The sequence below is a fragment of the Avibacterium sp. 21-595 genome (assembly GCF_023611905.1).
Lineage (GTDB): Bacteria > Pseudomonadota > Gammaproteobacteria > Enterobacterales > Pasteurellaceae > Avibacterium.
Window position 1 is genome coordinate 1 of sequence record NZ_CP091455.1, and the last position, 57,671, is coordinate 57,671.

The window sequence follows — 57,671 nt, forward strand, 5'->3', positions numbered from 1 at the left end:
GCTAATGTTTCCTTTAAGTAAAGTTCCGTAGCACATTACTGCACTACGGCGTTTAATATTCAATTATTTTTTACGTGCTTCAATAACTGCTGCTGCAACACTTGCTGGTGCTTCAGCATATTTCAATGGTTCCATTGAGTATGATGCACGACCTTGAGTTTGTGAACGAAGATCCGTTGCATAACCAAACATTTCAGAAAGTGGAACTTCTGCATTGATTTTAACAACAAATTCGCTTGCTTCTTGACCGTTTACCATTGCACGACGACGGCTTAAGTCACCAATTACATCACCCACATATTCAGGTGGCGTTTCCACTTCCACTTTCATAATTGGCTCAAGTAATACTGGGTTCGCTTTGTTAAATGCTGCTTTAAATGCAATAGATGCCGCCAGTTTAAATGCTAATTCAGATGAATCCACATCGTGGTATGAACCGAAATGTAAACGCACACCTAAATCAACTACTGGATAACCCGCTAATGGACCAGATTTAAGTTGTTCTTGAATACCTTTATCAACCGCAGGGATATATTCACCCGGAATTACACCACCTTTGATTTCGTTGACAAATTCATAACCCGGACCTTCAGGATCTAATGGGTATAAGTCGATAACAACGTGACCATATTGACCGCGACCACCAGATTGTTTTGCGTGTTTACCTTCAACATCATTTACGCGTGTACGAATAGTTTCACGGTAAGATACTTGTGGTTTACCAATATTAGCTTCCACTTTGAACTCACGTTTCATACGGTCAACGATGATATCTAAGTGTAACTCACCCATACCAGAAATGATGGTTTCGCCTGATTCTTCATCAGTGTGAACACGGAATGAAGGGTCTTCTTGTGCAAGACGTCCTAATGCTAAGCCCATTTTCTCTTGGTCTGCTTTCGTTTTCGGTTCTACTGCAACAGAGATTACTGGCTCAGGGAATTCCATACGCTCAAGAATGATCGGTGCATCAACTGCACATAATGTATCACCTGTACCTACATCTTTCAGACCGATAGCAGCAGCGATGTCACCCGCACGAACTTCTTTGATTTCTTCACGTTTATTTGCGTGCATTTGAACGATACGACCAAAACGCTCACGTTTTTCTTTCACTGAGTTCAATACTGTCGCACCAGACTCAACCACACCAGAATATACACGGAAGAAAGTTAAGTTACCCACAAATGGGTCAGTTGCGATTTTAAATGCTAATGCTGAGAATGGTTCATTATCATCCGCGTGACGCTCACCTTCAGTTTCATCAGGATTGATCCCTTTGATTGCAGCAATGTCTGTTGGTGCTGGTAAGTAATCAATTACTGCATCAAGCATTGCTTGTACACCTTTGTTTTTGAACGCAGAACCACAGGTTACAAGAATGATTTCCGTAGCCAAGGCACGTTGACGTAATGCACCTTTGATTTCTTCTTCAGTTAAATCTTCACCACCAAGGTATTTTTCCATTAACTCTTCTGAAGCTTCAGCCGCTGCTTCAACAAGATTTTGGTGCCATTCTTCACATAATTCAACCATATCTGCTGGAATATCATCATAGGTAAAGGTCATACCTTGATCTGCTTCATTCCAGTTGATTGCTTTCATTTTAAGAAGATCAACAACACCTTTGAAGTTTTCTTCTGCACCAATCGGAAGTTGTAAAGGAACAGCATTACCACCTAAACGTGTTTTGATTTGTTCAACAACACGCAGGAAGTTTGCACCAGTACGGTCCATTTTGTTTACGAACGCAATACGAGGTACTTTATATTTGTTTGCTTGACGCCATACAGTTTCAGACTGAGGTTGAACACCACCTACTGCACAGTAAACCATCACCGCACCATCCAGAACACGCATTGAACGTTCTACTTCGATAGTAAAGTCAACGTGTCCCGGAGTATCAATCACGTTGATACGGTGTTGTGGGTATTGCTGAGACATACCAGACCAGAAAGCGGTTGTTGCCGCAGAAGTAATGGTAATACCACGCTCTTGTTCTTGTTCCATCCAGTCCATGGTTGCTGCACCATCGTGCACCTCACCAATTTTGTGACTAACGCCTGTATAGAATAGAATACGCTCTGTGGTTGTTGTTTTACCAGCATCAATGTGAGCACTAATACCGATGTTACGATAGCGCTCAATAGGAGTTACACGAGCCATTATTATTTCCTTGTTTGGAATTCAATAAATTAAAATTTTAAATATGGATAAGGCTTCACCGCATAGCAAAATGTGATGAAGCCTAAAAATCGTTTGATTAACAGATTACCAACGGTAATGTGCAAACGCTTTGTTAGCTTCAGCCATACGGTGAACGTCTTCACGTTTTTTCACTGCTGCGCCTTTGTTTTCTGATGCATCAGATAATTCATTTGCTAAACGTAAAGCCATTGATTTATCACCACGTTTACGTGCTGCCTCAACGATCCAACGCATACCTAATGCGTTACGACGTGCTGGGCGCACTTCAACTGGCACTTGATAAGTAGAACCACCAACACGGCGAGATTTAACCTCAACAGTTGGGCGTACGTTTTCTAGTGCGATTTCAAATGCTTCTAACGCTTCTTTGCCTGTACGTTGCGCTAAAGTCTCTAACGCACCATAAACGATAGATTCTGCGATAGATTTTTTACCATCTACCATTAATACATTAATAAATTTCGCAAGTAATTCTGATCCGAACTTTGGATCTGGAAGAATTTTGCGTGGTTCAATACGACGACGACGTGGCATTGCAATTTCTCCGTTTTTTTATCTTCAGGATTATCCAAAACTCTTTGTGTAAGAGATCTTACGTTTACTGGAGTTTATGATAATTTATTTAATTTAATTCGCGTTTGGCCTTACTTAACGGAGAACCATTAAGCTTTAGGACGTTTAACGCCGTATTTAGAACGACCTTGTTTACGATCTTTTACGCCAGCACAGTCTAATGCACCGCGTACAGTGTGATAACGCACACCCGGTAAATCTTTAACACGACCGCCACGGATAAGCACAACGCTGTGCTCTTGAAGGTTATGACCTTCACCGCCGATATAAGAAGTTACTTCGTAACCATTTGTTAAACGAATACGGCACACTTTACGTAATGCTGAGTTCGGTTTTTTAGGTGTAGTTGTGTACACACGAGTACACACGCCACGTTTCTGCGGGCAAGCCTCTAATGCAGGAACGTTGCTTTTTACAACCTTTTTCACACGCGGTTTGCGTACTAATTGGTTGATAGTTGCCATTAAAAAAGCTCCAGTTTATTAATTGTTATTCATAAAAGAATGTTTACTTTTTGTTCTACCTTAGAATAGATAGACGCCGAATTTTAATCTTGAATGTGCTTAATGTCAAGATTTGCAAAAAATAATGCAAAAAAACACCGCACTTATAAATCAGATAAAAAGACCCAGCTTTTCAGCTAGGTCTTTAACTCAATAACTTGCCTTCTTGTTAGAAGCTTGTTGTATCAAACACGCGATTAAAGGATCACTTTATTTGCTTCAACAAGTAAGTTATCTACATTTACTGTTACACCAGAGCCATCAGTGTAAGCGGTAACACCAGTATTATAATCTGTTACCCCTTTCGAGAATCCAGATAACGTTACTGTGTCATCTTTATCACCATAGATAGTTAAGGTATTTCCACTATCTGTGATCGCTTTCACTTGAGCTGGAGTTAAGCTGATAGATTGGCTACCTTCTCCTAACTTGATTATTTCAATGTTAGAAATAGATTTACCATTCAAGTTGATCGTACCGACATCAGTTAATAACAAGGTATCAATCCCCTCTCCACCATTGAAGGTTTGAATATGGTTGTTATACACCAATACGTCATTACCGCCATTACCATTTAACGCCACCGTTGTATCAGAACCGATCAAGGTTTCATTCATACCTGTACCGTTAATAGTATTACCAACAACTTGTTCTACCATAACTTTACCAGTATCTGTTAAATCTGGTGTTTCAGTTAATGTGTAATCAAACGAATCTCCTTCACTATGTTTAACGCCAACAAAGAGATCAAATGTTGGGTTGCTAAATGCCCGAGGTGTTCCTGTCATCTTGACATAATAAGTACCTGCCCTCAAATCATTCAACGCAAGCGAATCCCCCGCATTGAAAGAAGAATCTGAAGCAAGAACCGTTGTTCCATTCGTGTCAAGAATTTGGACACTACGTGACGAAGTATCTTGAGCAGCATTTAAATAAAGCATTAAATCATCACCACTTTGTAGGTTAAATTTAATGTATTCATCATCCTCAACAATACCACTATCAAATACCCCTTTTACCTCAGCCCATGTATAGCCAATTTGACTGAAATTACTTGGCGCTGAACTATTGGTTCCAAATGTCGTTAATTCAATGGATTGACTAATATTTTCATGCTGAGAAAGTTTTCTATCATAAGACACAACTTGTCCCACTTGATTTGTCGGATCCCACAGCTTAACCGTCACATCATTCGCAGTTTGTCCCGTTATAGAAGATCCATTTGCTTGAAGCGTTGCACTCTCACCTCGATAAACATCATTTGCTAATAATACGTCTTTATCAAGAGTGAGTGTATTACCCACCACATTCGTTAAGATACGATCATTAACAGCATCAAGTTTATAAATCTCGAGATGTTGTGTACCTGTAGCTTTATCACCATCAGCATCAACCACCGTAAACTCAATTACTTCAGTATAGCCAGCTTTACCTAATGAACCAGCTTGATAGGTGTAATCCCCTGTATCTAAGTTTACTTTCAACTCACCACCATTTGCCGTCTTAATTGTGGCAATGTGCGCGCCTGTGCTACTGCTTGTTGAATCATAAGTAACTGTCGTACTACCTACTTTTACAGAATGGATATGACCACCATCAGCACCAAAATGAGCCACTGCACCATCTTTATAAGTTGTAGTCGCATTTTCTGGTACTAATAAGTTATTAGTAATCATAGGCACTACCACTGTACCTTGCATATCCTCATTCAAGCCTGCAAAGTTAGAATCAGTATAGTAATTACTCATTCCCACCGTAGATTGTGTTTCCGGATCATAGCCAATGCCGAATGACTTGAAAGTGGCAGCATAGGTATCATCACCACTCACACCATAACCATAAGCAGTAACATTATTCTTTTGCAAGAAATCACGCCAGGTCGTTAATGTGCTAGTCTGAGGTGCTGTAAATCCAGAGGCTGATTTATCTGCATCGGTAATAAAATAAACAACATTATTTGCATTATCATATTTACCAGACTCATTAAACTCTGTCATCGTACGTTTTAACGCAGAATCCATATCTGTACGATTATAAATAGGCGTACCATTAGAATTAATTACCGTAGGATCTTCCGATTGAATATTCATAAATGACTTAGCTAACTCAGCCTTAGCACTATCAATACTTTGCCAATTACTTCCTAGCTGTGTTGTACCGTTACCGTAAACAATCAAGTTCACTTTAACATCACCTAGATCACCATAGGCATTCAATAGCTGGTCAAGTACAGATTTCATCATATCCATACGACTTACACTGCTTGTATTCGAGATCGTCTCGTTCATAGAACTTGAATAATCCACTACCAGCGTTAAATTAGTATTAACTGGCGAACCACCATTTACTGGATTTAAGACTGTGGTATCCATTGCTTCAGGAATGTCATCCCAAACAGTTACATTTAATGTAGATGATGTTGTACCTTCGGCTCCATCGCTTACTAACGCTTTTACGTTGAATGACAAGTTATTTTGACCATTCACCGTGCTGTGTTCTAACGCGTGATGCAATGTTGTGGTGTAATTCGCTGTGAAGGTTGTTCCTTCTTTACTGACATCACTTAATGCCACAGTGATTACATCAACGGTTTGACCACCAATAACGGCTTTACCTGTTACAGTTTGTCCGTTATCAGATAGCATCCAAGTAACTTTAGCTCCAGTTGCGGTACCATCTTGTGCAAATAACGTTGGTAAGCCCTCAGTTGTAAGCTGAACTTTACCTGCTGTTGCAGATGCGGTATCAACTTTTCCTATACTATAATTTGTAGTATCTGAATCAGTAAATACCAATTTTCCTTGATCAACAATACCAATATTAGTGCTATTCACATCATTATGAATACCTTTATCCTGATGTTGTGCAACATTTGCTGCTAATTGACCTTCATTCACTTCTGTAGCTAAATCTGAACGATCAATGTTCATTTCAGGGTGTTGCTCAGCTGGAATATTGTTATTAGTAACCGTCAATGTCGCTGTTGTTGTACCTCCGTGATTATCATCAGCAGTATAAGTAATGACTGGTAAAGCACCTGTATAATTTTGAGTAGGTGTTACACTATAAGTACCATTCTCATTTACTGTCACGCTAGCAATCACATCACCATTGCTATTACGGATCTGTGTTTCTTGACCCAAGACAAGAGGATCATCTACACCATCACCATTAATATCAACTTTTGCGGATCCCACTTTAAGCGTATCACCATTTACATCTGTATCATTGCTCAACACATTACCTGCTGCAGGTTTATCTGTTGTTGCTTGATCAATATCATTTTTGGCGACAGGTGGTGTATTTTTATTGCTATTGGTTACCGTTAAGATGCCTTCATCTATGCCACCTTTACCATCTGATACGGTATAGGTAATGACTGGTAATTCTCCCGTGTAGTTCTCTGCTGGTGTAACAGTATAAGTACCGTCCGCATTCACTATGACCGTGCCAATAGTTTTACCTTCTTTCGTTAAGGTAACCGTTTCACCCGGTTTAACCACATCTGGCTCACCATTTCCGTCTTTATCAACGCTTACGCTCGTTACCGTTAGCTTATCGCCATTCACGTCGCTGTCGTTGCTTAACACATTACCACTCGCCGGTTTTGCTGTGCTACCAGTTGCTGCATCATCCACTGCCACTGGCGCTGTATTGGTGTTGCCATTGGTTACCGTTAAAGTACCTTCATCTGTACCACCCTTACCGTCTGATACAGTGTAGCTAATCACTGGTAATTTGCCAGTATAGTTCTCTGCTGGTGTAATGGTATAGGTACCATTTTCATTCACCAACACTTTACCGATTTCTTTACCTGAGTTATCACGTAAAGTTGTTTCTGTACCAACTGGAATGTCATCTTCCACGCCATCGCCATTGGTATCGACTTTCACGCCCGTTACCGTTAATGAGTCTCCATTTAGATCACGGTCATTCTCTAGCACGTTACCTGTCGCCGGCACATCGCTGCTGCCCGTCGCAGTATCTGCTACAGCTTCTGGAGCGGCATTTTCATTACCATTGGTGACCGTTAAGGTTGAAGACGCTTCACCACCTTTACCGTCAGACACCGTGTAAGTAATTTGTGGTAACTCACCGGTATAGTTCTCTGCTGGTGTGACCGTATAAGTACCATCTTTATTCACTAATACTTTGCCGATTTCTTTACCTGTGTTGTCCGTCAAGGTCGTTTCTGTACCAACTGGAATGTCATCTGCCACGCCATCGCCATTAGTATCGACTTTCACGCCTGTTACCGTTAATGGGTCACCATTTGGATCACGGTCATTCTCTAGCACGTTACCTGTCGCTGGCGCATCGCTGCTGCCCGTCGCGGTATCTGCTGCGGCTTCTGGAGCAGCATTTTCATTGCCATTGGTTACCGTTAAGGTCGAAGACGCTTCACCGCCTTTACCGTCAGACACCGTGTAAGTAATTTGTGGTAACTCACCGGTATAGTTCTCTGCTGGTGTAACCGTATAGGTACCGTCTGCATTCACTACGACCGTGCCAATAATTTTACCGTCTTTCGTTAAACTCACCGTTTCACCCGGTTTAACTGCATCCGGCTCACCATTTCCGTCTTTATCAACGCTTACGCTCGTTACCGTTAGCTTATCGCCATTCACGTCGCTGTCGTTGCTTAACACATTACCTGTTGCTGGCTTATCACTGCTTCCTGTTGCCGTATCCTCTACTGCCACTGGCGCTGTATTGGTATTGCCATTGGTTACCGTTAAGGTTGAAGACGCTTCACCGCCTTTACCATCAGACACCGTGTAAGTAATTTGTGGTAACTCACCGGTATAGTTCTCTGCTGGTGTAACCGTATAGGTACCGTCTTTATTCACCAACACTTTACCGATTTCTTTACCTGCGTTATCACGTAAAGTTGTTTCTGTACCAACTGGAATGTCATCTGCTTGACCATCGCCATCGGTGTCTACTTTCACTCCAGTAACTATCAATGGATCACCATTCACATCACTGTCATTTGTTAACACATTACCTTTCGCTGGTTTTGTTGTGCTACCAGTTGCTGCATCATCCACTGCCACTGGCGCTGTATTAGTATTTCCATTGGTTACCGTTAAAGTACCTTCATCTGTACCACCCTTACCGTCTGATACAGTGTAGCTAATCACTGGTAATTTGCCGGTATAGTTCTCTGCTGGTGTAATGGTATAGGTACCATTTTCATTCACCAACACTTTACCGATTTCTTTACCTGAGTTATCACGTAAAGTTGTTTCTGTACCAACTGGAATGTCATCTGCTTGACCATCGCCATCGGTGTCTACTTTCACCCCAGTAACTATCAATGGATCACCATTCACATCACTGTCATTTGTTAACACATTACCCTTCGCCGGTTTTGTTGTGCTACCTGTCGCTTCATCATCGACTGCCACTGGCGCTGTATTAGTATTTCCATTGGTTACCGTTAAAGTACCTTCATCTGTACCACCCTTACCGTCTGATACAGTGTAGCTAATCACTGGTAATTTGCCGGTATAGTTCTCTGCTGGCGTAATGGTATAGGTACCATTTTCATTCACCAACACTTTACCGATTTCTTTACCTGAGTTATCACGTAAAGTTGTTTCTGTACCAACTGGAATGTCATCTGCTTGACCATCGCCATCGGTGTCTACTTTCACCCCAGTAACTATCAATGGATCACCATTCACATCACTGTCATTTGTTAACACATTACCCTTCGCCGGTTTTGTTGTGCTACCAGTTGCTGCATCATCCACTGCCACTGGCGCTGTATTAGTATTTCCATTGGTTACCGTTAAAGTACCTTCATCTGTACCACCCTTACCATCTGATACAGTGTAGCTAATCACTGGTAATTTGCCGGTATAGTTCTCTGCTGGCGTAACGGTATAGGTACCATTTTCATTCACCAACACTTTACCGATTTCTTTACCTGAGTTATCACGTAAAGTTGTTTCTGTACCAACTGAAATATCATCTGCCACGCCGTTTCCATCAGTGTCTACTTTCCTCCAGTAACTATCAATGGATCACCATTCACATCACTGTCATTTGTTAACACATTACCTTCGCCGGTTTTGTTGTGCTACCAGTTGCTGCATCATCCACTGCCACTGGCGCTGTATTGGTATTGCCATTGGTTACCGTTAAGGTTGAAGACGCTTCACCGCCTTTACCATCAGACACCGTGTAAGTAATTTGTGGTAACTCACCGGTATAGTTCTCTGCTGGTGTAACCGTATAGGTACCGCCTTTATTCACCAACACTTTACCGATTTCTTTACCTGCGTTATCACGTAAAGTTGTTTCTGTACCAACTGGAATGTCATCTGCTTGACCATCGCCATCGGTGTCTACTTTCACCCCAGTAACTATCAATGGATCACCATTCACATCACTGTCATTTGTTAACACATTACCCTTCGCCGGTTTTGTTGTGCTACCAGTTGCTGCATCATCCACTGCCACTGGCGCTGTATTAGTATTTCCATTGGTTACCGTTAAAGTACCTTCATCTGTACCACCCTTACCATCTGATACAGTGTAGCTAATCACTGGTAATTTGCCGGTATAGTTCTCTGCTGGCGTAACGGTATAGGTACCATTTTCATTCACCAACACTTTACCGATTTCTTTACCTGAGTTATCACGTAAAGTTGTTTCTGTACCAACTGAAATATCATCTGCCACGCCGTTTCCATCGGTGTCTACTTTCACTCCAGTAACTATCAATGGATCACCATTCACATCACTGTCATTTGTTAACACATTACCCTTCGCCGGTTTTGTTGTGCTACCAGTTGCTGCATCATCCACTGCCACTGGCGCTGTATTGGTATTGCCATTGGTTACCGTTAAGGTTGAAGACGCTTCACCGCCTTTACCATCAGACACCGTGTAAGTAATTTGTGGTAACTCACCGGTATAGTTCTCTGCTGGTGTAACCGTATAGGTACCGCCTTTATTCACCAACACTTTACCGATTTCTTTACCTGCGTTATCACGTAAAGTTGTTTCTGTACCAACTGGAATGTCATCTGCTTGACCATCGCCATCGGTGTCTACTTTCACCCCAGTAACTATCAATGGATCACCATTCACATCACTGTCATTTGTTAACACATTACCCTTCGCCGGTTTTGTTGTGCTACCAGTTGCTGCATCATCCACTGCCACTGGCGCTGTATTAGTATTTCCATTGGTTACCGTTAAAGTACCTTCATCTGTACCACCCTTACCATCTGATACAGTGTAGCTAATCACTGGTAATTTGCCGGTATAGTTCTCTGCTGGCGTAACGGTATAGGTACCATTTTCATTCACCAACACTTTACCGATTTCTTTACCTGAGTTATCACGTAAAGTTGTTTCTGTACCAACTGAAATATCATCTGCCACGCCGTTTCCATCGGTGTCTACTTTCCTCCAGTAACTATCAATGGATCACCATTCACATCACTGTCATTTGTTAACACATTACCCTTCGCCGGTTTTGTTGTGCTACCAGTTGCTGCATCATCCACTGCCACTGGCGCTGTATTGGTATTGCCATTGGTTACCGTTAAGGTTGAAGACGCTTCACCGCCTTTACCATCAGACACCGTGTAAGTAATTTGTGGTAACTCACCGGTATAGTTCTCTGCTGGTGTAACCGTATAGGTACCGTCTTTATTCACCAACACTTTACCGATTTCTTTACCTGCGTTATCACGTAAAGTTGTTTCTGTACCAACTGGAATGTCATCTGCTTGACCATCGCCATCGGTGTCTACTTTCACTCCAGTAACTATCAATGGATCACCATTCACATCACTGTCATTTGTTAACACATTACCTTTCGCCGGTTTTACTGTGCTACCTGTCGCTTCATCATCGACTGCCACTGGCGCTGTATTAGTATTTCCATTGGTTACCGTTAAAGTACCTTCATCTGTACCACCCTTACCGTCTGATACAGTGTAGCTAATCACTGGTAATTTGCCGGTATAGTTCTCTGCTGGCGTAATGGTATAGGTACCATTTTCATTCACCAACACTTTACCGATTTCTTTACCTGAGTTATCACGTAAAGTTGTTTCTGTACCAACTGGAATGTCATCTGCTTGACCATCGCCATCGGTGTCTACTCTCACCCCAGTAACTATCAATGGATCACCATTCACATCACTGTCATTTGTTAACACATTACCCTTCGCCGGTTTTGTTGTGCTACCAGTTGCTGCATCATCCACTGCCACTGGCGCTGTATTGGTATTGCCATTGGTTACCGTTAAGGTTGAAGACGCTTCACCGCCTTTACCATCAGACACCGTGTAAGTAATTTGTGGTAATTCACCAGTATAGTTCTCTGCTGGTGTAACAGTATAAGTACCGTCTTTATTCACCAACACTTTACCGATTTCTTTACCAGTGTTGTCCGTCAAGGTTGTTTCTTCACCAACATTGATGTCATCTGGTTGACCATCACCATTGGTATCGACTTTCACGCCTGTTACCGTTAATGGGTCTCCATTTGGATCACGGTCATTCTCTAGCACGTTACCTGTCGCTGGCGCATCGCTGCTGCCTGTCGCGGTATCTGCTGCGGCTTCTGGAGCGGCATTTTCATTACCATTGGTGACCGTTAAGGTTGAAGACGCTTCACCGCCTTTACCATCAGACACCGTGTAAGTAATTTGTGGTAACTCACCAGTATAGTTCTCTGCTGGTGTGACCGTATAAGTACCGTCTTTATTCACCAACACTTTACCGATTTCTTTACCTGCACTATCACGTAAAGTTGTTTCTGTGCCAACTGGAATGTCATCTGCCACGCCATCACCATTAGTATCGACTTTCACGCCCGTTACCGTTAATGGGTCTCCATTTGGATCACGGTCATTCTCTAACACGTTACCTGTCGCTGGCGCATCGCTGCTGCCTTTCGCAGTATCTGCGACGGCTTCTGGAGCGGCATTTTCATTACCATTGGTGACCGTTAAGGTTGAAGACGCTTCACCGCCTTTACCATCAGACACCGTGTAAGTAATTTGTGGTAACTCACCAGTATAGTTCTCTGCTGGTGTAACCGTATAAGTACCGTCTTTATTCACCAATACTTTACCGATTTCTTTACCTGCGCTATCACGTAAGGTTGTTTCTGTGCCAACTGGAATGTCATCTGCCACGCCATCACCATTAGTATCGACTTCCACGCCTGTTACCGTTAATGGGTCTCCATTTGGATCACGGTCATTCTCTAACACGTTACCTGTCGCTGGCGCATCGTTGCTGCCTGTTGCAGTATCTGCGACGGCTTCTGGAGCAGCATTTTCATTACCATTGGTGACCGTTAAGGTTGAAGACGCTTCACCGCCTTTACCATCAGACACCATGTAAGTAATTTGTGGTAACTCACCGGTATAGTTCTCTGCTGGTGTGACCGTATAAGTACCGTCTTTATTCACCAATACTTTACCGATTTCTTTACCTGCACTATCACGTAAAGTTGTTTCTGTGCCAACTGGAATGTCATCTGCCACGCCATCACCATTAGTATCGACTTTCACGCCCGTTATCGTTAATGGGTCTCCATTTGGATCACGGTCATTCTCTAGCACGTTACCTGTCGCTGGCGCATCATTGCTGCCCGTCGCAGTATCTGCTGCGGCTTCTGGAGCGGCATTTTCATTGCCATTGGTTACCGTTAAGGTCGAAGACGCTTCACCGCCTTTACCATCAGACACCGTATAAGTAATTTGTGGTAACTCACCGGTATAGTTCTCTGCTGGTGTAACCGTATAGGTACCGTCTGCATTTACTACGACCGTGCCAATAGTTTTACCGTCTTTCGTTAAACTCACCGTTTCACCCGGTTTAACTACATCTGGCGTACCATTTCCGTCTTTATCAACGCTTACGCTCGTTACCGTTAGCTTATCGCCATTCACGTCGCTGTCGTTGCTTAACACATTACCTGTTGCTGGCTTATCACTGCTTCCTGTTGCCGTATCCTCTACTGCCACTGGCGCTGTATTGGTATTGCCATTGGTTACCGTTAAGGTCGAAGACGCTTCACCGCCTTTACCGTCAGACACCGTGTAAGTAATTTGTGGTAACTCACCAGTATAGTTCTCTGCTGGTGTAACAGTATAAGTACCGTCCGCATTCACTACGACCGTGCCAATAGTTTTACCGTCTTTCGTTAAACTCACCGTTTCACCCGGTTTAACTACATCTGGCGTACCATTTCCGTCTTTATCAACGCTTACGCTCGTTACCGTTAGCTTATCGCCATTCACGTCGCTGTCGTTGCTTAACACATTACCTGTTGCTGGCTTATCACTGCTTCCTGTTGCCGTATCCTCTACTGCCACTGGCGCTGTATTGGTATTGCCATTGGTTACCGTTAAGGTCGAAGACGCTTCACCGCCTTTACCGTCAGACACCGTGTAAGTAATTTGTGGTAACTCACCAGTATAGTTCTCTGCTGGTGTAACCGTATAAGTACCGTCTGCATTCACTACGACCGTGCCAATAGTTTTACCGTCTTTCGTTAAACTCACCGTTTCACCCGGTTTAACTACATCTGGCGTACCATTTCCGTCTTTATCAACGCTTACGCTCGTTACCGTTAGCTTATCGCCATTCACGTCGCTGTCGTTGCTTAACACATTACCTGTTGCTGGCTTATCACTGCTTCCTGTTGCCGTATCCTCTACTGCCACTGGCGCTGTATTGGTATTGCCATTGGTTACCGTTAAGGTCGAAGACGCTTCACCGCCTTTACCGTCAGACACCGTGTAAGTAATTTGTGGTAACTCACCAGTATAGTTCTCTGCTGGTGTAACCGTATAAGTACCGTCTGCATTCACTACGACCGTGCCAATAGTTTTACCGTCTTTCGTTAAACTCACCGTTTCACCCGGTTTAACTACATCTGGCGTACCATTTCCGTCTTTATCAACGCTTACGCTCGTTACCGTTAGCTTATCGCCATTCACGTCGCTGTCGTTGCTTAACACATTACCTGTTGCTGGCTTATCACTGCTTCCTGTTGCCGTATCCTCTACTGCCACTGGCGCTGTATTGGTATTGCCATTGGTTACCGTCAAGGTCGAAGACGCTTCACCACCTTTACCATCAGATACCGTGTAAGTAATTTGTGGTAACTCACCAGTATAGTTCTCTGCTGGTGTAACCGTATAAGTACCGTCTTTATTCACCAATACTTTACCGATTTCTTTACCTGTGTTGTCCGTCAAGGTTGTTTCTTCACCAACATTGATATCATCTGGTTGACCATCGCCATTGGTATCGACTTTCACGCCCGTTATCGTTAATGGGTCTCCATTTGGATCACGGTCATTCTCTAGCACGTTACCTGTCGCTGGCGCATCATTGCTGCCCGTCGCAGTATCTGCTGCGGCTTCTGGAGCGGCATTTTCATTACCATTGGTGATCGTTAAGGTCGAAGACGCTTCACCGCCTTTACCGTCAGACACCGTGTAAGTAATTTGTGGTAACTCACCGGTATAGTTCTCTGCTGGTGTAACGGTATAGGTACCATTTTTATTCACCAACACTTTACCGATTTCTTTACCTGTGTTGTCCGTCAAGGTTGTTTCTTCACCAACATTGATGTCATCTGGTTGACCATCACCATTGGTATCGACTTTCACGCCTGTTACCGTTAATGGGTCTCCATTTGGATCACGGTCATTCTCTAGCACGTTACCTGTCGCTGGCGCATCGCTGCTGCCTTTCGCGGTATCTGGGGTAGCAACTGGAGCGGCATTTTCATTACCATTGGTGACCGTTAAGGTCGAAGACGCTTCACCGCCTTTACCATCAGACACCGTATAAGTAATTTGTGGTAACTCACCGGTATAGTTCTCTGCTGGTGTAACCGTATAGGTACCGTCTGCATTTACTACGACCGTGCCAATAGTTTTACCGTCTTTCGTTAAACTCACCGTTTCACCCGGTTTAACTACATCTGGCGTACCATTTCCGTCTTTATCAACGCTTACGCTCGTTACCGTTAGCTTATCGCCATTCACGTCGCTGTCGTTGCTTAACACATTACCTGTTGCTGGCTTATCACTGCTTCCTGTTGCCGTATCCTCTACTGCCACTGGCGCTGTATTGGTATTGCCATTGGTTACCGTTAAGGTCGAAGACGCTTCACCCCCTTTACCGTCAGACACCGTGTAAGTAATTTGTGGTAACTCACCGGTATAGTTCTCTGCTGGTGTAATCGTATAGGTACCGTCTTTATTCACCAATACTTTACCGATTTCTTTACCTGTGTTGTCCGTCAAGGTTGTTTCTTCACCAACATTGATGTCATCTGGTTGACCATCACCATTGGTATCGACTTTCACGCCTGTTACCGTTAATGGGTCTCCATTTGGATCACGGTCATTCTCTAGCACGTTACCTGTCGCTGGCGCATCGCTGCTGCCTTTCGCGGTATCTGGGGTAGCAACTGGAGCGGCATTTTCATTACCATTGGTGACCGTTAAGGTCGAAGACGCTTCACCGCCTTTACCATCAGACACCGTGTAAGTAATTTGTGGTAACTCACCGGTATAGTTCTCTGCTGGTGTAACGGTATAGGTACCATTTTCATTCACCAATACTTTACCGATTTCTTTACCTGTGTTGTCCGTCAAGGTCGTTTCTGTGCCAACTGGAATGTCATCTGGTTGACCATCGCCATTGGTATCGACTTTCACGCCTGTTACCGTTAATGGGTCTCCATTTGGATCACGGTCATTCTCTAGCACGTTACCTGTCGCTGGCGCATCGCTGCTGCCTTTCGCGGTATCTGGGGTAGCAACTGGAGCGGCATTTTCATTACCATTGGTTACCGTTAAGGTCGCAGACGCTTCACCACCTTTACCATCAGACACCGTGTAAGTAATTTGTGGTAACTCACCGGTATAGTTCTCTGCTGGTGTAACCGTATAAGTACCGTCTTTATTCACCAACACTTTACCGATTTCTTTATCTGTGTTGTCCATCAAGGTCGTTTCTGTGCCAACTGGAACGTCATCTGCTTGACCATCACCATTAGTATCGACTTTCACACCCGTTACCGTTAATGGGTCTCCATTTGGATCACGGTCATTCTCTAGCACGTTACCTGTCGCCGGCACATCGTTGCTGCCTTTCGCGGTATCTGGTTCAGCTATAGGATCTTCATTTACATCAGCATCAGCGTCGGCATCAGCATCCGCATCCGCATCGGCGTCAGCATCCGCATCTGCATCAGCGTCAGCATCCGCATCGGCATCAGCGTCAGCATCCGCATCGGCATCAGCGTCGGCATCTGCATCGGCGTCTGCATCAGCGTCAGCATCCGCATCTGCGTCTGCATCAGCATCTGCGTCAGCATCAGCGTCGGCATCAGCATCCGCATCCGCATCGGCGTCTGCATCTGCGTCAGCGTCAGCATCTGCATCGGCGTCTGCATCAGCATCGGCGTCAGCATCTGCATCTGCATCAGCGTCAGCATCCGCATCGGCGTCAGCATCTGCATCGGCATCAGCATCAGCATCCGCGTCGGCATCTGCATCGGCGTCTGCATCAGCGTCAGCATCCGCATCTGCGTCAGCATCCGCATCTGCGTCAGCATCCGCATCGGCGTCTGCATCGGCATCCGCGTCAGCATCCGCATCGGCATCCGCGTCAGCATCAGCATCAGCGTCTGCATCCGCATCGGCATCCGCGTCAGCATCAGCATCTGCGTCTGCATCGGCATCCGCATCAGCGTCGGCATCGGCATCAGCATCAGCATCCGCGTCGGCATCCGCATCGGCGTCAGCATCCGCGTCGGCATCTGCGTCAGCGTCAGCATCTGCATCAGCATCCGCATCGGCATCGGCATCGGCGTCAGCATCCGCATCAGCGTCTGCATCGGCGTCAGCATCGGCGTCAGCATCCGCATCAGCGTCTGCATCGGCATCATCTATACCTTTAGCAATATCTTTATCCTCTGGACTGATATTACCTGAGCCATCTTTAGCTTTCGATACTATTTCTGAACCATCTTGAACTTTATCTGCTGGAATTGTCACCACACCGGTTTCTGGATCGACCGTAACACCTGGATTTTCATCAGGATTTTTCACGCTCCAGTTGCCGTCTTCATCTTTTTCCGTTACCACCGTATGTGGATTACCCTCTTCATCTGTATAGCGGGTTTCCACTTCTTTGGTGTCTTCCTCTGATGGTGGGGTGATTGTGACTGAACCATCCTCTTGGGCTTCTACATCTGGGGCGGTTGGTGATGTCACATCTTTTGCCGTGTCTTTATCTGCTGGGCTTTCATTTCCTGCCTCGTCTTTGGCTTTCGATACGACCTCAGACCCGTCTTTCACTTTGTCTTCTGGAATTGTCACCACACCGGTTTCTGGATCGACCGTAACACCTGGATTTTCCTCTGGGTTTTTCACGCTCCAGTTGCCGTCCTCATCTTTTTCCGTTACCACCGTATGTGGATTACCCTCTTCATCTGTATAGCGGGTTTCCACTTCTTTGGTGTCTTCCTCTGATGGTGGGGTGATTGTGACTGAACCATCCTCTTGGGCTTCTACATCTGGCTTACCTGTTGGGGTCACATCTTTTGCCGTATCTTTATCTGCTGGGCTTTCATTTCCTGCCTCGTCTTTGGCTTTCGATACGACCTCAGACCCGTCTTTCACTTTGTCTTCTGGAATAGTCACCACACCGGTTTCTGGATCGACCGTAACACCCGGATTTTCATCTGGGTTTTTCACGCTCCAGTTGCCGTCTTCATCTTTTTCCGTTACCACCGTATGTGGATTACCCTCTTCATCTGTATAGCGGGTTTCCACTTCTTTGGTGTCTTCCTCTGATGGTGGGGTGATTGTGACTGAGCCATCCTCTTGCGCTTCTACATCTGGCTTACCTGTTGGGGTCACATCTTTTGCCGTGTCTTTATCTGCCGGGCTTTCATTTCCTGCCTCGTCTTTGGCTTTCGATACGACCTCAGACCCGTCTTTCACTTTGTCTTCTGGAATTGTCACCACACCGGTTTCTGGATCGACCGTAACACCCGGATTTTCATCTGGGTTTTTCACGCTCCAGTTGCCGTCTTCACCTTTTTCCGTTACCACCGTATGTGGATTACCCTCTTCATCTGTATAGCGGGTTTCCACTTCTTTGGTGTCTTCCTCTGATGGTGGGGTGATTGTGACTGAGCCATCCTCTTGGGCTTCTACATCTGGCTTACCTGTTGGGGTCACATCTTTTGCCGTATCTTTATCTACTGGGCTTTCATTTCCTGCCTCGTCTTTGGCTTTCGATACGACCTCAGACCCGTCTTTCACTTTGTCTTCTGGAATTGTCACCACACCGGTTTCTGGATCGACCGTAACACCCGGATTTTCCTCTGGGTTTTTCACGCTCCAGTTGCCGTCTTCATCTTTTTCCGTTACCACCGTATGTGGATTACCCTCTTCATCTGTATAGCGGGTTTCCACTTCTTTGGTGTCTTCCTCTGATGGTGGGGTGATTGTGACTGAGCCATCCTCTTGCGCTTCTACATCTGGGGCGGTTGGTGATGTCACATCTTTTGCCGTGTCTTTATCTGCTGGGCTTTCATTTCCTGCCTCGTCTTTGGCTTTCGATACGACCTCAGACCCGTCTTTCACTTTGTCTTCTGGAATTGTCACCACACCGGTTTCTGGATCGACCGTAACACCCGGATTTTCCTCTGGGTTTTTCACGCTCCAGTTGCCGTCTTCATCTTTTTCCGTTACCACCGTATGTGGATTACCCTCTTCATCTGTATAGCGGGTTTCCACTTCTTTGGTGTCTTCCTCTGATGGTGGGGTGATTGTGACTGAGCCATCCTCTTGCGCTTCTACATCTGGGGCGGTTGGTGATGTCACATCTTTTGCCGTGTCTTTATCTGCTGGGCTTTCATTTCCTGCCTCGTCTTTGGCTTTCGATACGACCTCAGACCCGTCTTTCACTTTATCTTCTGGAATTGTCACCACACCGGTTTCTGGATCGACCGTAACACCCGGATTTTCATCTGGGTTTTTCACGCTCCAGTTGCCGTCCTCATCTTTTTCCGTTACCACCGTATGTGGATTACCCTCTTCATCTGTATAGCGGGTTTCCACTTCTTTGGTGTCTTCCTCTGATGGTGGGGTGATTGTGACTGAACCATCCTCTTGGGCTTCTACATCTGGCTTACCTGTTGGGGTCACATCTTTTGCCGTATCTTTATCTGCTGGGCTTTCATTTCCTGCCTCGTCTTTGGCTTTCGATACGACCTCTGACCCGTCTTTCACTTTATCTTCTGGAATTGTGACCACACCGGTTTCTGGATCGACCGTAACACCCGGATTTTCATCGGGGTTTTTCACGCTCCAGTTGCCGTCCTCATCTTTTTCCGTTACCACCGTATGTGGATTACCCTCTTCATCTGTATAGCGGGTTTCCACTTCTTTGGTGTCTTCCTCTGATGGTGGGGTGATTGTGACTGAACCATCCTCTTGGGCTTCTACATCTGGCTTACCTGTTGGGGTCACATCTTTTGCCGTATCTTTATCTGCTGGGCTTTCATTTCCTGCCTCGTCTTTGGCTTTCGATACGACCTCAGACCCGTCTTTCACTTTATCTTCTGGAATTGTCACCACACCGGTTTCTGGATCGACCGTAACACCTGGATTTTCATCAGGGTTTTTCACGCTCCAGTTGCCATCTTCATCTTTTTCCGTTACCACCGTATGTGGATTACCCTCTTCATCTGTATAGCGGGTTTCCACTTCTTTGGTGTCTTCCTCTGATGGTGGGGTGATCGTGACTGAGCCATCCTCTTGCGCTTCTACATCTGGGGCGGCTGGAGCAATGGTATCTGTGTCGTTATTTCCACTACTATGCCCACCTTTAACTGCTCCCACAAAGAAAAGTGGAAGTAACGCGAGCAACCACAATGGATTAAAAGCCCAAAACGCACCAATTGGTTCTCCACCCAATGCTTGACCCGCAGAAACCTGATCATCCAACTCAGTTACAGCATCTGCTTGTAATGTACTTTCTGGGACATAAGGGTAAACCTCACCATTTTCGTAAGTACCTACAAGTAGGCTATCTTTATATGCCCCAACTTCTTCATCATAATAATTACTAATAATTAAATCAGGATTTTCAATTTTTGATCCTTCAAACGCGATTTTCAAATCTTTACCATCACGTTTAATCATAATATTTTCCGGAGCAAAGCCCGTCTTATTATCAATTAACTGATAATTCACTTTACTTTGTGCGGAAACCGTTGTTACTTTTCCTGCTCCAGCCTTTAAATTAACTGTTTCAAGCGTTTCTTTAGCACTATTAATCTTTAATGTTATATTTCTAGCCATAATATTTTACCTTTTCCTTACTACTTATCCCCGTGTACAACAATACTTACACGACGATTCGGCTGATCACAGGCTCTACGAGCAATCGTATTCTTTGGATAACGAACTTTACAATCAGCGACTAACGGCTGGCTTTCACCTCGACCTTCAAACTTAACGAAACTCGCATTAACCCCTTCCGATACCAATGCTTTTTTCACCGTTTCTGCACGTTTAACCGAAAGTTTTTGGTTATAATTTGCATTTCCTTCAGGATCGGTATAACCAATTACTGTAACATCGCCAATTTTATCTGGCATTTGCTTAATCTCTTTTGCAATAGCGACAATTTCTTGTTTACCTTTAGGAAGCATATTGGCGTAATCTGAACGATCAAATTTGAATAATGCCGAAGCCTCAAGGTTAAATTTCTTCAACACTTTCGGACATTCTTTCAAATGATCAACGCGAGAAAGGGTGTGAGTTTGTTTTGGCATACCGTTAAGGTCTGCCTTAGCTTGCTCTTCAGAAACCTGAATAATGGTAGGTCTGCCATTTACATTAGCAACTTTGAAAAAAGATACTTGATTTACAGCTAAGTCATAGAAGTTACCTTCTCTTTCTTTCGCCTGATACCCTGGATCTTGATGCGTAAATTCACCATAAATCTTTTGATTTTCTGCACAAACAGTTTCTTGGCGATAAGCATTTGGTTGCAGAGAAGCTAAATATTCACTGTTAATGTAAACATTTATTGTAGGACCGTCGATCACATCTGATTGACGATAAACTACGATAGAGGAACGCCCCTCTGGAACGTCATTGCTATACGGTACGTTTTTTGTATCAACCCAAGTTAACTTTTGTGTTGAACATCCTGTTAACGCAAGAGGAAACAATACCCAAGCTAACTTTTGATATTTAAATCTCATAAAGTTGGAACTCCTATCCATTCAAATGTAGCATTGAGGCTACATAAAAATGAACAATAAAAGATGATTCGATTTAATAATAATTAAATCTAAAATAGAACTTCCTTTTTCCATCAAATTTAATTTCTTAACAAATTCATCTCAACGTCATATCAGATGGACACTATCTGAAAGTTAATCAGTACTACAATGCTAACAATTAAAGATGTACTAAAGAAACGCCAATAATAGCAACACCAAATTTATGAAGTTGCTACATAAAAAGGACTTACTTTCAAGTAATAAGGTTGGTAGTTATTGGTTCTTTAGGTTTAAATAGCATCAAATTTAATGCTTAAAAAATTCTTCCCTGACCAAATTATTAGTAGTCCCTAATTAAAAGAGAATACAAATTGATTATGCATTAAACAAAATCTATTGTTTTCTCATTTTTAATAATCAATGATTATTTTTTCAGCTTAAAAAGCATACAAAAATGCTTTATAAGCGTGACTAATTATATCAATTGATGAAAAAACAAGCCACCCCCCCCTAGCACTTTTTTTTTTCAAAATCTTTGACAAAAATCAATTTTTTGCCAGCTTACTCGTTTACATCAAAAAATATTTCACGCTTTTCTAATTTTTTTATCTGATTTAAAGGCTAAAAATAATACAAAATAGTAAGTGCGGTGTTTTTTTGAAAATTTTTCGCAAAAAAATAACCGCACTTGCTGAGCCTTCAAGTGCAGTTATTTTCTTATTGTAAAATAAATACAATTAATGTTGTTTCTGCAATAATCCATTTAATCCAATAGAATTAGATGCCTTTAACAATACCAAATCGTTCTGCTTCAGTATATTAGGCAATGCGACTTTCAATGCCTCTACATTCTCAAATGCCAAATAACTACGCTGAGCTTGTTTCAAGACACTTGCCACAACGCGACTAACACTTTTTCCGACTAATGCAATATGGCGTACATTCATTTTTGCCAAGCGTTCCCCTAGCTCATAATGATATTTATCACTATCAACACCAAGCTCTAGCATATCGCCAATAATTAATACTTTATTTTCAGGGTTTCCCAATTGAGCAAAATGTTCTAGAGAGGCTGACATTGATAAAGGATTTGCATTGTAAGCATCATCAATGACCTCAATATCTAGCTCATTAAACTCTACACGAAAGCACTCACCTCGTCCTTGAACAGGTAAAAATGAAGATAATCCCTCGCAAACCTTTTTTATATCAAAATGAAAAGAATAAGAAATAGCTAAAGCCACCATTGCATTTAATACAAAATGCTTCCCACTAGCAGCAAGTGTCAGCTTTACCTTTGAAGCATCAGGAAGTTTAATTGTGGAAACTTCGTGACTATATTCAAGTAATTTTATATCCGCTTGAGAATGCTCCCCATAAGTTAGTACAAGCAATCCTTTTGCTTCCGCTAAAGAATAAATTAGCTCAAACTGCGGAATATCACGACAAATTATCGCCAAACTTCCCTTTTTCATTCCATTAAAAATGCGTGCTTTTTTAAGTGCGATATTCTCAATCGTTTTATGATATTCAAGATGAGCTGGGGCAATATTCGTAATAATCGCAATATCGGGCTGAGCCAACTGAGTGTTCAAATTCATATTGCCAATTGCCATTTCTAGTACCCAGAAATTGGCAGATTGCGCCATTGATGCCATATTCCAAGCAATGCCTATCGGCAAATTTGCACTCGCTAGCGTTTGCTCAGTTTTACTAATTTGATTTAAGGAATGCGCCAACATACAAACCGTTGTTGTTTTCCCCGCACTACCTGTCACACCAATCACTTTACCATTAAACGCATTTCTTGTGGCTAATCCAATATTTAATACTGCTCGACGAATATCTTTCACGCATAACACAGGCGCATCTGTCGCATAAGTTGCGGTTTCATCGTCAGTTATCACGCCTGCTGCCCCACGTTTTAATAAAGCATTCACACTCACTCTAGGCAAATACCCTTGCGCCATACTTTTACTGCGTTCAACCAATAAATAACCTGTTTTAAAATTTTTGGGCCACGCACAAACCCCTGCCACACGCCATTCATCTTTTGGTGGCACAAGCCAGCGTCCATTCGCAATTTCCGGTAGCGTCCACTTATTTAATGGCTCAGGCTTCTCCACACTTTTCTCATCAGTATTTTGATGAATATGTTCTTTTAATAATTTATGATAGCCAACCAATCCAGATAAATAATGCTCCACATCATCTATTCGTACACGGAATGCGTGATGTCTGATAAAAAAGCCATACAAAATACTTTGCGGTTTTTTAAAAAACATTGCCACTTCAGGAAAGAAAAATCCATTCACCAAATATTTCGCGCGATTATGTAATGCGTCATAAAATGCAGGTACATCAAAATTTGCTAAAACTTCCTTTTTATATTCTGGAAAGGATTCTAATTTTATTAGCATTTGATGAAATGCCACTGATAATTCTAACAATGTAGGAAACGTTGTAATTCGATTTCGAATAAAGCTGATATAACCAGCTACATTACGCACAGCAAAAGCAAAGTATTTTTTCTCTGGTACATACTTCACCAGTTCATTAGAACAATAAGATAACCAATGGTCGTGGGCTTTTTCGTGTTTATTTGCAATAAAATAATCAAATGCATTCACCACACAATCCAACCAACGTTTATCTTTGGTAAGCCCATAAAGCCGCATCAATCCAAAAGCGGCTTCTCCGTCATAATAAATAATTCGATTTTCTTCTTTAACAGATAAATCATTCGCATTTAAAACGTGTATAAATGCCCCATTTTCTTTTTGCATCGCACAGATACCATAAGCCAATTTCTCACATAACATTAAATAATGGTTTTTATGTGGTGTATCTGGAAAAACTATTAAATATTTCGTCAATGCCAAAATCGCTACTGCATTTGCACCTAATTTAATTTCATTCCCCGTATCAATGACGTAAGACTTCTCACCATAATCTCGAATGGATTGTGTCAATAAATAATCTAATGCTTTATCAATCTGTTGTTTAATTTCAATAAAAATATGTTCATCAACAATTACAACTCCATCTTCTACTTGTTGACGATAAGCTTCATATCCTTCCAGCAAAGCATACGTACTGCTTGTATGGCGTAATGTATTATAGGTGGGAATCACGCGGTCAAAACAAGGGAAATACCCATATTCATAGACGCCATTTTCTTTTACTTGTTTTGATAAATAAGTAGTTGATAAACGAATTAATTCCTGAACTTCATCTAAACCAAAAGGTTCAATTTTACGATGTCCTTGATAACGTGGCTGAGTATCTAGCTGGTAATAATCATTTTTTTCCACATCAAGAAAAAAACCCGCGGTCTGGAAAATACGTATTTCCTCATTATCTGCAAAAGTTGGCATTTGGCTACTACCGTGACGAGCCTTAATATAGCGCTCCAAATTTCTCTGATTAACGCCAGCCGATACTTCATCAGCGCCAACATACAAACACGCATTGGCATTTAATTCCATTTCCGTTAAAAGTAACCAAGGCTCTCTTTCACCTTTAAAAGCAATACCCGCACGGAAATAATTACGCTTATAGCGAGATAAATCAGACTTAAATTTTCCCCATTCCATTGCAGTGGAATTCAATGCCCATTCAATACGAATATATTTAATTGGATTTTCAAATTTCGATTGTAATAATGATAAATGAGAAATAATTTTTTTACTTAAATCTGCTGCAATAACTAATTTTTCATCTACCCATAATGTTTTAACTTTCGCTCTTTCTACACCATCACTGACTGATAAAATAATGGCTTTAGACAACGGGTGAGATAAATTATTTATTCTATTATTTTTTAATATATTACAAACAGCTAATACTAACTTTTCCATATTTACACCTTAAAAATATTTATTGCTAAAAATTATCTCTTACAACCCTATTTGCGGAAAATATTGCTCAGTGAGTTCCACCAAATTCTGCAAAGAAATTAACCGCACTTTATTTTCATCATTATTTACAAAGTGCGGTGCGATTTTTTGTAAATTTCTGGCGTGAATGTCGTTTTCTAGCACATAATAAGGCTGGCTTAATTGCGCGAAAAGCTCAGGGTGTTTGAGAGGAAGAAGTACGCCGTCTTGCCACAATACAAGGCAATCTTGTTGGGTGAAATGAGCAAAATAACGGGCGAGGGTTTGGCTGTCGTAATCCGCTTTGGCGAAGGTATAAAGCATAATGATTTCCTGAAAAAAGAATGAAACGAAACAGGTTAAAATGTCAGTACTTTTTCTGCCTGTTGTAATTTTTCCATTAACTCGGCACGGGGGAGTATTTCGCAATCGATCAGCCAATTTGTTTTTTCAAGCTGTAAGGCTTGCACCGATTGTTGGCACAGATAACGCTGTTCAATATCGTATAAATCGAGCAATTTAAAAGGCTGGCTCACGTTTTTTTGTAAAATTTCTTCGCTTTTTTGATAAGCAATTAAATTAAAAATCCCGTCATCTAAGAAAAATACGGCAATTTCACTTTCATCACAAAAAGCAGTGGCGGCAAGTAGGGCATCTAAACCTTCTCGGCTTGTTGCTGTGCCGTAAGGCGGTTGGGTAAATACAAAAGCCAGTTTAATCATAGGGTTATCACTCGATCTGCTTGCAATAACGCTTGGCTAAATTCGCCGAGTCCGGCTAACACAAAGTTTTCTGCTAAATTATTTTGTTGTTTATCTTTGCTGCTTAATGCGTCCACAATACCTCGGCGTTGTGAAGCGGCAATACAAAGATGCAAAGGAATGTTATGCTGTTTGCTCAGGGTTTGCCAATGTTGTTGTAAATTAAATTCGTCATTAGCGGGATAGACAAAACCGTTGCCGTTGCTTACGCCATTTTGCATAAAAAACACTTGGCTGATTTGATGCCCTTTTTCAATCAAGGCTTGGGCAAGTTGGTAGGCAAGAAATGCACCTTGTGAACCATAAATAGGCTGTTTTACGGCGATGACATAACGCATTATTTAAGCTCATCTTGTTTAATTTGGCGAATATACAAATACACGGTATGACGAGAAATATCTAAGCGTTCCGCCACTAAATTAATTGCATCTTTAATATCAAAAATGCCTTTTTCATATAAAGAAAGGACAATTTGACGATTTTTATTGTTATTCGCAACTTGGGGATCGGTGCTAATTTCTTCTACCGTTTGTTCGATGGTTTGGCTAACTAATTCCTCAACAGAACTGGCAAAATTCACTTCTGAAGCAGAATGTTGTTCCGCAGGGGGCATTAATGCTTGAATAAATTGGTTCACGGGGACATCTAAATTGATATTGATACATAATAAACCGATGATCCGTTTTTCACGATTACGAATCGCAATGGTCACTGATTTCATCAATGCGTTACCCTTTGCGCGGGTAAAATAGGGCTTGGAAACATTCTCCGTTTGCATTGTTTTGAGCGATTTCAACGCAAAATCCGTAATGGGCGAGCCAACTCGACGATGGGTATTATGCCCGTTAGCAATGCAAATGGCAGAATGCTCAAAGTCTTCAAGAGAATGTAGCACAATTTCACAATGACTGCCGATTAATGCACTCACACCATCTACTACTGCGACATAAGAGGTTAAAATAGCACGATCTTCATCCGTAAAAGGGCGTCTATCTGTTAGCATTGGTTTTTTCTCAAAATGATGGAAAAATCGACCGCACTTTGCTTTTAAGAAATAAAGTGCGGTCGTTTTTGATTATTTTTTCTCAGGGATTACGTCTAATACTTCAACCGTAAAATATAACGTTGCATTTGGTGGAATTGGACCTGCGCCTTGTTTACCATAAGCTAAGTCAGCAGGAATTAATAAATCAATTTTACCGCCTTTTTTCACGAGCTGAAGTCCTTCCGTCCAGCCCTTAATGACTTGATTTAATTTGAATTCTGCTGGCTGACCACGTTCAACCGAACTGTCAAATACCGTGCCATCTGCTAATTTTCCTGTGTAATGTACTTTCACTTTATCTTCAGGTTTGATCGCCACGCCTTCGCCTGCTTTTTCAATGCGATACATTAAGCCAGAAGCAGTTTTTTTCGCGCCCTCTTTTTTCATAAATTCAGCGGCGAATTTCTCATTTTCAGCGTTCACTTTTGCTTGACGTGCTTCATAGACTTTGTCGCCAATCGCTTTTAATTTTTCTTGAACTTGTTGTTCGGTGAGATCGCCTTTTCCGTCTAAAGCATCTTTTACCCCTTGTAATACACGGGTTTTGTCATAATTGATCACATCTTTTTGATCATTAATTAAGGTCTCAAGGAATTGTTTTCCTGTGGCATAACCCACCACATAAGAAGCTTCATCATTGAAATTTTTATCCGTTGCTTGATCAGCAAAAACGGAGCTAGAAACCACCGCACTTAATGCGAGGGTGATAAGAGAGAATTTTTGAATTTTTAACATTGTTTATCATCCTTTATAATGAATCGGAATTTTTGATAGGTTAAATTGTATTGCACAATTTAACAACCATTATTTAAGGATTATTTATGCAAATTCAACTTGAACACGCAAAACAAATTGCCGAATTAGAAACAAAAGTGGCATTTCAGGAACACGCTATTGAGGAGTTAAACCAAGCCTTAGTGGCACAACAATTTATACTTGAGAAAATGCAGTTACAGCTACGTCATTTAGCGGCGAAGTTAAAAGATTTGCAACCTTCCAATATTGCGAGTCAAGCAGAAGAAACGCCGCCGCCTCATTATTAAACACAGAAAAAAGGCTAATCACAAGGATTAGCCAAAGGTTTTTATAGGAAGTTTCTAATTTATGCTATGGGATTAATATTTATTTTGCGAAATAGTTTTCTAAATCGTCGCTACCGCCAATGTATTCTCCACCGATGAAGACTTGTGGTACGCTTGTTTTACCTGTAATAGCACGCACAGAAATGGTACTTGCATCACGGCCTAACACGATTTCTTCAAAGGTGTAACCTTTCACTTTTAATAACCCTTTTGCTTTTGCACAGAATGGGCAACCCGGTTTAGTGAAGATTGATACCGAAGGTTTTGCTTGCCAATCAGGTTTTAAATATTTGATCATTGTATCGGCATCAGAGACTTTGAACGGATCACCCGGTTCATTTGGCTCAATAAACATTTTTTCCACCACGCCATTACGCACAAGCATTGAATAACGCCAAGAACGTTTACCAAAACCAAGGTCATCTTTATCAACAAGCATCCCCATACCTTCAGTAAATTCACCGTTACCATCTGGAATTACGGTGATGTTTTCTGCTTCTTGATCCGCTTTCCACGCGTTCATTACGAACGTATCGTTTACGGATAAACAGATAATATCGTCCACACCTAAAGCTTTGAATTCACAAGCTAATTCATTATAACGTGGTAAGTGTGTTGATGAACAAGTTGGGGTAAATGCGCCCGGTAATGAAAATAACACCACCGTTTTGTTATCAAATAATTCTGAGGTGGTGATATCAACCCATTGATCACCTTGACGAGTATGGAATGTTACTTGAGGAACTTTTTTTCCTTCCATTGTTGCTGTCATCATCTTTCTCCTATTGCGATTAAAGTAATGATTTCTTATTGACGGGGTGAATTATAGTGAAAATCGTGATATAGTTACAAACGATTAATACCTATCCTTTTAATTGTTCCTTTCTATGATGAGGAAAGCTGAGGAAAATATGAATATCCGTGATTTAGAATATTTAGTCGCACTCGCCGAACATAAACATTTTCGTCGTGCTGCCGATGCTTGCCACGTTAGCCAACCAACCTTAAGCGGACAAATCCGCAAGTTGGAAGATGAACTGGGCATTATTTTATTAGAACGTACTAGCCGTAAAGTATTATTTACTCAATCGGGTTTACTTCTCGTAGAACAAGCACGCACCGTATTACGTGAAGTCAAAGTGCTAAAAGAAATGGCAAGCAATCAAGGCAAAGAAATGACTGGGCCATTGCATATTGGAATGATTCCAACTCTTGGACCTTATCTTTTACCTTACATTATGCCAGCGCTGAAAAAAGCCTTTCCTGATTTAGAGCTATTTTTATATGAAGCACAAACTCACCAGTTGTTAGAACAACTGGAAAGTGGACGTTTAGACTGTGCCATTCTTGCCACAGTGCCAGAAACGGAAGCCTTTATTGAAGTGCCATTATTTAAAGAAAAAATGTTGCTTGCTATTTCTCAAGAACACACTTGGGCAAAAGAAAAAAGTATCCCAATGGACAAATTGAAAGGTTGTGAAATGCTGATGTTAGATGACGGTCATTGCTTGCGTGATCAAGCGCTGGGTTATTGCTTCACCGCAGGGGCAAAAGAAAATCCACATTTCCAAGCCACCAGCCTTGAAACCTTACGCAATATGGTTTCTGCCAATGCAGGAATGACGTTAATGCCAGAGCTTGCGGTATTAAACGAAGGGAACCGCACTGGGGTAAAATACCTTCCTTGTGTGCCTGAGCCTTCACGCACTGTGGCATTAATTTATCGTCCCGGTTCACCGCTAAGAATGCGTTATGAACGTGTGGCAAATACCATTAGCCAGATTATCTCCCCAATCCTTCAGCAAAAATAAGAGGGCAAAATGGCAGGTGTTCGTGCAATTCAAAAAGAAAAAACCAGACGTGCATTAATCAGTGCCGCGTTTAATCAGCTCAGCGCAGAAAAAAGTTTTTCCAATCTGAGCTTGCGTGAAGTGGCAAGAGAAGCGGGCATTGCCCCCACCTCTTTTTATCGCCATTTTCGCGATATGGACGAACTCGGATTAGAAATGGTTGATGAAGCCGGTCTAATGCTCCGCCAATTAATGCGCCAAGCACGCAAACGGCTAGAAAATGGTGGAAGCGTTATTGTGATTTCGGTCAATACTTTCTTTGAATTTATCACGCACAGCTCTAACGTTTTCCGTCTTTTATTGCGTGAAAGCTCTGGCACTTCGCACGCTTTCCGCACAGCGGCAGCACGCGAGATTAAACATTTTATTGATGAACTGGCAGAATATATCGCCGAACGTAATGGCTATTCACGCCACATTGCGTATATCCAAGCAGAAGGCATTGTTACGCTGGTATTTACTGCGGGTGCAAATGCGTTAGATATGAATAAGGAAGAGCGTGAGTTGCTCAAAGAACGGGTGATCTTACAACTGCGAATGCTGGCTAAAGGTGCCGCCTACGCAGCCCAAAAGGAAAAGCCCATCAAATAAAGTGCGGTGCTTTTTGAGTCAATTTTTCCAACAAAAAACCTGCTTAATCGCAGGTTTTCTTTTATTAACAGTTAGGCTTTTTGCAACTGTTTTTTCAGCTTGGTCAGTTTGTCTTTCATACGCTGACGCTTAAGCGGAGAAAGATAATCGGCAAAAACAATACCATTTAAATGATCAATTTCGTGCTGGATACAGATCGCCAATAAGCCATCGGCATTAAGTAAAAAATCTTTACCATTTTTGTCTAATGCGCGTACTGTAAGTTTTTCTTTACGTGGCACAAAACCATTCATTCCCGGTAAAGACAAACAGCCTTCTTCAATGCCTGTTTCGCCAGAACTTTCGATAATTTCAGGGTTAATTAACACAATTTGATTTTCTTTCGTGCCTTCAATGTCGATCACAATCAAACGGCGGTGTACATCAACTTGGGTTGCCGCTAAACCGATCCCTTGTTCGTGATACATTGTTTCAAACATATTCTCAATCAACTGGTGTAATTCTTGGTCAAATGTTTCCACCGGTTTCGCGACGGTTTTAAGGCGCTCATCGGGGTAAATCAATACATCAAGTAATGCCATAAATTCATTATTCCTTTGCTAAAACTGTCGGCATAGTTTAACGGCTTTCCGCTAAAACGCCAATAAAAACAACCGCACATTGCGTTTTTCACCCAATAAAAGCGCCGCATAAATATGCGGCATTAAGCGAATATGATCTTCCTTTTAATCACGGAAGTTATTAAATTGGAAAGGTTGCCCTAGTTCGGCATTTTTCACTAATTGAATCACTGCTTGCAAGTCATCACGAGATTTTCCTGTGACACGCACTTGCTCTCCTTGAATTTGAGTTTGCACTTTGAGCTTAGATTCTTTGATCAACTTAGTGAGCTTTTTCGCCATCTCGGTTTCGATCCCTTGTTTCAGCTTAATTTCTTTACTGAAGGTTTTTCCGCTATGCTCGTATTCAGTAGGAATATCCAATGATGCAGAATCAATGCCACGCTTAATACAGGCATTACGCAAAATATCCACCAATTGCTCCACTTGGAAATCCGATTCACTTGCTACTTTAATGGTTTCATTTTTTTCGTTTAATTCGATAGAAGAAGGCACATTGCGGAAATCCCAACGGTTTGCTAAATCACGGTTGGCATTTTCTACCGCATTACGCACTTCGTGTGCGTCTAATTCAGAGACAATATCAAATGAAGGCATCATTACTCCTCGTTTTTCGTTATTCGGTCATTCGCACCTAAAATACATAACAGTGCGGTTAAGTCGGCAAAGTTTACCACAATTTGTGCTTGTTGTTGCACTTTCGGTTTAGCGTGGAATGCCACCCCTAAATTTGCGACGTTCATCATTGCTAAATCATTTGCGCCATCACCGATAGCAACTGTGTTTTCCATTGGCACGCCATATTGTTCGGCTAATTGACGCAAGGTTTCCGCTTTATATTGCGCATCCACTACGCGACCTTGTACTTCACCGGTTAACATACCGTCCACAATCTCAAATTGATTGGAAACTGCCACATCAAGCCCTAATTCGGCTTTTAAATAATCGGCAAAATAAGTGAAGCCACCTGAGGCAATTGCCGTTCGCCAACCATATTTTTGCAAACCTTGAATGGTTTCGCGTAAACCTGAGGTGAACGGTAATTTCTCTCGCACTTGTTGCAAAATTGTTTCCTTAGCCCCTTTTAATGTAGCGACACGGCGACGCAAACTTTGCTCAAAATCTAATTCCCCACGCATTGCTTGCTCGGTGATTTCAGACACCAGATCACCGGTGCCAGCCAATTTTGCAATTTCATCAATACACTCAATTTGAATGGCAGTGGAATCCATATCCATCACTAATAAGCCTTTTTTCTGCAAACGAGCAGAAAAATTGAGTAATGCAATATCCACCTCTAATTGCTGTACGTAGGCTTGCCATTGTGATTGCCAATAACCTTGTAATAGCACTGCAAGATAATGCCCTTCGAGCCAATAGTCAAAAATGATAAAATTTTCACCGCACTTTTGTTGGAATTGTTGTAACTTGGCAAGACTTAATGTTTCACCATAAAGCATAAAATAATCTTGTCCTGTGGAAGCAGGTTGTTCCCTTTGCCACGGGCAAGGTAGATTAGGATAGTGTTGTTGTAATTGACTGAGATTTTGTGTTTGCATAGAAAATCCTGTAAATTATCGGCATTTTTACGATTTATTGTGTCGTGCAATCATAAATAGACTAAAATAATGCCTTATTCTAGCCTATTTTGTGAAATCTTGGGGAAAATAACGTGCAACTTATTAAAGAAAAAGCACTAAAAATTGCGATGATTTTTATCATCATCTTATTTTGCCTTGGCATAATGGGCGTGATTTTATTCGGCGTGCAGCAATTTAAGCTAGGATCACAATTAGCCAGTATTAACCAAGTCACCAATCTTTCCCATTTATTAGTGCGTCAGCAAGCGAATTTATTTTCAATGCTCTTGCTCAATAATGCAAAATCAGAACAACTAACCGAAAACTTGGATAATTTTGTGAAAGAAGATTTTATCCTTGACGCCTCGGTTTATTCTCAGCGGGGCGAGCTGTTAGCACAGAGTTCCAATGCCTCATTATTACGTCTGCAATTAGGGCTTGATCAGCCCGTAGCAAAAGAAATCATCAATCAGCAAATTGTTGAACCGATTTATTCTTCTGAGGGGGTAGAAGGTTTTTTGCGTGTTACCTTCAATAATAAATATGGACAAACGACACAAAGCAAAATCAACCTGATTTTTAACCGTCTTTACGGTGAGATCATTATTGTGTTTCTCACTGGCGTGCTATTTGCCAGTTCCATTCATTATTTTTTGAGCCGTTATCGCCGAGTGAAACGCAAACAACTTGAGCTTTCACAACCGGTTAAAAAGCCATCCTCTCCAACAAACCGTTTAACCTATCATCGCAAACGCAGACGATTTAAAAATAAAGCATAAAAAAACCGCACTTTTAAAAGTGCGGTTTGATTTTGCTAAATTTTTTAATCTTAAATTATGCTAATTTTTTAATTTGAGCAGATAATTTAGATTTGTGATTTGCTGCTTTATTTTTGTGGATTAAGCCTTTAGATGCCATACGGTCCACAACTTTTTGCATTTCTAAGAAAGCCGCTTGTGCAACCGCTTTTTCACCTGCAGCAACTGCAGCATATACTTTCTTAATGTAAGTACGCATCATAGAGCGTTGGCTTGCATTGTGTTGGCGACGTTTTTCTGATTGAATCGCGCGTTTTTTAGCTGACTTGATATTAGCCAAGGTCAAACTCCTAAAATTTCTGTTGAATTTACAAATAAAGGCGTGAACTATGCCTTTTCTCTATACAATTGTCAATAAAACAATTTATTAAATACTGTCTGAGGCTCGGTGAGACACAACCGAAAAATTTGCATCGTTCGCTAAAAATTTGGCTTGAAATTAGCCCACCGAAACGATGTGGGCGAATTTTATCAGTTTTTTTGCCTAGAATATAGCTTAAAAACGAAATTTCTATACAATTAAGCCAAATTTTTCTTGATGAGAAAGCAATTTTGAGTAAACGATTATTAAAATCTGGCATTATCGTCAGTACAATGACTTTATTATCTCGCGTGCTTGGACTGGTGCGAGATGTGATTATCGCCCACATTATTGGGGCGGGTTTAAGTGCTGATGTGTTTCTTTTCGCCAACCGTATCCCTAATTTTTTACGCCGTTTATTTGCTGAAGGGGCATTTTCCCAAGCCTTTGTCCCTGTCTTAGCAGAATACCAAAAAACAGGTGATCTCAACAAAACGCAACAATTTATCAGTAAAGTATCGGGAACATTAGGGGGCTTAGTCACCCTTGTTACCGCCTTTGCGATGGTTTTCTCTCCAGTGGTTGCCGCCATTTTCGGCACGGGCTGGTTTATTGATTGGTTGAATGATGGGGTAAATGGGGTGAAATTTGAGCAAGCCTCGCTGTTACTCAAAATTACCTTTCCTTATTTATGGTTTATTACCTTTGTTGCCTTATCGGGGGCAATTTTAAACACGCTAGGTAAATTTGGTGTAATGGCATTTTCGCCCGTGTTACTTAATATTGCAATGATTTGCGCCGCCCTTTTCCTCGCCCCCCACACTGCCAGCCCAGATCTTGCGCTTGCCATTGGGATCTTTATTGGTGGTTTGTTGCAGTTTTTATTTCAATTGCCTTTTTTAAAACAAGCGGGATTATTAGTAAAACCGAAATGGGCGTGGAATGATGAAGGGGTAAAAAAAATCCGCATACTGATGCTCCCAGCCTTATTCGGGGTTTCCGTCAGTCAAATCAATTTATTGCTTGATACCTTTATCGCCAGTTTCTTGATGACAGGATCCATCAGCTGGCTTTATTATTCCGATCGCTTGCTCGAATTTCCTCTTGGGTTATTTGGTATTGCGATTTCTACTGTGATTTTGCCAACACTCGCGCGCCACCACGTTAATCGTACAGATAACGCAGAAAAAAGTGCGCTGGATTTCCGTAACACGATGGATTGGGGAGTGCGAATGATTTTATTGCTTGGCGTGCCAGCAATGATTGGTATCGGAGTACTTGCCCAACCAATGTTACTCGTTCTCTTTATGCGCGGTGAATTTTTATTTTCTGATGTGCAAGCCGCGTCTTATTCTTTATGGGCATTTAATATGGGGTTACTCAGTTTTATGCTAATCAAAATTCTGGCCAATGGCTATTATGCCCGTCAAGATACCAAAACGCCGGTGAAAATCGGTATTATTGCGATGGTGAGCAATATGGCATTCAACCTGCTTGCGATTCCATTTAGTTATGTTGGCCTTGCCATTGCATCGGCAATGTCTGCTACCTTAAATGCCTATTTACTCTACCGTGGTCTGGCGCAAGCCAATGTGTATCACTTTAGTAAACAAAGTGCGGTGTTTTTTGTCAAAGTTTTTACCGCTGGGCTAATAATGGGGGCTGTGGTTTGGCACTATTGCCCAAGTTTAATTCAGTGGCAACAAATGGCATTGCTTCAGCGTATTCACTGGCTAGTGTGGCTCATCGCACTCGCCGCACTGGTTTATGGCGGTGCTTTGCTACTTTTAGGCGTCCGCAAACGCCATTTAGTACATTCATAGACAGTATTATCAAAATAACAAAAAATTTCACTAAAAAATACCGCACTTTAGCGTTGAATATTTGCGAAGCACATTGCGAAAACGTAAACTAACACAAGATTATTGGGGAACATTATGAAATTATTACAGCAGAAAAAACGCCATTCACTCAGTGTGCTGAGTTTGCTGGCGACTTGTGTTTTAACCAGTCTAAATGTTTACGCTGAGCATACTGTCGATCTCAAAGTCATTGGTGTAAAAGGGGTAAAAGCCATTGAAAATGTGGATATTTACACCAAGATGATCGATCCTGAAGAAGCCGATGGTTCAGAACGCTATCAATATATTGTGAGCGAAGCGATCAAAAAAGCCTTGCGCGTTTACGGCTATTACAACATTAGCATTGATTTCACCTTGCAACCTGCAAAAGGGGGAAAACGCCCTGTACTCATCGCCGATGTCAATGCAGGTAAACCTGTTTTGCTGACAGGAATGGATATTCAAATTTTGGGACAAGCAAAGGAAGATGACACTTTTCAAGCATTGAATAAAAAATTACCCAAACTTGGTGAATTGCTTTATCACTCCAAATACGAAGATTACAAAAGTGAATTACAACAATTAGCCCTAGCCCGAGGCTATTTTGATGCAGATTTTGAGGTTTCCCAGCTTTTAGTTCGCCCTTCCACCTATCAAGGCTGGTGGAAGATTATTTTTGATAGTGGCGAACGTTATCGCTTCGGCAAGTTTACCTTTGAACGCTCACAAATTCGCGAAGATTATTTGCGTAATATGATGGAAATTAAAGAAGGGCAACCTTATTTAATTAATGATCTCTCAAACTTTACCAATGATTATACCTCGACTAACTGGTTTAGCTCCGTGTTAGTGCAACCTCACCTTGATGAAAAAAACAAAATCGTTGATGTCGATGTGTTACTCACGCCACGCAAAAAAAATGCGATGGATCTCGGTATCGGTTATTCCACCGATGTAGGACCTCGTTTCCAATGGGGCTGGACAAAACCTTGGATCAACAGTCGTGGGCATAGCTTCCGTTTTAATCTGTATGCTTCTGCACCGAAACAAACGGTGGAAGCGGTATATAAAATGCCATTGTTAAAAAATCCCCTACGTTATTATTATGAATTTTCCACCGGTTATGAACGTGAAAAAACAAATGATACCGAAACGTCATCAGGCACCTTTGCCGCATTACGTTATTGGAATCGCGTTTCTGGCTGGCAACACGCACTAGGATTGCGTGTACGTTATGATTCTTTTACCCAAGCCGATCATTCTGATAGAACGTGGCTGGTTTACCCAACAGGCTCAATCAGCCGAACACGCTTAAAAGGAGGATTATTCCCCACTTGGGGCGATGCACAGCGTTTGACGGTGGATTTAGGACGTAAATTATGGCTTTCTGATGCAAATTTCTTAAAAATTCAGGCGTCTAGCGCTTGGATTCGTACCTTTGCCGATAATCATCGATTTGTTTTACGAGGTGAAATTGGTTGGTTGCACACCAAAAATATTGAGAAAATTCCACCCGCACTTCGTTTTTTTGCTGGGGGCGATCGCAGTGTGCGTGGTTACGGTTATAAAAAAATCTCACCTAAAAATTCTGATGGACAGCTTATAGGGGGAACTCACCTTATGGCTGGAAGTTTGGAATATCAATACCAAGTTTATGAAAACTGGTGGCTCGCCACCTTTGCGGATACAGGGCTTGCAGCAAATACGTACTCCGTTAATGAATTACGTTATGGCGCAGGCATCGGGATACGTTGGGCATCACCAATTGGCGCAGTAAAATTGGATATTGCCACACCCGTTCGGGATAAAGACAAAAGTAAAAATGTGCAATTTTACATTGGGTTAGGTTCAGAATTATAGGCAGAAAAAATGACAAAAGAAATGCAACAAACCATACCGTCCAGCCAAGAGGCACAACATCAAACTGCTGAACAGCAAAGCGGAGAAAATCAGACGGAACAATCCCCTTCACCAAAGAAAAAACGTTCCCTATGGCGAATGTTGCTATGCCTAAGTGCGGTAATTTTTTTACCCATTTTTGTCTTGCTTGCCACTCTTGCGACTAGCCAAGGTCAGCGCGGTCTTATTCAGCTTGTTGATAAACTTATGGATAGCCTTTCTATTGCGCAAATAGAAGGCGGATTGCAAAATGGACTCACCCTGCATAATGTGAAATTTCAGTCAGAGGGTGTCGATACTCAAGTTCAACAAGCCCATCTGCAACTGGATTTAGCTTGCTTGTTAAAAGCCAAAATTTGCCTGAATGATCTCACCATTCAACAACCGAAAATTCAGATTGATACCTCACGGCTTCCGCCTTCAGAAGAAAAGGATAACAATCCTAGCCCAATGAAAAAAATCCACCTCCCTGTGGCAGTACAAGTAGATAATGTGCAAGTGCAGGATTTAGCGTTAAATATCGATCAAACACAAATCAATTTAGCTCATTTTTCCACCGCACTTAGCCTAAATAATGAAAGCGGTTTTACCCTTGCACCAACACACATTAATGATTTGTTAGTGCAAACTTACGCCTTACCAGAAGAAGAAAAAAACACAGAAAAAATCGCGGTAAAATCAACCAAACCAACGGCGCAAGCCATTGATTGGCAAAAGCTAGAACAGACACTTACCCCCGCATTGCTTGCCAATTTAAGCAAAATTGAACTGCCTTTCGATTTGCATATTACGGATATTCAAGGTAAAAACTGGCAATATCAACCCCATTTTAACCGCCAAAATAACACGGCGAAAAATGAAGCCAAACCCGCTGATGCACAACAGATTGATGTCCCTTCGTTACAAATAAAAGCCGATGCCACAGGCAATCAAATTCAACTACAGAGCCTGAATATCACAAGCTCAGTGGGAACGCTAGAAGGGCAAGGCACAATGCAACTGGACGAGGATTTTCCTCTTAATTTTCAACTTAACAGCCAACTGAAAGGCTATGCACCATTAACAATCCCACAAGCGGATCTCAACGTGCAACTTTCTGGAAAATTGCGTGGGCAAACGCAACTTCATTTGCAAAGCAAAGGGGATATTAATGCAGAGCTGGTGGGGAATGTCGCACTCAACCAAGAAAAAACACCTTTTGATCTCAAATTAACGAGTAAAAATTTACAGTATCCTTTTGATAAAAAAGAAAAAGATCCACTCAAAGTACAAAATGTTATGCTTAATCTCAACGGAGATTTGCTTGCTTACCACGCTCAACTTAACGCTGAAGTTTCAGGAATGGGCGTGCCAAAAACACAGCTGACAAGCCAACTTCACGGTAAACTTTGGCAGGTAAGCATTGAGCAATTTGAACTTAATGCCTTACAAGGTAATGCTCATCTAAGCGGTGAAGTAAACTGGCAAAAAGGCGTGCAATGGCAAAGTGCGGTGGATTTTTCACAATTAAATCTCACCCCATATTTACCATCAATGCCAGCGTTGTTGTCAGGCAATTTCAGCTCACAAGGACAAATTGACGGGCAAAATTGGGCTATTCAAGTACCAGATTTAACGATTAACGGTACGCTTTCACGCCAGCCATTAAGCCTAAAAGGGAAACTGAGTGCGGATAGTACCAAATGGTTAAGTGTGCCAAATCTGTTACTTAATTACGGTGAGAACCGCATTGCAATGCAAGGGGAAATTAGCCAACAATCCGATTTATCCCTTGATATTCACGCACCAAATTTACGTGGTTTATTGCCTGAACTTTCTGCCACCTTATTTGGTTATGCTAAATTAAAAGGGGATATTCGCGAGCCAAATTTAAGCGTGGATTTAACAGGTAACAATATTCGCTTCCAACAATTACAGCTGAATAAATTCGCGATTAAAGGGGATATTCGATCACATCAAATCATTAGCGGTGAGTTAAACGCCAATGTCGCTGGCTTGAAATACGCTGATGTAGCCATTAACCAAGCAACCCTTGCGTTATCGGGCGATGAAAAAAATCACCAACTACAACTGCAATCACAAGGCAAACCCGTGGCAGCCAATCTAAAAATTGTGGGAAATTTCGACCGCACTTCACAAAACTGGAAAGGACAAATTAGCGGCATAGATATTCAATCACCTGTTGGAAAATGGCAGACAAATCAAGGAATTACTGTAAATTATAATCAAAATAACATTACAGCTACTGTTTCCTCACATTGTTGGTTAAACAGTGATGTTGAACTGTGTTTTCCACAAACCTTCACCGCTGGGAAAAACGGTGAGGTGCCATTCCAAGTGCGTAAATTAGATTTATCACTAATCAACAAATTATTAGATAAAGAACAAAACCAAACGCAGATCAAAGGACAATTACAAAGTCAGGGATCGGTGGCGTGGTTTAGTGATAAACCACTTAAGCTGAATGTGCAAGTAACAGGCAATCATTTATCTGTGGCGCAGAAAATTGATTATCGCACCTTTAACCTTGCCATTCCAAAAGTGGATATTAACGCACAAATGGAAAACAACAATCTGAATTTAGATTCCGCCATTGATTTAGCGGATCAGGGGCGAGTGACCAGCAACCTAAAATTACAAGATTTAGCCAAATCTCGTACCTTAGGAGGAAGCTTGAGTATTCATCGTTTAAACCTCAATTTAGCCAATCAACTGCTTTCCAGTGGTGAAAAGGTAAAGGGTGAAATTGCAGCCGACTTAACCTTCGGTGGCAATCTCAATAGCCCACTGATTCACGGTAATTTTGATGTAAACCATCTCACTGCAATGATGAAATCTCTGCCATTTACTATTAAAGATGGCAATTTATCTATGCGTTTTGCTGGCAATCGTTCGACGTTACAAGGCTATGTGGAAAGTCCCGAAAGCCGTTTAGACATTACGGGCAACGCCGATTGGAAGGATATGGATCATTGGAACACCCACGTGCAGGCGAAAGCGGATCGCTTTAATGTGAATATTCCATCAATGGCAAAATTAAAAATTAGCCCAAATGTAGAACTCAACGCCAATCCAAAACTGCTAGATATTTCTGGTACAGTCGATATTCCTTGGGCAAGAATTGCCATTGAACAATTACCAGACAGCGCCGTTGCGGTGAGTAGTGATGAAGTGATTTTAGACGGCCCTGATAAAACCAAAGTGGGGCTAAAAAACGGTGAAATTAAAGCACGTACGAAAAGCGGTATGGAGATTCGTTCTGATCTGAAAATTAGTATTGGTAATGATGTTACCCTCAACGCTTACGGCTTAAACACGAGCTTAAACGGCTTGCTTTCAGTTAAACAAGATAAAGGAAAATTGGGGTTATTCGGGCAAATTTATCTCAAAAATGGACGCTATGCCGCCTATGGGCAAGATTTATTAATCCGTAAAGGACAAATTAGTTTTTCTGGCTTGCCTTCCCAGCCGATGTTAAATATTGAGGCGATTCGCAATCCAACGGCGATGGAAAATAGCAACATTACCGCTGGGGTAAAAGTGATCGGCTTAGCGACAGCGCCACAAGTTACTGTGTTTTCTGATCCAGCAAGTTCACAAGATGAAGCCCTTTCTTATTTACTAACAGGGCGTTCACTAGAAAATAGTGGAGAGGCCGGTTCGGGTGGTTCGATCGGGGCGGCATTACTTGGTATGGGCTTAGCGAAAAGTGGAAAATTGGTTGGCGGAATTGGTGAGGCCTTTGGCGTTCAAAACCTCAGTCTAGGCACGCAAGGGGTGGGCGATAGTTCAAAAGTGACTGTCAGCGGTAACATTACCCCACGCCTACAGCTTAAATACGGTGTGGGCTTATTTGACGGCCTAGCCGAATTTACGGTACGCTACAAATTGTTACCACAGCTTTATTTACAATCTGTTTCAGGGGTAAATCAAGCCTTTGATCTACTTTATCATTTTGAATTTTAGGGCAATTTTATGAATAACGAAAACCTTCTAACCAAAGCCTCTGATTATTTACATCAGCGTGGCGAAGCACGGGAAATCGCAGCCATTGATTTGGGTTCAAACAGCTTTCATATGATTATCGCCCGCATTATTAATGGCTCAATCCAAGTGCTTTCACGCCTCAAACAAAAAGTTCAACTTGCTGAAGGGCTAGATGAAAATAATCACTTAAGCCAAGAGGCGATTCAACGTGGAGTCAATTGTCTTGCCCTCTTTGCTGAACGGCTACAAGGTTTTAAGGCTGAAAATGTCAATGTGGTGGGAACATTCACCCTACGTACCGCCGTCAATAATGCAGAATTTTTACGCCAAGCCGAGCAGGTTTTTCCTTACCCAATTAACATTATCACAGGACAAATGGAAGCGAAAACCATTTATGCTGGCGTTTCTCACACACAACCAGAAACAGGGCGAAAATTTGTCGTAGATATTGGCGGTGGCTCAACAGAAATGATTATCGGCGATGATTTTCATCCACTGATTGCAGAAAGTCGCCATATGGGTTGTGTGAGCTTTGCCAAAAAATTCTTCCCTCAAGGACAAATCTCTGCCGAAAACTTTCAGCGCGCAAAACAAAGTGCGGTGAATAAAATTGAAGATTTGGCTTTTGAATATCGCAAATTAGGTTGGCAATCGGTTCTAGGATCATCAGGAACGATTAAAACCGTCTATCAAGTCATTAGTGCAAATCTTGACCCCAACGGAATTATCACCGCCCAGCGTTTAGCCCAGCTCAGCGAGAAAGTCTTGCAAGTTGCCCATTTTGACGATCTACATTTAGACGGTTTAAATGAAGATCGTGCAGACGTTTTCGTACCGGGGCTTGCCATTCTCACGGCGGTATTTGAAGTATTCGGTATTGAGCAAATGCGTTATTCCGACGGGGCATTACGTGAAGGCGTGATGTATAGCCTAGAAAAAAATTTCCAAGTAAGTAATATCCGCCAGCGCACCGCCCTTGCCCTTGCAGAACAATTTAACCTTGATGTGGCACAATCTGAACGGGTCTATCAATGCGCCAAACAGCTTGCGAAGCAGTATCACACTTGGCAAAACAGTACATTACAAGAAGAAATGGTGGAAATTCTACTTTGGGCGGCGCGACTACACGAAGTGGGCATTGTCATCAATCATAAAGGCTTGCAAAAGCACTCTGCCTACATTCTACAAAATATGGAACTGCCCGGCTTTGATAAAGAGCAACAACGCTTGCTCACCACCTTAGTACGCTATCAAATCAACAACATCAAACGAACGGATTTCACTAAATTTTCTCGTTATGCCGAGCAAGATATCCTCGCCCTTGTGCGCTTATTGCGTTTAGCGATTTTGCTCAATAAATCCCGCCAAGCCACAGTATTAAGTGAAAAAAATTCACTCAAAATCGACCGCACTTTAGCCCAATGGACAATCCAATTTGACACAAATTATTTAGCACAAAATCCATTAGTACGAAATGATCTCATCGCTGAAAACAAATTATTAAAAGAGATCGATTTGAGCTTAACTTTTTCATAAGTAAGGAGAAACAATGACAAGGATCAATGTTGTTCCACCACAAGAACTTTGTGATCAGCACTTGCTTGCTGAGCATCGTGAACTCACACGTATTCCCAACGCGGTTGCAAAAGGGAAATACAACCTCACAGGGCAACCCGCGGATTACAAATTAGGTGAAGGACACGTTCGATTTTTCTTCAATAAGCTCGCCTTTCTAAAAAAACGTTATGACTTATTACACCAAGAATGCCAAGCGCGTGGTTTTAACGTACAATATTTTTGGTCGGCGGATTTACCCCTAGATCCTAGCCTATGGCAAGATTATCAGCCCACAGAACAGGCGCTAAAAATCAACCGCGAACGTATTCAATTAAGAATGCCAAAAGTCCCGAGGTTTACATCAGTAAAAAATGTGGAATGTTAAAAATGGATATAAAAAAACGTATTTGAGCAAAAGCCAAATACGTTTTTTCTTTTATAAGAAGATTACTTCTGTTCAACCTTCAATTCAGCATTTTCAGGTAAGTGAATATTCATTTGCGGGAATGGAATTTCGATACCCGCCTCATCAAATGCAAGTTTGACTTTTTCAGTGACATCAAAATGCACTGCCCAGTAATCCGCCGTGTTTACCCAAGGGCGAACGACCAGTTGTACACTGTTTGCGGCTAACGCGCCCACGGCAATGGTTGGCTCAGGATCTTTCAACACGCGTGGATCTTGCGCCAAGATGTTTGCCACAATGGCTTTTGCTTGCTCAATATTGGATTTGTAGGCAATATCGAAAATAAAATCAATACGGCGTGTGCTGTTGCTAGAATAGTTGGTAATGCTATCCCCAAACACTTTACCATTTGGAATTAACACCGTTTTGTTGTCTGCGGTACGCAGTTCAAGCACTAATAAACCAATCTGTTCCACTGAACCTAAAACACCCCCCGTTTCAATTAAATCCCCTTTGCGGAAAGGTTTGAAGATTAAAATCATTACCCCAGCGGCAAAGTTTTGGAGGGAATTTTGTAAAGCTAAACCAATCGCTAAACCTGCTGCACCAATTAATGCAACAAGGGATGTGGTGTTGATACCAAGCTGTGAAAGTGCGGCAATAATCACCATTAAGAGGAATAAAAAATAGCTGATTGATGAGACAAAGCTGTGTAACATTTCGTCTTTAGTAGAATGCAATACGGCTTTACCAAGCAAGCGGCTGAGCAAGCGAGCGATACTTTTACCAATCACATAGATCGCAATGGCAAGCAAAATTTTTGTACCATAAGGGATCACATAATCATTCAAGAACGTGTTCATATCCATTGAATGAACTTTATCAATTAACGCTGAGGTTTGCGCTTGAATATCCACCGTATTTTCTGCGGCTTGAGCATTTTCAGTTGTCATAAACTTTCCTTTCGATCATTAAAAATAAAAACAGCGATAAAATGCACTGCACTTTATCGCAGGGCATCATTACTTATTGTTGATGAACGTTGCATAACGGCATCGCTATTTAGTCAAAAAGATTGACGAGATGTTCCGTTCACTTTCGCTTTTTTTTCACCGCGATAATTGTCTCTGTTTATCGACAAAAAGCCTAAAATAACTTATTTAAATCATATTTCGTAGGGGCGGACCTATGTGTCCGCCCGTTTAAACATCTCTTTTTTCATCGCATTTTATTTTGTCAAAAACAAAAGTGCGGTAGAAATTTTGACGGTTTTCCCGCGATTAATTCCTTAGTTTCGGGCAAACACATCGGTTCGCCCCTACAGGATAAAGTGCGGTGAGAAAATCGCTTTTGACTAAAAAATCATCGTAATAAGCAACGAAGTAAACCCGTTATTTTTTGGCAAGTTTTTCTGGGCGCTTCCACCCTTGAATATTACGCTGTGGAACGCGTGAGATCACCAGTTCATTTTCCGCAATATCTTTGGTTACCGTCGTGCCAGCGCCAATGGTTGCCCCTTTAGCGATAGTAACGGGAGCAACAAGTTGGCTGTCTGAACCAACAAACACCTCATCACCAATCACGGTTTTGAATTTATTCACACCATCATAATTACAAGTGATCGTCCCTGCCCCAATATTACAATTTGCGCCAATTTCGCTATCGCCAATATAGCTCAAGTGGTTCACTTTAGAGCCTTTGCCAATGTGTGATTTTTTCACTTCAACAAAATTGCCGATATGGGTTTGTGCGGCAAGTTTTGTACCGGGACGAATTCTTGAGAAAGGTCCAATTTGCGCGCTTTCCCCAATGACTGCATCTTCAAATACCGAGTAAGGCTTGATTTCCACATCATCGCCAATCACGCAGTTTTTAATTACACAACCCGCGCCGATTTTTACACGATTACCCAATGTTACGACGCCTTCGATAATCACATTCACGTCAATTTCCACATCTTTACCGTGGGTGATTTCACCACGCAAATCAAAACGGTTTGGATCACGCAAACTCACCCCCGCAAGCAATAATTTTTCTGCTTGTTTACGTTGATAATACCGCTCAAGCTCAGCCAGTTGTAAGCGGTTATTCGCGCCTTCTACTTCCATTAAATCTTGCGCTTGCACTGCCGCCACTTTACAACCCTCTTGGTTAGCAAATTTAATCACATCGGTCATATAATATTCGCCTTGAGCATTGTTATTATCCAATTTTGCTAGCCATTTTCTGAAACTTGCACCACTGGAGACCATTACCCCCGTATTCACTTCTTGAATCGCCAACTGTTCTGGGCTGGCATCTTTTTGTTCTACAATGGCGACCACATTCCCCGCTTGACGAATAATTCGCCCATAGCCAGTTGGATCTTCTAAATGCGCGGTTAATAAGGCAATGCCATTTGCTGGTTTCGCTGCAATCAATTTTTGCAATGTTTCCGCCGTAATAAGTGGCGCATCGCCATAAAGCATTACGATATTTTCATCATCGGCGAAAAAAGGCGCGGCTTGTTGCATCGCGTGTCCTGTGCCAAGTTGCACGGGTTGCAGCACCCAGTTTACATTTTCATCGGCAAGGTGTTGTTGTAATAATTCTGCGCCGTGACCATAAATTAAATGAATATTATCGGCATTGAGCTGTTTGGCGGTATCAATAACGTGTTTCACCATTGGCTTACCCGCGACTTTATGCAACACTTTCGGCAAGTCGGAATACATTCTCGTGCCTTTGCCCGCGGCCAAAATCACTACACTTAACTTGTTCATAAAAATCCTTGTTCTGTCGGTTTAAGATAAAAATCTGCGCTATTTTATAATAGAATATCGCCAATTCAAATTTTCAATGGAAAAGTTTATGCTCCCTCATTATTACCTTGGCGTAATGTCTGGCACCAGTCTTGACGGCGTTGATCTCGCACTGATGGATTTTTCTGCTCAATCAGCTCAGGTGATTGCCACCGATTTTGTGCCAATGCCACCAAATTTACGAGAAAATCTCACCGCACTTTTACATTCTGGACAAAGCACCCTACACCATATTGGTGAACTCGATCATCAACTTGGCGTACTTTATGCAGAAAGCATCAACCAGTTTTTGGCAAAATATTCTCTCCGTGCAGAACAAATTCAGGCGGTGGGTTGCCACGGGCAAACCATTTGGCACGCACCGCAAGGGCAATCGCCCTTTACTTGGCAATTGGGTGATGCCAATATTATTGTTGCTCGCACAGGCATTACCACTGTGGCGGATTTTCGCCGTAAAGATATGGCTTATGGCGGACAGGGCGCACCGCTTGTGCCTGCTTTTCACCATAATGTGTTTGCTGATCCTACGCGAAATACCGTGGTGTTGAATATTGGTGGGATTAGCAATATTTCTGTGCTAATCCCAAACCAACCTGTGCTAGGTTACGACACGGGCGTGGGCAATGCGTTGCTAGATAGTTGGATCGCGAAACATCAAGGAAAAAGCTATGATAAAAATGGCGAATGGGCGGCTTCAGGACAAAGTCACCCAGCTCTATTACAAGCCTTATTGGCTGATCCATACTTTTCCTTACCTGCCCCCAAAAGCACGGGGAGAGAGCAATTTAATCTCACTTGGCTAGAAAAAATTCTGCAAAAACACACCGCACTGCCTCCGCAAGATGTGCAAGCTACGCTAGCAGAATTTACCGCACAATGCACGGCACAAGAGCTACGGCATTTAAGCCAACACAATGATCTTCCCTGCTTATTACTCGTTTGTGGCGGTGGTGCGAAAAATCCTGTTATTATGGCGCATCTCAGTCGTTTACTTCCTGAATGGCAAATTGCCACCACAACAGACTACGGCTTAGACGCAGATTATTTAGAAGCCGCAGCCTTTGCGTGGTTAGCCTATCGCCGAATACATAATTTACCCTCTAACCAACCGAGTGTAACAGGAGCAACAAAGGCAGTGAGTTTAGGCGTGATTTATCCTAAAGATGATTAAATCAGGAAAACCTGAAAACCCAGTAGTGGCGAACCGATGTGTTCGCCCGAAACTAAGAAATTAATCGCGGAAAAACCGTCAAAATTTCTACCGCACTTTTATTTTTGACAAAATAAAGTGCGATGAAAAAAAGATGTTTAAACGGGCGGACACACAGGTCCGCCCCTACGAGATATGATTTAAATAGGTTATTTTAGGCTTTTTGTCGATAAACAGAGACAATTATCGCGGCGAAAAATAGTGATTTTCTCACCGCACTTTACCCAAGTGGCGAACCGATGTATTCGCCCGAAACTAAGAAATTAATCGCGGAAAAATCGTCAAAATTTCTACCGCACTTTTGTTTTTGACAAAATAAAGCGCAATGAAAAAAGAGGTTTTTAAACGGGCGGACACACAGGTCCGCCCCTACGAGATATGATTTAAATAGGTTATTTTAGGCTTTTTGTAGATAAACAGAGACAATTATCGCGGCGAAAAATAGCGATTTTCTCACCGCACTTTACCCAAGTGGCGAACCGATGTGTTCGCCCGAAACCAAAAATTTAATCGCAGGAAAACCGTCAAAATTTCTACCACACTTTTGTTTTTGACAAAATAAAGTGCGATGAAAAAAAGATGTTTAAACGGGCGGACACACAGGTCCGCCCCTACAAGATATGATTTAAATAGGTTATTTTAGGCTTTTGTCGATAAACAGAGACAATTATCGCGGCAAAAAATAGTGATTTTCTCACCGCACTTTACCCAAGTGGCGAACCGATGTGTTCGCCCGAAACCCAAGAGATAAAAAAATGAAAGACAACAGGTTACTCAATCAGCTTTCCCAGCTTACAACGGAACAACGTAATCCAAATTCAATGAATTTAGACGAGCTTTCTGCGTTAGAAATCGTGCAGTTAATGAATGCAGAAGACAAAAACGTGCCACAGGCTATTGAGAAATGCTTGCCACAAATTGCTAGAGCAGTGGAAAAAATTGTGCAAGCCTTTCAGCAAGGGGGGCGGTTAGTGTATCTTGGTGCAGGCACAAGTGGGCGCTTAGGCGTGCTTGATGCCTCAGAATGTCCACCTACCTTTGGTGTTTCTCACGAAATGGTAAAAGGCATTATTGCTGGGGGCGAACGGGCTTTACGCTATCCTATTGAAGGGGCGGAAGATAATCCACAAAGTGCGGTGGAAAATTTGCGAGAAATTGATTTTAACAAAAAGGATATTCTTGTCGGGATTGCCGCCAGTGGACGCACGCCTTATGTGCTAGGTGGCTTGGATTATGCCAACGCCTTAGGCGCAACAACCGTTGCTATTGCCAGCAATGCGAATTCGCCAATGGCACAAATCGCAGAGATTGCCATCATTACAGTCGTCGGCGCGGAAGTACTCACTGGCTCAAGTCGGTTAAAATCTGGCACAGCACAAAAATTGGTGTTGAATATGCTCACTACCGCCAGTATGGTGCTAATGGGGAAATGCTATCAAAATTTAATGGTGGACGTGCAAGCGAGCAATCAAAAATTAGTGGCGCGAGCTGTGCGTATCGTAATGCAAGCAACGGATTGCACAGCAGAACAGGCAGAGCGAACCCTCAACGTAGCCCATAATAACGTCAAAGTAGCAATATTGATGTTACTGGCAGATGTGGATTATCCCACTGCGGTACAATTATTAAGCAAAAATCAAGGGCGATTGCAAGCAGCATTAACATCCCACTAAAGTACGGGACGTAAGTATTCCATCACCTTTTCAGCAGAAACCTGTGCCATTGTTGGCGCTTGTAAGTGATATTGATTTTTGCCATAAGTGCCGATTAACTCTGGATTGGTCGCGCCATAAAGGGTGAGGTTAGGTTTATCTAAGGCGGCGCAGAGATGAGCTAATCCCGTATCCACAGAAACCACCGCTTTGGCATTGGCAATCTGTTGGGCGAGTGTGGTGAGGGACATTTTAGGCAGAACAACGGCATTTTCAATGCCTTGCGCGATCCATTCGGCGGTGTGTTTTTCTTTTTCATTGCCCCAAGGCAAATGCACTGCAAAACCAAGTGCGGTGAGATTGTATGCTAATTTTTTCCATTCTTGATTACACCAATGTTTATCCGCGCGAGTGGTGGCGTGAATCAATAACACATAAGGTGATACGCCTTGTTGCACGGCAAAATGCTGTGCAATGCCATAATCCCCTTGCTGGTTCGGCAACCTATAATCCAAGACCTGTGCAAATAACTGACGAATGCGTTCTACCGCGTGTTGCTGATAATCAATGGCATAGTGTTTATCATAAAACAATGCCGCCAAAGGTTCGCGTGCGGACTGTTTATCGTAACCGTGCTTTATCCCTTGCGCTAGGCGCACAGCAAACCACGCACTTTTTACTAAACCTTGTGCATCAATCACTGCATCATATTGATTTTGTTGGAGTAATTGACGATAGGCTTGCCATTCTTGCCACGTATTGCGTTGTAAAAGCTGTTTACGCCAACGGCGAATCGCTATCGGGATCACGCGCTTCACCGCAGAATGCCAAGTGGGAATTTCCGCGAAATTTTCTTCCACCACCCAATCCACTTGTAAATTAGGCAAAGCTTTTTGTGCATCCGTCAATGCGGGCAATGTGTGGATTACATCCCCCATTGAGGAGGTTTTCACTAAGCAAATTCGCATTGTTATGCCTTATTTATGCCGGTTCAAAGTGCGGTAAAATTTCGTTTAATTTTTCCATTACCATTGCTGGGGTAATGTCGATAAGGCTTTGGTGATAGCCTTCGGCACTATCTTTAGCTTTACGAATTTTTTCTAATCCGCCTTTTTGTAAACGAATGATCACCGCTTGGTGAGATAATGGTGGCGTATATTGTGGGCTTGTTGGGCCATAAAGTGCCACAAGTGGACGTTGCACCGCCGCCGCAACGTGCATTAAACCACTATCATTGGTTACCACGCCTTGACAATCTGCAATCAAATCTACCACTTGATTAAGGCTTGTTTGCCCTGCCAAATTTAAGCAATAAGGCTGTAAATTTTCAGGCAAACTGGTACGAATTTCCTCCCCCACTTGCTCATCTTTCGCTGACCCAAAGAGGCAAATGCTGTAACCTTTTTCAATGAGCATTTGTGCAAGCTCGGCATAATGATAATGCGGCCAACGCTTGGCTGGACCAAACTCTGCCCCCGGACAAAAACCAATAGCAGGGCGATGTTGTGCCTGTGCAAATTGCGCGTGAAAATGACCTTTGGTTTGCTCAATTTGCTGGCTGCTGACCTGTAAATAAGGATAAGGAAAGCGCATTTGCGAAGCAGTCGGCACAGCATTTTTTTCATAGGCCAATGCCACATAGCGTTGCACCATCATAGGGTAATCTTTTTTATTTGCACGTAAATCATTCAAAAAGAAATAACGGCTTTCCCCTTTCCAACCACGGCGACACGCAATTTTAGCAAACACTGGAATAAACGCAGATTTGAGCGAATTTGGCAACACAATTGCCATATCATATTGATTTCTTAAACCTTTTCCAATTTCATAGCGTGCTTTCAAGCCAAAAGTGCCGTGTCCAATGGACATTGGAAGAGCCTGACGCACCTCTGGCATTCTTTCTAACAGAGGTCGACACCAATTGGGCGCAAGTACATCAATTTGACAGTGAGCATATTGCTGTTTTAAACATTGATATAAACTGTGCGACATCATCATATCGCCAACCCAAGACGGGCCAATTATTAAGATGTTCATTTCGTGGTTCTCATCAATTTGTGAATTATATCAATTGCCAAGGGGAACTATAAACCTGCCCACTCAAAAAATCGCACTTTTCCACCGCACTTCTATTTGGCTAAAAATAAAGTGCGGTGAAAATTTTGACAATTTTTTACGACGAATCCTATTTATTTCGAGCGAACACATAGGTTCGCCCCTACAATTTGCTATGTTTATCTACAAAAATAGTCAAAATTATTTGTGTAATCGCGCAATAATTTCATATCGTAGAGGCGGACCTATGTGTCCGCCCACTCAAAATCACGTTTTCCCACCGCACTTCTATTTGTGCTAAAAATAAAAATGCGGTAGAAATTTTGACAATTTTTTAAGACAAATCCTATTTATTTCGGGCGAACACACAGGTTCGCCCCTCATTTCATTTAATTGCGTAGTGATGTTATTTATTCAACCACGCCATATATTCGCTAACACCTTCAGCAACAGGTTTGAACGGTTTGTCATATCCTGTGGCACGCAGTTTACTGAGATCGGCTTGGGTGTATTCTTGGTAGCGGCTCTTCAAATGTTCTGGGAATGGAATGGTCTCAATTTGTCCTTTGCCGTGGAATTTTAATACTGCTTGTGCCACTGCCTCAAAACTTTCCGCATTGCCTGTTCCGCAGTTGTAAATCCCCGAAATGCCGTGTTGCCAGCACCAAATATTTACCGCAGCTACATCGCCAACATAAACAAAATCACGCAAGAAATGTTCGCTGCCTGCAAATAATTTTGGATTTTCACCTTTCAAAATTTGGTTATTAAGGTGGAATGCCACGCTTGCCATACTCCCTTTGTGCTGTTCTCTTGGCCCATAGACATTGAAATATTTAAAACCACACACAGGTGAAGTTGCCTCTGGCAAGATTTTACGCACATATTCATCAAATAAGAATTTAGAATAACCATATACATTTAGCGGTTTTTCAAATTCACGCGCTTCGACAAAGGTTTTGCTGTCCCCATAAGTTGCCGCACTTGACGCGTAGTAAAACGGAATTTGACGCTCTAAACAATAATGCAATAATTCTTTGGAATATTCATAATTATTTTCCATTACGAATTTGCCGTCCCATTCGGTTGTGGCAGAACAAGCACCTTGGTGGAAAATGACATCAATATCACCTAAATCATCACCCGCCATAATGGATGCGATGAAATCATCTTTATCACAATAATCGGCAATATCTAAATCCACTAAATTGACAAATTTTGTGCCATCTTTTAAATCGTCCACCACTAAAATATCCGTGCGCCCAATCTCATTTAACGCTTTTACGATATTACTGCCAATAAAGCCTGCGCCGCCAGTTACAATAATCATTTTTCAATCCTCATTTGATTTTACTATTGGCGTTTATTCTAAAGGATTTTGCCAATAAGGGCTAAAGAAATTTCGCGCTCACCCCCTCTTTTAGGTTATGATATAGCACAAATTCAGCCAAGATTAAGGATATATGATGCAACCACAAGATATTGCAAAATACATTGACCACACAGCCCTTGCTGCGGATAAAACGCCACAAGACATTCTTAATTTATGCCAACAAGCAATAGCACATCAATTTTGCTCCGTGTGTATTAACTCGGCGTATATTCCTCTCGCAAAACAGGCACTTGCACAAAGTGCGGTGAGAATTTGTACCGTTGTTGGCTTTCCTTTAGGGGCAAGTTTAAGCCAAGTGAAAGCGTTTGAAGCGCAACAAGCAATTGCTCAGGGCGCAGATGAAATTGATATGGTCATTAATGTAGGGTGGGTAAAATCTCAACAATGGCAAGACGTGGAACAAGATATCGCAACGGTACTTTCTGCTTGCCAAGGAAAAACCTTAAAAGTGATTTTAGAAACCTGTCTCTTAACCAAAGAGGAAATCATCAAAGTCTGCGAAATCTGCAAAACACTCAAGGTGGCTTTTGTAAAAACCTCTACTGGTTTTAGCACAGGCGGTGCAACTGTTGAGGACGTTACTTTTATGAAGCGCATTGTCGGTGATGAAATCGGTGTAAAAGCCTCGGGTGGCATTCGTGATACCGCCACGGCTATTGCAATGCTTAATGCGGGAGCAACCCGCTTAGGAGTAAGTGCGGGAGTGGCAATTGTGAAAGGAATAAATACACAGGAAAATGGGTATTAATTTTCTTTGAACAGGGTTAAATTGCTTTAATTATAAAAAAGCAAGATTACTCAATAATCTTGCTTTTTATCATCATAGGCTAGCATTATTCTTCACTCAAAAAGCCACCGCTTTGATGATGCCACAATTTGGCATAAAGCCCATTTTGGGCGAGTAATTCATTGTGCGTGCCTTGTTCCACAATTTGTCCTTTATCTAATACGATAAGACGATCCATTGCGGCAATGGTAGAAAGGCGGTGAGCAATTGCAATCACGGTTTTGCCTTCCATCATTTTGTCTAGGCTTTCTTGAATCGCTACTTCCACTTCCGAATCTAAGGCGCTGGTGGCTTCATCTAATAAAAGAATAGGTGCATCTTTTAACATCACACGAGCAATGGCAATCCGCTGACGTTGTCCCCCAGAGAGCTTCACACCACGCTCACCGACGTGTGCGTCATAGCCTGTTCGACCTTCTGCATCACTCAAAAATGGGATAAATTCAGAGGCTTCAGCACGTTGCGCCGCTGAAAACATTTCTTCATCACTCGCTGTTGGGCGACCATAAAGAATATTTTCTCGCACAGAACGGTGTAATAAAGAAGTATCTTGGGTCACTAAACCAATTTGGCTACGTAAACTTTCTTGGGTTACCTCGCATACATTTTGCCCGTCAATCGTGATTTCACCGTGATTTGCCTCGTAAAAACGTAATAGTAAGTTCACAATGGTGGATTTTCCTGCCCCAGAACGCCCAATCAATCCCACTTTTTCCCCGGGTTTAATAGTGAGATTAAAATGGCTGAGTAATGGTTTTTGCGGATCGTAGGAAAAACTTACATCATTGAAATGAATTTCACCTTTGCTCACTTTTAATGGCAATGCTTGCGGTTTATCTACAATAGTATGCGGTTTAGTGAGCGTATTCATACCATCATTGACGGTACCAATATTTTCAAACAAACGTGCGGATTCCCACATAATCCAACGGGAAATAAAATTCACACGCAATGCCATTGCAATGGCGGTGGCAATCGCACCAACCCCAACACTGCCTTGCTTCCACAGCACAATGCCAAGGATCGCCGTGCTGAGGGTTAAGGTAATATTGGTGGCGTAAGTGATGGTATCTAAGGAGGTAGCTAAACGCATTTGTGCGTGTACCGTTACCATAAATTCTTCCATAGAACGTTTGGCATAACTGGCTTCTCTAGCCCCATGTGAGAACAGTTTTACTGTGGCGATATTGGCATAAGAATCGGTAATCCGCCCTGTCATTAATGAACGGGCATCCGCTTGGCGCTCGGCAGTTTTAGCTAATTTGGGAATAATAATGCGTAAAATAGTAATAAACGCAACAACCCATAAGGCAAAAGGCAATAAGAACCACGCATCCAATGCAGCCAGCACAATACCTGAGGTGATGAAATACACAACAACATAAACCATAATATCGGCAATGGTCAGTACGGTATCGCGTACCGCTAGGGCTGTTTGCATCACTTTAGCTGAGACACGCCCAGCAAATTCATCTTGATAGAAACTCAGGCTTTGTCCAAGCATTAAACGGTGGAAATTCCAACGTAAACGCATTGGAAATACCCCTTGCAAGGTTTGTAAGCGAACTGCTGATGCGCTGAACGACCAGAACACACTAAAGATCAACAAGCCTGCCATTGCTAAAAGCCAATGACCTTTTTCTTGCCACAAGGCTGCTGGCGTGTATTTCCCAAGCCAATCCACTACGATCCCCATAAACTGGAACAACACCGCTTCCATCACCCCCGTTCCTACAGTAAGCAACGCAAGCAACAAAATCCAGCCACGCATTCCTTCCATATTCGACCAAATAAAGCGAATTAAGCCTTTTTCGGGCGTTTTTGGCGATTGCTCTGGATAGGCATTTAGACGGCTTTCAAACCATTCAAAAATTTTATTAAACATCGTTTTTCCTAAAAATAAAAAGACAGGTTCGCAAGATAAAACAAAAGGATAAGTGCGGTGAAAAATTGAGAGATTTTCCACCGCACTTTATTTTTGCCATTCGCGAACGCAAAAATCGGCGTATTATAGCGAATGCTTGGCTATTTTTTAACAGTTTTATTTCACAAAACCAATCTGTCGCATTTTCTCTAACACCTCTGCCACAGAAATTTGTGTCATTAACTGCTTGCCTTTCAGTTTGGTTGCCCAAGGTAACTGATGGGAAGGTTTGCCGAATTCTTGCTGAGCATTTTGTTCATACACGGAAACTACTTCTGATAAATTATAATAAGGCCCTGTTCGCAAGGGATTATGATAAGCATACAAGCCAATAACTGGCGTACCCTGTGCAGTCGCAATATGGGCGGGGCCACTATCAGGTGCGATCAGCAAATCAACCATTCCAATCAGTGCGGCCAATTCCACTAATGAGGTTTTTCCGCTCGCATTTACTGGTTGAAAATCACACAATGCGATGATTTTTTCAATCATTGCTTGCTCTCTAAATGCTGTTGATCCACATAAAATCACATTGATATTTTGACTGTGTGCAATATTGGCAATTTCAGCATAGCGTTCGGCCAACCAATCTTTTTCCAATTTACTTGAACAAGGAGAAATGAGTAGATTTTTTCTTGTTGGATCAATAAATTGTCGAACCGCAGAGCGTTCTTTTTCCCCAATCCCTAAATCCCATTTCGGATTATCCACAGGCAAGCCCAAATAATCCACAAAGGCCCAAAATCCTGCTAGAACGTGCGGATTATTCGGCTCATTAATTTTACGATTGGTAAATAGCCATTGCCCTTCTCGCGCACGATTTTGACTAAATCCAACTTTATAAGTGGCTTTAATACCTAAGGAGATCATTGAAGCACGCAATGCGGTTTGCATATTCAATAGCACATCAAAATGTTCATTACGCAATGTTTTCCATAACGCCCAAATGCCTTTCCAGCCAGTTTTTTTGTCATAAGGAATAAAGCGAATACCTTTCACATTTTGCAATAACTGACTTTCTGTTTTGCCAACAATCCAAGTAATTTGGGTATTTTCCCAATAACGTTGAATTTGTTGCACTGCCGACAAGGCATTGCATACATCACCAATGGCGGAAAGGCGTAAAATACAAATGGATTTTGGGGGCGAGGAAAAAAGTGCCATAGATTTACCTTCGTTTTTCTGTTTAATATAGCATTCTTTTTTATTTTCAGTAGAATGTTTTCATTCATCTATTCTATAAGAAATCAACCCAATATGCTTGAACTGCAACAGCAAAACCAATATTTTATTTTTAATCTGGAAACACAACCTGCGGAGCCAAGCCTCTATTTTGAACCGCAATTTTGGCAGCAACAACAGCGTATTCTTGGTTCGGCCAAAGGGCGGGGTATCACTTGGTTCGTAAAAAGCGCCGATCTGTTTGGCGTGAATGGGGCTTTACGTCATTATTATCGCGGTGGTTTATTAGGCAGACTAAATAAAGATCGCTATTGGTTCAGCGAGCTTCAGCACACGCGTAGTTTCGCTGAATTTCATCTGTTAAATAAATTACATCAAGAGGGGTTACCCGTGCCAAAACCGATTGGCGCAAGAATTATCAAAGGCAAAACAGGTATTTGCTATCAAGCGGATTTGCTCAGTGAAAAAATCGAAAATGCACAAGACCTCACTGTGCTGTTACAACGCCATAGTTTGCCTGCTGAAAGTTGGCAACAAATCGGGCAATTAATCCGCCAATTACACGACCGACAAATTTGCCACACCGACCTCAACGCCCATAATATTCTAGTACAACATTTCGCCACGCCAGAACAAAAATATTGGCTATTAGATTTCGACAAATGCACAGAAAAATCGGGGAATAGTTGGAAAGCCAAAAATCTCGCCAGATTACACCGCTCTTTTAATAAAGAGGTAAATAAACGAAACATTTTCTTTAATGAGAAAAACTGGCATATTGTTTTACAAAGTTATAATGAGAATAAGATCTAAAAAGGGGCAACAGCCCCTTGCCTACTGATTAAATT

The 57,671-nt window shown here is 42.1% G+C and carries 38 protein-coding genes; 13 read left to right on the plus strand and 25 right to left on the minus strand.

What is annotated here, in order from left to right; all coding sequences use genetic code 11:
* Positions 1 to 63: 63 nt before the first annotated feature.
* The 13 genes from fusA to L4F92_RS00065 form a co-directional block, all read right to left on the minus strand.
* Positions 64 to 2,166, minus strand: coding sequence for an elongation factor G (gene fusA / locus L4F92_RS00005; RefSeq protein ID WP_250351171.1), 2,103 nt, complete (start codon positions 2,164 to 2,166; stop codon positions 64 to 66).
* Between the two features lie 105 nt (positions 2,167 to 2,271).
* The gene (gene rpsG, locus L4F92_RS00010; RefSeq protein ID WP_103853509.1) at positions 2,272 to 2,742 is read right to left on the minus strand and encodes a 30S ribosomal protein S7; all 471 of its coding nucleotides are present in this window, start codon (positions 2,740 to 2,742) and stop codon (positions 2,272 to 2,274) included.
* A 128-nt stretch (positions 2,743 to 2,870) separates the two neighbouring features.
* On the minus strand, positions 2,871 to 3,245 hold the full coding sequence (gene rpsL, locus L4F92_RS00015) for a 30S ribosomal protein S12 (protein WP_013745731.1): 375 nt from the start codon (positions 3,243 to 3,245) through the stop codon (positions 2,871 to 2,873).
* 236 nt (positions 3,246 to 3,481) lie between these two features.
* The gene (locus tag L4F92_RS00020; RefSeq protein ID WP_250363752.1) at positions 3,482 to 9,271 is read right to left on the minus strand and encodes a beta strand repeat-containing protein; all 5,790 of its coding nucleotides are present in this window, start codon (positions 9,269 to 9,271) and stop codon (positions 3,482 to 3,484) included.
* Positions 9,272 to 9,341: 70 nt separating this feature from the next.
* Positions 9,342 to 10,685, minus strand: coding sequence for an Ig-like domain-containing protein (locus L4F92_RS00025; protein WP_250363753.1), 1,344 nt, complete (start codon positions 10,683 to 10,685; stop codon positions 9,342 to 9,344).
* Positions 10,686 to 10,702: 17 nt separating this feature from the next.
* Positions 10,703 to 20,671, minus strand: coding sequence for a cadherin-like domain-containing protein (locus L4F92_RS00030; RefSeq protein WP_250363754.1), 9,969 nt, complete (start codon positions 20,669 to 20,671; stop codon positions 10,703 to 10,705).
* A gap of 20 nt (positions 20,672 to 20,691) precedes the next feature.
* A complete protein-coding gene (locus tag L4F92_RS00035; protein WP_250363755.1) occupies positions 20,692 to 21,582 on the minus strand; it encodes an OmpA family protein in 891 nt (296 codons plus the stop codon).
* A gap of 758 nt (positions 21,583 to 22,340) precedes the next feature.
* A complete protein-coding gene (locus L4F92_RS00040; RefSeq protein ID WP_250363756.1) occupies positions 22,341 to 25,463 on the minus strand; it encodes a UDP-N-acetylmuramoyl-tripeptide--D-alanyl-D-alanine ligase in 3,123 nt (1,040 codons plus the stop codon).
* Between the two features lie 39 nt (positions 25,464 to 25,502).
* On the minus strand, positions 25,503 to 25,805 hold the full coding sequence (locus L4F92_RS00045; RefSeq protein ID WP_250363757.1) for a DsrH/TusB family sulfur relay protein: 303 nt from the start codon (positions 25,803 to 25,805) through the stop codon (positions 25,503 to 25,505).
* Between the two features lie 35 nt (positions 25,806 to 25,840).
* Entirely contained in the window at positions 25,841 to 26,203 is a 363-nt protein-coding gene (gene tusC / locus L4F92_RS00050; RefSeq protein WP_250363758.1) for a sulfurtransferase complex subunit TusC, read from the minus strand.
* A complete protein-coding gene (tusD, locus tag L4F92_RS00055; RefSeq protein WP_250351174.1) occupies positions 26,200 to 26,580 on the minus strand; it encodes a sulfurtransferase complex subunit TusD in 381 nt (126 codons plus the stop codon). Before tusD ends, tusC begins: the two co-directional genes overlap by 4 nt.
* Positions 26,580 to 27,245, minus strand: coding sequence for a helix-turn-helix transcriptional regulator (locus tag L4F92_RS00060; protein ID WP_250351175.1), 666 nt, complete (start codon positions 27,243 to 27,245; stop codon positions 26,580 to 26,582). Before L4F92_RS00060 ends, tusD begins: the two co-directional genes overlap by 1 nt.
* Positions 27,246 to 27,317: 72 nt before the next feature.
* Positions 27,318 to 28,022 carry an FKBP-type peptidyl-prolyl cis-trans isomerase gene (locus L4F92_RS00065; RefSeq protein ID WP_250363759.1) on the minus strand — a complete coding sequence of 235 codons (705 nt, stop codon included), beginning with the start codon at positions 28,020 to 28,022 and terminating at the stop codon, positions 27,318 to 27,320.
* An 86-nt stretch (positions 28,023 to 28,108) separates the two neighbouring features.
* Here L4F92_RS00065 and L4F92_RS00070 point away from each other — a divergent pair, with 86 nt between their 5' ends.
* On the plus strand, positions 28,109 to 28,330 hold the full coding sequence (locus tag L4F92_RS00070; protein WP_250363760.1) for a SlyX family protein: 222 nt from the start codon (positions 28,109 to 28,111) through the stop codon (positions 28,328 to 28,330).
* A gap of 79 nt (positions 28,331 to 28,409) precedes the next feature.
* On the opposite strand, the gene L4F92_RS00075 is transcribed toward L4F92_RS00070, so the two are convergent.
* The gene (locus L4F92_RS00075) at positions 28,410 to 29,144 is read right to left on the minus strand and encodes a glutathione peroxidase (RefSeq protein ID WP_395896620.1); all 735 of its coding nucleotides are present in this window, start codon (positions 29,142 to 29,144) and stop codon (positions 28,410 to 28,412) included.
* 136 nt (positions 29,145 to 29,280) lie between these two features.
* Between L4F92_RS00075 and oxyR the strand changes: the two genes are divergently transcribed.
* Together oxyR and fabR are read left to right on the plus strand one after the other, a co-directional pair.
* The gene (oxyR, locus tag L4F92_RS00080) at positions 29,281 to 30,180 is read left to right on the plus strand and encodes a DNA-binding transcriptional regulator OxyR (RefSeq protein WP_250363761.1); all 900 of its coding nucleotides are present in this window, start codon (positions 29,281 to 29,283) and stop codon (positions 30,178 to 30,180) included.
* 9 nt (positions 30,181 to 30,189) lie between these two features.
* Complete coding sequence (gene fabR, locus L4F92_RS00085; RefSeq protein ID WP_250351179.1) at positions 30,190 to 30,810, plus strand: HTH-type transcriptional repressor FabR; 621 nt, start codon at positions 30,190 to 30,192, stop codon at positions 30,808 to 30,810.
* A gap of 71 nt (positions 30,811 to 30,881) precedes the next feature.
* Here the strand turns inward: fabR and def are convergent, their stop codons facing one another.
* From def to serB, 3 genes are all read right to left on the minus strand, one after another.
* On the minus strand, positions 30,882 to 31,391 hold the full coding sequence (gene def, locus L4F92_RS00090; protein ID WP_250363762.1) for a peptide deformylase: 510 nt from the start codon (positions 31,389 to 31,391) through the stop codon (positions 30,882 to 30,884).
* A gap of 144 nt (positions 31,392 to 31,535) precedes the next feature.
* A complete protein-coding gene (locus L4F92_RS00095) occupies positions 31,536 to 32,027 on the minus strand; it encodes a YajQ family cyclic di-GMP-binding protein (RefSeq protein ID WP_250364605.1) in 492 nt (163 codons plus the stop codon).
* Positions 32,028 to 32,029: 2 nt separating this feature from the next.
* Entirely contained in the window at positions 32,030 to 32,989 is a 960-nt protein-coding gene (serB, locus tag L4F92_RS00100; RefSeq protein ID WP_250363763.1) for a phosphoserine phosphatase, read from the minus strand.
* A gap of 113 nt (positions 32,990 to 33,102) precedes the next feature.
* Here serB and L4F92_RS00105 point away from each other — a divergent pair, with 113 nt between their 5' ends.
* Positions 33,103 to 33,789 (plus strand): YtjB family periplasmic protein, encoded by a 687-nt coding sequence (locus L4F92_RS00105; RefSeq protein ID WP_250351182.1) that lies wholly within the window; start codon positions 33,103 to 33,105, stop codon positions 33,787 to 33,789.
* Between the two features lie 55 nt (positions 33,790 to 33,844).
* Here the strand turns inward: L4F92_RS00105 and rpsT are convergent, their stop codons facing one another.
* Positions 33,845 to 34,108: a 30S ribosomal protein S20 gene (rpsT, locus tag L4F92_RS00110; protein WP_250363764.1), complete on the minus strand. Its 264-nt coding sequence runs from the start codon at positions 34,106 to 34,108 to the stop codon at positions 33,845 to 33,847.
* Positions 34,109 to 34,380: 272 nt separating this feature from the next.
* On the opposite strand from rpsT, the gene murJ reads away from it, so the two are divergent.
* From murJ to L4F92_RS00135, 5 genes are all read left to right on the plus strand, one after another.
* Positions 34,381 to 35,952, plus strand: coding sequence for a murein biosynthesis integral membrane protein MurJ (gene murJ / locus L4F92_RS00115; RefSeq protein WP_250363765.1), 1,572 nt, complete (start codon positions 34,381 to 34,383; stop codon positions 35,950 to 35,952).
* A 114-nt stretch (positions 35,953 to 36,066) separates the two neighbouring features.
* Positions 36,067 to 37,830 carry an autotransporter assembly complex protein TamA gene (gene tamA, locus L4F92_RS00120; RefSeq protein WP_250363766.1) on the plus strand — a complete coding sequence of 588 codons (1,764 nt, stop codon included), beginning with the start codon at positions 36,067 to 36,069 and terminating at the stop codon, positions 37,828 to 37,830.
* Positions 37,831 to 37,839: 9 nt separating this feature from the next.
* Positions 37,840 to 41,835, plus strand: a complete 3,996-nt coding sequence (tamB, locus tag L4F92_RS00125) for an autotransporter assembly complex protein TamB (RefSeq protein WP_250363767.1) — start codon at positions 37,840 to 37,842, stop codon at positions 41,833 to 41,835.
* 9 nt (positions 41,836 to 41,844) lie between these two features.
* Positions 41,845 to 43,392: an exopolyphosphatase gene (ppx, locus tag L4F92_RS00130; RefSeq protein WP_250363768.1), complete on the plus strand. Its 1,548-nt coding sequence runs from the start codon at positions 41,845 to 41,847 to the stop codon at positions 43,390 to 43,392.
* Between the two features lie 13 nt (positions 43,393 to 43,405).
* Positions 43,406 to 43,798, plus strand: coding sequence for a pyrimidine dimer DNA glycosylase/endonuclease V (locus L4F92_RS00135; RefSeq protein WP_250363769.1), 393 nt, complete (start codon positions 43,406 to 43,408; stop codon positions 43,796 to 43,798).
* 62 nt (positions 43,799 to 43,860) lie between these two features.
* Here L4F92_RS00135 and L4F92_RS00140 read toward each other — a convergent pair whose 3' ends face one another.
* Both L4F92_RS00140 and glmU read right to left on the minus strand, forming a co-directional pair.
* Positions 43,861 to 44,772 (minus strand): mechanosensitive ion channel family protein, encoded by a 912-nt coding sequence (locus L4F92_RS00140; RefSeq protein WP_250363770.1) that lies wholly within the window; start codon positions 44,770 to 44,772, stop codon positions 43,861 to 43,863.
* A 438-nt stretch (positions 44,773 to 45,210) separates the two neighbouring features.
* On the minus strand, positions 45,211 to 46,581 hold the full coding sequence (gene glmU, locus L4F92_RS00145) for a bifunctional UDP-N-acetylglucosamine diphosphorylase/glucosamine-1-phosphate N-acetyltransferase GlmU (RefSeq protein WP_250363771.1): 1,371 nt from the start codon (positions 46,579 to 46,581) through the stop codon (positions 45,211 to 45,213).
* An 88-nt stretch (positions 46,582 to 46,669) separates the two neighbouring features.
* On the opposite strand from glmU, the gene L4F92_RS00150 reads away from it, so the two are divergent.
* Positions 46,670 to 47,791 (plus strand): anhydro-N-acetylmuramic acid kinase, encoded by a 1,122-nt coding sequence (locus L4F92_RS00150; RefSeq protein ID WP_250363772.1) that lies wholly within the window; start codon positions 46,670 to 46,672, stop codon positions 47,789 to 47,791.
* A gap of 794 nt (positions 47,792 to 48,585) precedes the next feature.
* Positions 48,586 to 49,503, plus strand: coding sequence for an N-acetylmuramic acid 6-phosphate etherase (murQ, locus tag L4F92_RS00155; protein WP_250363773.1), 918 nt, complete (start codon positions 48,586 to 48,588; stop codon positions 49,501 to 49,503).
* Here murQ and rfaC read toward each other — a convergent pair.
* The 3 genes from rfaC to rfaD all read right to left on the minus strand — a co-directional run bounded on the left by rfaC (position 49,500) and on the right by rfaD (position 52,867).
* A complete protein-coding gene (gene rfaC, locus L4F92_RS00160; protein ID WP_250363774.1) occupies positions 49,500 to 50,450 on the minus strand; it encodes a lipopolysaccharide heptosyltransferase RfaC in 951 nt (316 codons plus the stop codon). The two genes, murQ and rfaC, sit on opposite strands and share 4 nt — an antisense overlap.
* Positions 50,451 to 50,463: 13 nt before the next feature.
* Positions 50,464 to 51,519 carry a lipopolysaccharide heptosyltransferase II gene (gene waaF / locus L4F92_RS00165; RefSeq protein ID WP_250363775.1) on the minus strand — a complete coding sequence of 352 codons (1,056 nt, stop codon included), beginning with the start codon at positions 51,517 to 51,519 and terminating at the stop codon, positions 50,464 to 50,466.
* Between the two features lie 424 nt (positions 51,520 to 51,943).
* Positions 51,944 to 52,867, minus strand: a complete 924-nt coding sequence (rfaD, locus tag L4F92_RS00170; RefSeq protein ID WP_250351194.1) for an ADP-glyceromanno-heptose 6-epimerase — start codon at positions 52,865 to 52,867, stop codon at positions 51,944 to 51,946.
* Positions 52,868 to 53,003: 136 nt separating this feature from the next.
* Between rfaD and deoC the strand changes: the two genes are divergently transcribed.
* Positions 53,004 to 53,678: a deoxyribose-phosphate aldolase gene (gene deoC / locus L4F92_RS00175; protein WP_250364606.1), complete on the plus strand. Its 675-nt coding sequence runs from the start codon at positions 53,004 to 53,006 to the stop codon at positions 53,676 to 53,678.
* A gap of 85 nt (positions 53,679 to 53,763) precedes the next feature.
* On the opposite strand, the gene L4F92_RS00180 is transcribed toward deoC, so the two are convergent.
* Both L4F92_RS00180 and L4F92_RS00185 read right to left on the minus strand, forming a co-directional pair.
* Positions 53,764 to 55,602 carry an ABC transporter ATP-binding protein gene (locus tag L4F92_RS00180; RefSeq protein WP_250351195.1) on the minus strand — a complete coding sequence of 613 codons (1,839 nt, stop codon included), beginning with the start codon at positions 55,600 to 55,602 and terminating at the stop codon, positions 53,764 to 53,766.
* A 156-nt stretch (positions 55,603 to 55,758) separates the two neighbouring features.
* Positions 55,759 to 56,805: a glycosyltransferase family 9 protein gene (locus L4F92_RS00185; protein WP_250363776.1), complete on the minus strand. Its 1,047-nt coding sequence runs from the start codon at positions 56,803 to 56,805 to the stop codon at positions 55,759 to 55,761.
* Positions 56,806 to 56,898: 93 nt separating this feature from the next.
* Here L4F92_RS00185 and L4F92_RS00190 point away from each other — a divergent pair, with 93 nt between their 5' ends.
* A complete protein-coding gene (locus tag L4F92_RS00190; protein ID WP_250363777.1) occupies positions 56,899 to 57,636 on the plus strand; it encodes a 3-deoxy-D-manno-octulosonic acid kinase in 738 nt (245 codons plus the stop codon).
* Positions 57,637 to 57,671 lie beyond the last annotated feature (35 nt).

What these genes read in the sequence shown, in the direction of transcription:
- fusA (WP_250351171.1), bottom strand. Translation starts at nt 2,166, where the DNA reads ATGGCTCGTGTAACTCCTATTGAGCGCTATCGTAACATCGGTATTAGT.
- rpsG (WP_103853509.1), bottom strand. Translation starts at nt 2,742, where the DNA reads ATGCCACGTCGTCGTCGTATTGAACCACGCAAAATTCTTCCAGATCCA.
- rpsL (WP_013745731.1), bottom strand. Translation starts at nt 3,245, where the DNA reads ATGGCAACTATCAACCAATTAGTACGCAAACCGCGTGTGAAAAAGGTT.
- L4F92_RS00030 (WP_250363754.1), bottom strand. Translation starts at nt 20,671, where the DNA reads ATGGCTAGAAATATAACATTAAAGATTAATAGTGCTAAAGAAACGCTT.
- L4F92_RS00035 (WP_250363755.1), bottom strand. Translation starts at nt 21,582, where the DNA reads ATGAGATTTAAATATCAAAAGTTAGCTTGGGTATTGTTTCCTCTTGCG.
- L4F92_RS00040 (WP_250363756.1), bottom strand. Translation starts at nt 25,463, where the DNA reads ATGGAAAAGTTAGTATTAGCTGTTTGTAATATATTAAAAAATAATAGA.
- L4F92_RS00045 (WP_250363757.1), bottom strand. Translation starts at nt 25,805, where the DNA reads ATGCTTTATACCTTCGCCAAAGCGGATTACGACAGCCAAACCCTCGCC.
- tusC (WP_250363758.1), bottom strand. Translation starts at nt 26,203, where the DNA reads ATGATTAAACTGGCTTTTGTATTTACCCAACCGCCTTACGGCACAGCA.
- tusD (WP_250351174.1), bottom strand. Translation starts at nt 26,580, where the DNA reads ATGCGTTATGTCATCGCCGTAAAACAGCCTATTTATGGTTCACAAGGT.
- L4F92_RS00060 (WP_250351175.1), bottom strand. Translation starts at nt 27,245, where the DNA reads ATGCTAACAGATAGACGCCCTTTTACGGATGAAGATCGTGCTATTTTA.
- L4F92_RS00065 (WP_250363759.1), bottom strand. Translation starts at nt 28,022, where the DNA reads ATGTTAAAAATTCAAAAATTCTCTCTTATCACCCTCGCATTAAGTGCG.
- L4F92_RS00070 (WP_250363760.1), top strand. Translation starts at nt 28,109, where the DNA reads ATGCAAATTCAACTTGAACACGCAAAACAAATTGCCGAATTAGAAACA.
- L4F92_RS00075 (WP_395896620.1), bottom strand. Translation starts at nt 29,144, where the DNA reads ATGATGACAGCAACAATGGAAGGAAAAAAAGTTCCTCAAGTAACATTC.
- oxyR (WP_250363761.1), top strand. Translation starts at nt 29,281, where the DNA reads ATGAATATCCGTGATTTAGAATATTTAGTCGCACTCGCCGAACATAAA.
- fabR (WP_250351179.1), top strand. Translation starts at nt 30,190, where the DNA reads ATGGCAGGTGTTCGTGCAATTCAAAAAGAAAAAACCAGACGTGCATTA.
- def (WP_250363762.1), bottom strand. Translation starts at nt 31,391, where the DNA reads ATGGCATTACTTGATGTATTGATTTACCCCGATGAGCGCCTTAAAACC.
- L4F92_RS00095 (WP_250364605.1), bottom strand. Translation starts at nt 32,027, where the DNA reads ATGCCTTCATTTGATATTGTCTCTGAATTAGACGCACACGAAGTGCGT.
- serB (WP_250363763.1), bottom strand. Translation starts at nt 32,989, where the DNA reads ATGCAAACACAAAATCTCAGTCAATTACAACAACACTATCCTAATCTA.
- tamA (WP_250363766.1), top strand. Translation starts at nt 36,067, where the DNA reads ATGAAATTATTACAGCAGAAAAAACGCCATTCACTCAGTGTGCTGAGT.
- tamB (WP_250363767.1), top strand. Translation starts at nt 37,840, where the DNA reads ATGACAAAAGAAATGCAACAAACCATACCGTCCAGCCAAGAGGCACAA.
- ppx (WP_250363768.1), top strand. Translation starts at nt 41,845, where the DNA reads ATGAATAACGAAAACCTTCTAACCAAAGCCTCTGATTATTTACATCAG.
- L4F92_RS00135 (WP_250363769.1), top strand. Translation starts at nt 43,406, where the DNA reads ATGACAAGGATCAATGTTGTTCCACCACAAGAACTTTGTGATCAGCAC.
- L4F92_RS00140 (WP_250363770.1), bottom strand. Translation starts at nt 44,772, where the DNA reads ATGACAACTGAAAATGCTCAAGCCGCAGAAAATACGGTGGATATTCAA.
- glmU (WP_250363771.1), bottom strand. Translation starts at nt 46,581, where the DNA reads ATGAACAAGTTAAGTGTAGTGATTTTGGCCGCGGGCAAAGGCACGAGA.
- L4F92_RS00150 (WP_250363772.1), top strand. Translation starts at nt 46,670, where the DNA reads ATGCTCCCTCATTATTACCTTGGCGTAATGTCTGGCACCAGTCTTGAC.
- murQ (WP_250363773.1), top strand. Translation starts at nt 48,586, where the DNA reads ATGAAAGACAACAGGTTACTCAATCAGCTTTCCCAGCTTACAACGGAA.
- rfaC (WP_250363774.1), bottom strand. Translation starts at nt 50,450, where the DNA reads ATGCGAATTTGCTTAGTGAAAACCTCCTCAATGGGGGATGTAATCCAC.
- waaF (WP_250363775.1), bottom strand. Translation starts at nt 51,519, where the DNA reads ATGAACATCTTAATAATTGGCCCGTCTTGGGTTGGCGATATGATGATG.
- rfaD (WP_250351194.1), bottom strand. Translation starts at nt 52,867, where the DNA reads ATGATTATTGTAACTGGCGGCGCAGGCTTTATTGGCAGTAATATCGTA.
- deoC (WP_250364606.1), top strand. Translation starts at nt 53,004, where the DNA reads ATGCAACCACAAGATATTGCAAAATACATTGACCACACAGCCCTTGCT.
- L4F92_RS00180 (WP_250351195.1), bottom strand. Translation starts at nt 55,602, where the DNA reads ATGTTTAATAAAATTTTTGAATGGTTTGAAAGCCGTCTAAATGCCTAT.
- L4F92_RS00185 (WP_250363776.1), bottom strand. Translation starts at nt 56,805, where the DNA reads ATGGCACTTTTTTCCTCGCCCCCAAAATCCATTTGTATTTTACGCCTT.
- L4F92_RS00190 (WP_250363777.1), top strand. Translation starts at nt 56,899, where the DNA reads ATGCTTGAACTGCAACAGCAAAACCAATATTTTATTTTTAATCTGGAA.